The following is a 57,671-nucleotide window of genomic DNA, read 5'->3' as shown; positions in this document are numbered from 1 at the left end:
CGTCGGACAGAGTGTCGCGATGCGCATTGGGGAAACGGTGACGAACGGCCTCGAACTCAATATGGCCATTTACAGGCTGCTTGAACTCTCGCGTACCGGTATCAGGCTCAGGGTCCTGATCCACCAGCTTGAATACGCTTTCCGCCGCCACCAGCATGCGCTGCATGGTGCCCGTAATATTAGTCAGACGTTTGATGGGATCAAAAATCTGACCCAACGCCGCCATAAAGGCAGCAAAGCTACCAATAGTCAGGGACCCGGTATTGGCCTGGTACAGGGCGACAAAAATAACGCCTGCCACCGCAATAGACACAAACAACTGCGTGATGGGCGACAAAGCCGCATCGGCCGAGGCTGCACGCATGGCAAAACGACGCAGACGCGCGTTTACATACATGAAACGGGTATTTTCACGCTCGTAACCGTCAAACAGCTTGATCACGCGCTGGGCATCAATGGCCTCGCTGACCACACGAGTCAGCTCCGCATTCATGTTGACGGTATCGCGGTTGATGCGGCGCAGGCGGCGCGACACCATCTTGGCGACAAACACCGAAGCAGGCATGACCAGAAACACAATGACGGTCAACTGCCAGGACATGTAGAGCAAGACGCCCAGCAAGGCAATAACCGTCAAGGTCTCGCGCACCACGACAGTGACCACCTCAGTGGCTACTCCGGTCATGGTGCCTGCATCAATAGTGAAGCGGTTCAGCAAGCGACCCGTGTCCCCTTGCTTGAACTCCGAATCGGACAATCCCAGCAAGCGGGAGAACATGTCACCACGTAAAGTCAGCAACATTTTGTTGGCGATCCAGGCAAACAAGTAGGAGCTGCCATAACTGGTGACGCCACGCACGAACATCAGCCCGATCACCGCCAAAGGGATGGACCACATATAGTCTGGATTAGCGCCGGTAAAGCCGCCGTCCAGCAGAGGCTTCATGATCACGGCCAGTACCGGCTGCGTTGCCGACGAGATACTGACCAGGATAAGCGCCACGACCACGACCTTCCAATAAGGCAGCAAACGGCTGTAAATGCGCTTCCAGAGGTCGGATTTGACGGGATCGTGCCCAGCAGGCTTGATTTTGGTTTCTATGGCGTTGGACAACGAGGACACCCTATATACTATCTAATTGTGTTTATTCTAACGCTCATTGCCTGAATCGAGCGTCCCCGCTCTGGTTCGCTCTGTCTAGTTGTCCTGTTCATGTCTGATCCCTCTGCCCTTTATCTACGATTGCCTAATTGGTTAGGCGATGTATGCATGAGCCTGCCGTGTTTACAGGCTCTGCTGGACACTGGTTTACCAGTAGTTGTTTGTGCCCGCCCCTGGGCCCGCGAACTGCTATCGGCCTACCCCTTGCATGGTTTCATCCCCATGACCAGCCATTGGCGTCATGATGCCAGAGCCATACGCCGCTATCGCCGTCAGCATGCTCACCGCAACGCGTACGGCCTCTTGCTGCCCGACTCGCTCAGCAGTGCGCTCAGCTTCAAACTGGCTGGTTTACCCGCCTGCGGTTACCGCGATGATGGCCGTAGCCTTTTATTACGTTGGCCATTAAATAAGCCGCAAAACCAGTTGCATGCGGTGCAATCCTGGTTCTATATTGTTCAACAGGCGCTGGGCCTGTGGAATTTGGGCCCCGTCCCTGAACAAGCCCCGGCCACCCTAGATTTGACGCTAAGCCCCCTGCAACGGCAAGAAGGCGATAACAGCCTGCGGCAAGCCGCCCTGCGCCCCGGCGACTATATTCTGATCGCCCCCACCGCAACTGGACTGCACAAAGGCCGCGTCAAAGTCTGGCCCTATTTCGACCAACTGACCCGCCATCTGCAAGCCCAAGGCAAAACCGTCATTATGTGCCCCCCGCCCAACGAGCATGAGGCTGCCCTGCAAAATGCGCCTAGCGCACGTTGCTTGCCGCCCCTGCCTCTAGGGGCCTTTGCGCGACTTTGCCAACAGGCGCAGTGGGTTATTTGCAATGACTCTGGCGTCTCCCATGTCGCGGCGGCCATCAAGGCCCAGCAGTTGACCCTGTGTGGCGTTACCAATCCGGAAGACACCGGCCCCTGGTCCCCACTGGCCATTTGCCTGGGACGGGACGGCCAATGGCCTACGCTGGAGGAGGTGGTGCAGGTTCTAGAGTCAGAGCGGGAGCACCCATGAATGTTTCGAGCATCCTGACCAGCCTGGTCATTCCGCTGAATTTATTTGCCGCCCTCTTGCTTTTGGCGGTACTACTCTTTATCTTGCGGCTGCGCAAAACGGCGGCCGCCCTGGCACTGGCCGGTTTGCTCTGGACCGGTGCCTGGTCCCTGCCTGCGACCAGCTTGTATGCGGGTGGGTATCTGGAAAGAATGTATCCCTATCAGCCTGCGGACCAAGTGGCGCCGGCCGATGCCATTGTGGTTCTAGGTGGGCACACGGCTCAAAACCGTAGCAACTGGTTCCTGCCGCAAACTGCACAAAAAACCTCGGCACGGGTAGAGCGGGCTGCAGATCTGTATAAAGCAGGTCGTGCACCCTATATCGTCTTGTCCGGAGCCGCTCTGGACGGCGGCGTCAGCGAAGCCAAGGTCATGGCAAACACACTGAACAGCTTGAATGTACCCGCTTCAGCCACGCTGATGGAAAACGACAGCCTGACCACGCAGCAAAATGGTGCATACACCGCACAGCTATTACAAGAAAAACAGGCCAAGCAGGTTTTGCTGGTGACCTCTGCACTGCACATGCCACGCGCCATGGCCATTTTCCGCAAGCAAGGGGTCAATGTGATTGCCGCGGGTGCCGCCCCTCAATTGACCGTGCCAGACAGCCCGGAGTTCTCCATGTGGAAACCCAATCTGATGGCCTTGCAGTCCAGCCGTTCCATCATCAAGGAATATGTGGGGATTCTGGTGTACTGGTCCCGAGGCTGGGCATGATTTGTCGTTCTGAATGTGGGGCCTGCTGCATCGCCCCTTCTATTTCCAGCCCTATTCCTGGCATGCCACACGGTAAACCGGCAGGCGTGCCCTGTATCCAGCTTGATGAACAATTGCGTTGCCGGATTTTTGGCCAGCCAGAACGGCCTGCCTGTTGTTCCGGCCTGCAAGCCTCGCAGGAAATGTGTGGAACAAAGCGGGAAGAGGCCTTGATCTGGCTGGGCGAGCTGGAAGCGCTCACGGCTCCAGCCCTCAAAAATTAGCTATAAAAAAAGCGTTCTGAAATACACTCAGAACGCTTTTTTACCAAAGAGCCAAGTATCTCGCTTATAGCGCCCGTGCCTTCAAATAGGCCTGATAGGTATCAATCGAAAAGCGCTGCGCATCAAAACGATTTTCTGCCCGTTGCCTGGCGCGCTTGCCCACCGTGTGCAAACAGTACTTCTGACACAGCATGTCTCGCACATGCGCCTCAATGGCCGCCACGTCTCCACAAGGCACGACCCAGCCTTCATGCAAATGCTCAATGCTTTCCGGTAGACCACCGGCATTGGAGATCAAGACGGGCAGACCCAAGGCCAAGGATTCGTAGCACGCGTAAGAGGCCGATTCTTTATACGAGAGCACAAAGCCCACATCGCAGGCAGCCAGGACCGAGCGCACATCCTTAACCAGGCCGGGGAAGACAAGCTGTTCAGCGCAGCCCAAAGCCTGCACTTGCTCGCGCACGGCCGCCACGGGCGGATCACCTGCCACTACAATCCGAATGCGCTGCTTGAGCTCCGGCTCCAGTCGGGCCACCGCTTCAACCAGCAGCAACCAGCCTTTTTCCAGATCCGTCCCCCCCACCGAGCCCAGTACCAGGCAGTTCTCTGCCAGCTCGGGGCCAAAAAGCGCCTGACGTGCGGCCTGCTTTTCCTGTGTGGAAACCGGGGAGTAATGCTCCAGATCCAGACCGTGATAAATCCGCTCAACGTTGCAACGCCGATAATCAGAATTAGCCAGTTGGCGGGCTACATAATCACTGACGGCAATACAAAGGTCAGTCCCAAAGCGCGCCCGCAAACGGTTACCTAGGCTATGCAAACGGTTGGTATTGTGTTTGGTCCAGATAATGACGGGGGGATTAGGCAGCGTTTTGCAGGCGATCATGACATGGCGGTGATCGGTACTACCATTGCAATGCACAATGTCGAAAGCTTCGCGCTGCAGGAAGCCACGCAAGTTCCAGATTTCTGACAAGGCCGTCCCGATACGGGCGGTATACAGCCCCGGCAACACTCTTACACCGGGTATCTGCAAAGCTTCACGATACAGTCGGCCCGTTGCCGGTGCCGCCAGAGTGAATTCACACTGATGGGCCAAACCGCGCAACAAACCCAAAATGTAGGTGACATGGCCGCCGCCATTACCATGGTGAATATCAGTGATGAGGACCTTCAAAACTCGCTCCGTCAGCGACTATGAGTGACAGGTAAATACTCAGGCCGAGTATCTACAGGCCACAAAGTGTATCCGCTATTGAGCAAGCTGAACAATGACTGAACAGCAGTTTTGAGAATTTAATACCAGTAACAGAGAAAACAGCCTTACAAACGCCTTTAAGCTTGGCGGCGAAGCAACACTTTCCGATACAGCTCCTGATAGCGAGTCGCCACCGCAGGCCAACTGAACTGGATCAATAATTCACGCGAATTCTCGACCAGATTGCGAGCCATCACCGGATCTTTGCTGATTTTCTCTATGGCCTGAGCCAGCTCTTCTGCATTTTCCGGGTGGGTCAACAACAAGGCGTGATAGCCACCCTGAACGTATTGGGCAAAGCCGCACCAGGGGCTAGGGCTGAGTACAACCGGCAGCCCATAGGACATGGCTTCCAGCGGTGCCATACCGAAGCTATCGTTCAGGGTCGGATGCACATAGATATCCGCCGCACGATAAAAGGGCTCCACATTCGACGTTTCGCCCTGCAAGATCACTCGATCTTGCATATTCAAGGCTTGCAACTGCTGACGCATCTGGTCGCGCAGGCCCGGTTTTCCGCCTACGACCAAAAGGCGGTAATGGGAAGGCAGTTTTGCCAAAGCCTCCAGCACCGTACTCAAGCCTTTGCGCAGTGGATTACGAGCCACCAGCAAGCAAACGACCTGTTCCTTGCTGAAACCTAAAGACTCGCGAACTTTGGCGCGCTCCTCTTCCTGGTGATCAGCTTGCGGCAAGGCAACGCCAGGAGCAATGACGGGATATTCATGCACGCTGCCATAGGCTTGCTGCAACTGCTCAGCAATCAGACCAGAAACCGCCACGACCGCATGAGGGCCCAGGCGCAAGCGCCGCTTTTCCAGACCCAGGTATCCCCAAACCCGAGGGCTGAAGTAGGAACCCAGTTTTTTCAGCAGAGGCAAAGGCCGCACGCGCCAGTTAAAGCGCACGGGAGTGACATGCACCACCTCCACATCCCCGCACCAGCCATTCATGTGCGAATGCACAATGTCAAAACCTTGAGCGGTTGCCTTAGCGGCCTGGCGGGCAAACAAAATACCGCGTATCCAGCCGGGCCAGTGCGACCAATGGCGGATCGGCACATAAGCCAGCTTCAGATCACAGCGGCTGTCGTATTCACGCGCAAATACGGTGATTTCGTGTTTTTCGGCCAGCTCGCGCATCAGCTCCACGCCATAGGCTTCGGCACCACCAAAGCGATTGCCGAAACGGTCGACAACAAAAGCAATGCGCAGGCGCTCGGGAACGGGGGTGTCGTGGGGCTGATCTGAACTCATGAGCGGGAAACCGTTCTGCGCTTGTCTTCCAGGCGTGTGACGCACTTTTGCACGAAGCGCAAAATATTGGTGGAACGCGATACGGTGACGCGCGGCAAATCAAACAAATCGTCGTCCGAGCGCGCTAGACCACGATTGGTGGTGGTGGCATTCAGATACCCGGCCAGCCGCACCTGTTCACGAATCGCTTGATTCTGGTCGCCATAGGGATAGCAAAAAGCGCTGACTTCCACTTGCAGCGCGTCTTGCAGCTCTGCTTTGGATTGCGCGATCTGGTAATGAGCAATTTCCGAGGACACATCCGTCAAATGGACGTGATCCAGCGTATGCGAGCCTGCTTCATGACCGGCATTTACCCAGGCGCGCAGCTCGGGCAAAGACATCAGACCAGAATGTGGCACGCCTTTGGGCTGGTCCCAGAAGTTGGAGCCGTCCAAGTGTCGGGCAACGATGTAATTGGTGGCTGTAAAGCCCAATTCGTCCAATACCGGCATGGCGTTCTGAAAGACGTTGCGGTAGCCATCGTCAAAGCTGATTCCCACAACTTTGCCTTGCTTTTCACCACGCAAATACGGCATCAACTGTGCCATGGACAAGCCACGATAGCCCAAGCGTTTCAGCCAGGTCATCTGGCGTCGGAAATCGGTGGGGTGCACAGTCAAACCGCGATACGGCGAGCCTTTAGGAGCGGGCACCCCGACCTGGTGGTACATAAGAATCGGAATCATAGGCGGCATTATAAGGGGCTAATCTGACTTCTGACGGGTGTAATACCAGAGCTTACTATAACGAAACAGGCTGCCCGAAGCGGCCATACACGCCAGAATGAAACCTTGCGGGCCATCCAGAAAACCGCGTCGAACCAAGTAGTGACGCACAAAGGTCCAACTGGCATGACCGGCAATACCAGGCAGGCTGGTGGTTTTGCCCTTGGCCTGCATTTGGCGCGCCGCATCCGAGGAGTAACGGTTGATTTTGTCGATAAAGACTTCGAGGCTGGCGTAGGGGAAATGCAGAAAATGACCATCCAGAATCAGGATGGGGTGCTCAGTCTGCACGCTTTCATGTACTTTCGCGTCGTTAAAGCGGGCTGTACCGCGCTTGAACAGGCGCAAGACCCGGTCTGGCCACCAACCGCTATGGCGCATCCAGCGGCCAGCAAATTCTGACAGGCGGGCGATCCGGTAGGCTGTCCCGCGTGGCTGGGCCATTTCCTGCTGAATCAACTGAGCCAATTCGGGCGTGACACGTTCATCGGCATCGATGGACAGCACCCAATCACCGGTCGCCTGATCCAGGGCACGGTTCTTCTGAGGACCAAAACCGGGCCAATCCGGGGTAATGCTGACCTGTGCCCCCATGGAACGGGCAATTTCCACGGTATCGTCGGTACTGCCCGAATCCACCACAATGATTTCGTCCGCAAAAGCCACGGACTCCAGGCAAGCACGAATATGCGCCTGCTCGTTCTTGGTAATCAAAATAACGGACAGGCGCTTGCCAGAGCCAGACGCTGCGTTGTGCTCTACTTCTGTCGTTGACGACGACGCCATGCTTTCCACCTATTAAAAATCGGACCGATCACGGGGTGTACCGCTACGTTCAGCCTGCGGCCTACCGATACGCCCGTGGTATCGCGCACGGCAAAACGATAAATATGCAAGGGATCGCTGCCGGGCTGATTAGAGCCAAAGGCGCGTGTCGTATACAGGTAGCGGAAACCCGCTTGCTGCGCGATCTGCACGTAATCAGGATCAAAATAGCCTTGGGGCCAGCACAACTGATCCGAGACCGTGCCCATATTGGCCTTCAGGATCTTGCGCGACTGCTCCAACTCCCAGCGCATCTTGTCATTTTTTTGATCGTGTTGATCGCTTAAATCCCAGCGGGTATGCGTATGGGTATGGCTGTGGAACTCAAACACACCATCGGCCTGCATGGCGTGGATTTCACTCCAACGCAAAATCACCTCATCGCTGCGACCTTGTTCGATACGCGCTTCACATTCGCGGTGCACCGGACATTCAGGTACGTCCTGGCCTTGCCCCAGATAAGGGCGTACCGGACCGTCCTTGATCCAGTCTGTCACCAGAAAGATCACGGCATTGAAACCATATTTTTTCAGCAAAGGGTAGGCATAGACCCAATTGTCCAGGTAGCCATCATCAAAAGTGATCAGTACCGATTTGGGGGGTACGCCCTGCCCTTGCAAATGGCCCACAAACTGCTCGGTGCTCAGGCTGGTCCAGCCGTGCTTTTTCAACCATTGCAAATGCTGCTCGAAATGCTCGGGACTGGCATTGATCATGCCCCCTTCCGGGGTGACATGGTGGTACATCATGACAGGCACAGTGCTGGCCACTTTCATCCCTGAAGCTCCTTTAACCAAGCGTAGTACGCGCCTTCCAGCCGGTCGCCCATGGCAAGCGGGGTAAAGCGCTCGTCGCTACGGCAGAACAAGCGGCCTGCAGCCCCCATTTCCTGACGCAGCTCGGGGCTTTGAATCAATTTTTCCAAAGCGGCACGCCACTGCTGAGGATCGTGCAAATCCGCCAGAAAACCACTGCGGCCTTCCTGCATCATCTCCGGCACACCGCCTACGCGACTGCCCAGCACAGGAATGCCAGCGCTACCGGCTTCAACAAACACAGTGCCCGACGCTTCCATATGGGTCGCCAGAGCAAAAATATCCAGATTGGGCAGAATCGATGGTACATCCGAGCGCGCACCCAATAAATGCACCCTGCCCTGCAAGCCAGACTCAGCAATCAAGGCCTGTAGCTGTTCGTAGCCGGGCGAACCGCCCCCCACCAGCACCAGATGCAGTTGGGGATACTGGGCAAACAAAGGCTGCATGGCAGCGATCAGTTCATGATGGCCTTTTTCACGCCGCAACACAGCGATACAGCCTACCAGCAAGGTATCCGACGCCAAACCCAGCTCGGCACGCAGATCCAGAGCAGGGGCTGAATCAAGCACACTGGGGTCCACACAGGGGTAGACCACCCGCACATGCTCGGGCTTCACTCCGCGCTCAATCAGATGATCACGCACATAGTCGCTGGGCGTAATCACCCGTTTGGGCACGATGGTGTACGACATCAACGAGCCGACTTTCTTGGCCAGATGGCGAGTACGCACAATCAGCGGTGTCCCCGCCAAGCGCCCTGCCACCCCGGCCAGCATGGTGTCCCGGCGGCTATGGCTATTGAGCACATCAAACTTGCCCTGACGCAGAACGCCACGCAATTGACGCACGCCGCGCATATAGTTGGCCGGGCCATCCATCAAGAGGGTGTGGACCACAAAGCCCTCATCACGCAAACGCTCGGTAAGCTGGGCATGAGGCTGGCACGCGGCCTCCACCTGGTGCCCACGCTCACGCAAGATACGCATGGCACGCAGGATGTAATTTTCCTGACCGCCAAAGCTGGTGGCTGCTTCCGAGTGCAAAATGCGCAAGGGCTTCATCGGTAGCTGATCTCCACCTCGTGTGTGGCATCCCAGCCTTCCAACTGCTCCAGCAAGGAATCAGCCAGACGAACACGCCATTGTGGGCCTAGCTGCACCACACATTCGTAATCAGGGCGTTGCAACTGCACCTCTACCGGGACACCGCCCTGCTGCTCGGCGCGATGCGGCGCCAGCAAGGCTTGCAAACGCTGCGCGTCCGCATTGTTATTCAAAGCAATGCTCAAGCAACTGGCACGCGCTTCACGGGCCAACTGCAGATCAAAAATCGAATCGGCATTGATACGCAGACCACCGGTGTAGTCGTCGTTGCTGACCTTGCCCTGAATGATGATCAACTGGTCTTCTTTCAGACGTTGACGGTGTTCTTCAAACAGCTCGTTGAAGATAGCGACTTCCAACTGAGCCGAACCATCGTCCAGCATGGCGTACAACATCTTGCCGCGACGAGTCATGCGCACACGAACGGCCGACAGCACGCCAGCAAACCATTGCGGGCTGCGCGAGGCTTCCAGACGGGCCAGGGGCGTAGGCGCAAAACGACGAACTTCGTCACGCCAGGCATCAAACAAGTGGCCGCTAAAGTAAAAGCCCAGCGCGGTTTTTTCCTGACGCAAACGATCTTGCAGGCTCCAGGGGGCAACTTTAGCCACCTCGCCTTCCACAATGTCGTTGGAGTCGTCAGCAAACAGAGAGGACTGATTGGCACTGCGCTCGGCTTGATCAGCCGCTTCTGTCGCCGCACCAATACTGGCCAGCAAGGCGGCCCGGTTCTCGTCGATAGAATCAAAGGCACCCGCACGCACCAAGGCTTCGATAGTGCGTTTGTTCACCTGATGACGATCCACACGACGGCAGAAGTCAAACAGGCTGGAGTAAGGTCCGCCTTCTTTACGAGCCTGCACAATCGCTTCAACCGCAGCTTGCCCAGTACCTTTGACCGCACCCAAACCAAAACGCATGGTGCGAGGGGGCAAGCCTTTTTCGGTGTAGCTGTCTTGAACAGGCTCAAAACGGTAGTTGGACGCATTGATATCTGGCGGCAAGACTTCCACGCCGTTAGCCAGCGCGTCTTTCCAGAAAATCTGGACCTTGTCGGTATCGTCCATATCGGACAACAAGGTCGCTGCCAGGAACTCGGCCGGATGGTGGGCCTTCAACCAGGCGGTTTGATAGGCAATCAGTGCGTAAGCAGCGGAGTGACTCTTGTTAAAACCGTAACCCGCAAACTTTTCCATCAGGTCAAACAGCTTGACCGCCAATTCGGGATCGTGGCCTTTCTTAACTGCCCCTTCCTCGAACAAGACGCGGTGCTTGGCCATTTCCTCGGGCTTTTTCTTACCCATGGCACGACGCAGCAAGTCGGCGCCACCCAGCGAATAGCCACCAATAATCTGCGAGATCAGCATCACCTGTTCCTGATAGACGATGACCCCGTAGGTACTGCTGAGCGTGCTCTCCAGATCCGGGTGGAAATAATCAACTTCAGCGCGACCGTGTTTCCGGTTCACGAAGTCCACCACCATGCCCGACTCCAGCGGCCCCGGACGATACAGGGCCAGCATGGCGATAATGTCTTCAAAAGTGGAAGGTCGCAGGCTGCGCAGCAGCTCTTTCATCCCGCGCGATTCCAACTGGAACACGGCGGTAGTATTGCCTTCGCACAAAATCTTGTAGGAAGCGTCGTCATCCAACGGCAAAGCCATGATGTCGAAATCACGCTTGTCCGCATTGAACTGGCGTACATAGCGCACGGCCCAGTCCAGAATCGTCAAGTTGCGCAGCCCCAGAAAGTCGAACTTGACCAGGCCAGCGGCCTCCACGTCGTCCTTGTCATATTGCGACACGGCGTTGGCATCGGGGCCCGACTGGGCATACAACGGGCAGAAATCAATCAGCTTGCCGGGCGCAATCAGGACGCCCCCGGCGTGCATGCCCACGCTACGAGTCAGGCCTTCCAGAGGACGGGCCAGGTCGATCAGGGCTTTGACTTCCTCGTCGTTCTCGTAACGCTCACGGAAGGCAGGCTCATCAGCCAGCGCACGTTCCAGCGTCCAGGGATCGGCGGGGTTGAAGGGAATCAGTTTGGACAAGCCGTCGCACAGGCTGTAGGGCAGCTCCAGCACACGGCCTACGTCACGCACCACCGCTTTCGCGCCCAGGGTACCGAAGGTGGCAATCTGGCTCACGGCCTGACGGCCATATTTCTGTTTGACGTAGTCAATCACGCGTTCGCGGTTGTCCTGGCAGAAGTCCACGTCAAAGTCAGGCATGGAAACCCGCTCGGGGTTCAGGAAACGCTCGAACAGCAAGTCATAGCGCAAGGGGTCCAGGTCGGTAATACCCATGCTGTAGGCCACCAGGGAACCCGCACCCGAGCCCCGGCCCGGTCCTACCGGCACACCATTGTGTTTACCCCAGTTGATAAAGTCCGCCACGATCAGGAAGTAGCCGGGGAACCCCATGGAAATGATGGTATTGCACTCCCACATCAAACGCTCTTCGTAGGTGGGGCGCTGTTTCTCGCGCTCTTCTGGGTCGGCGTACAACTGCACCAGACGAGTTTCCAGCCCATCTTTAGCCTGCTGGATCAGGAAGTCACCCAGTGACATACCTTCTGGCGTAGGGAAATCCGGCAGATAAGGTTTGCCCAGTTCCATTTCCAGGTTGCAGCGCTTGGCAATTTCCAGCGTGTTTTCCAGTGCAGAAGGCACATCGGCAAAACGCTGCTGCATGTCGTCCGAGCTAAGAAAATACTGTTCCTGCGTAAAGCGTTTTACGCGCTTGGGGTTAGCCAATTGCTCGCCTTCGGCAATACATACCCGCACTTCATGCGCGCGAAAATCGTCACGCGCAATAAATTGAATCGGGTGCGTGGCCACCACCGGCAAGTCCAGATCAGCCGCCACCCGCATTGCCGCCTGCACGTACAACTCGTCGCCGTCCGCGCCACTGCGTTGCAATTCGATGTAAAAGGCGCCGGGGAACAAGTCCTGCCAGTGGCGGGCACAATCGCGCGCCAACTCCAGATTACCATCAGCCAGGGCCTGACCCACATCGCCCATGCGTCCACCGGACAAGGCAATCAGGCCGCTGCATTCTTTCAGCCAGGCGCGTTGTACTTCCGCACGGCCCTTGTATTGGTTACCCAGCCAGGCGCGGGTCAGAATGTCGCACAGGCTTAAATAGCCCGCTTCGTTTTGCACCAGCAAAAGCAGGCGTGACGGCTTTTCGCGGTCTTCCTCGTTCTGCAGCCAAATATCACAACCCATGATGGCTTTCAGCCCGGCTTTACGCGCCGAGGTATAGAACTTGATCTGTCCAAACAAGTTGCACAAATCCGTCAAAGCCAATGCAGGCTGCCCATAGGCCTGCGCTTTTTTGATCATTTCGGGAATACGGGCGATGCCGTCCACCACGGAGAACTCCGAGTGGGATCGCAAATGGACAAAAGAAGGGGTGGTTTCGCTCATGATGGAATTGTACTTAAGCCAATAGACATTGGTGACCCTGAAGCGATGCTCAGGGTGAATAAGGGCAGGCAATATGTTTCGATTGGTTCACATCTCGCTGAACAACAAACGCACAATCACCCGCCCCCTGCCGACCAATACCAAAATAACAAACAATCTAGCGCTGCAAGGCAGCCCAGGCTTTTTCCAGACGCTTGACCGAGACGGGCATGGGGGTGCGCAGTTCCTGGGCAAACAAGGACACGCGCAACTCCTCCAGCATCCAGCGAAAGTCCCGCAAACCGCTATCGGTCGCACCTTTCAGCGCTGCCACGGCACGCTGGTACTTCATCAGCAGGACTGACATATCCTGCATCAAGCGTTGATCGCGGGCCGGATCAGCACGCAATTTGTCCACCCGAGTTTGTACGGCCTTCAAGTAGCGCGGCATATGCGCCAACTGCGCGTATTCGTTACTTTCCAAAAACAAAGTGGGCATCAGGGCATTCAATTGCTGCTGTATGTCTTTCAAGGCCTCGGGATGTGCCTTGATTTGTGCCAGTTTCTTCTGGGCAGCACTCCACTCATTCAGAATCTGTCCGGCCAGACGCGCCACTTCCTGGGCCACCAGACCCAAGCGACTGCGACCTTCTTGCGCTCGTGCCTCAAACTCGGCCTGGTTTTTCGGCCAAGGCTCCATCATGCAGGACTGCTCCAGGGCCACATCAATAATCTGGTCCCGCAATTGTTCCTGCGTCCCCAGATTGATGTACAGCATGCTGATACGGGTCAGATCCGTAATGTTCTTTTCCAGAAAGCGCACTTGCTCGCGCAGGGCCAAACGGAACAAGCGGCGCAAACCCTGACGGTGCTGGCGCTGGGCCTGGGCCGGGTCGTCAAACACGTCCAGATCACAATGGGTTTTCTTGTCGATCAAGGCCGGATAGCCAATAAAACTGCGGCCTTTGCGCTTGATTTCCATGAGCTCCGGCAGCTCACCAAAGCTCCAGCCAGTCAGTTGCTCGTGATCCAGCACTTGCGCTACTTGCTCGTCGCTGGCGGCCATCTGCTGGAAGGACGCCTGGGCCTGACGGCCATGTTCGGCCTTGAGCTGATCCAGATTACGCCCACCGGACAACATGCGGCCATGCTCATCAATGACCCGGAAGTTCATGAACAAGTGGGTCGCCAGGGTTTCAGGCTTGAAATCGCTGCGTTGGGGCCGTTGCTTGAGCTGTTGCCACATATCCTGGGAAATCGCATCCAGCAGGCTCATGCCCGGATCGGAGGCTTTTTCAAACCAGCGTTGATGAAAGGCGGCAGCGTAATCCGGCAAGGGCACGCAATGACGACGAATCCGCTGCGGCAAGGACTTCAACAAGGCCAGCACCTTTTCCTTCAGCATGCCGGGCACCAGCCATTCGCAACGAGCCGCCTCGATCTGATTCAGGGCAAACAAGGGCACGCTTAAGGTGACGCCATCGCGCACCGAGCCCGGCTCGAAGTGATAATCCAGTGCCATCTTCACGCCCTGCCATTCGACGGAACGCGGGAAGACCTCAGTGGTGATACCGGCTGCGTCGTGCTGCATCAGCTCGTCGCGGTTCAGTTCCAGGCCTTTGGCCTCTTCTTTGGACAAGCCCTTGAACCACTTTTCCAGCGTGGCCGTCTGGTACACATCCTGCGGGATACGCTGATCGTAAAACGCGTAGATCAGTTCCTCGTCCACCAGAATGTCGGGGCGACGCGATTGATGCTCCAGACGTTCAACTGCCTGAATCTGCTGACGGTTATGACGCAGGAAAGGCAGGTTGGACTCAATCTCGCCGGGCACCAGCGCTTGGCGCAAAAACAGCTCGCGAGACTGTGCCGGATCAATACGGCCAAAGTGAATGCGTCGGCCACTGTAAATCAGCAAGCCATACAGCGTGGCACGTTCATTGGCCACTACCTGACCGGCCTTTTTCTCCCAGCGCGGATCGCCCCATGTTTTGCGCAGCAAATGGGCACCGACTTTTTCAATCCATTGCGGCTCGATACGGGCCACACAACGAGCAAACAGGCGCGTGGTTTCCATCAGCTCGCCCGCCAGAATCCAGCGGCCTGCTTTCTTGACCAGTTTGGAACCGGGGTGAATTACAAAGCGCAATTCACGCGTACCTTGATAGATACCGGTTTCTTCGCTCTTGTAGCCAATATTGCCGATCAAGCCCGTCAACAGCGCCAGATGCACTTGCTCGTAGGTCGCCGCCGAAGGATTCGCCACCCAATGCTGTTCCTGCACCAGGCTACGCAATTGAGTATGGACATCACGCCACTCCCGAATCCGCAGGGGTGACAGCAGGGCCTGTTTGACGCTATTGGCAAACTTGCGCTGCGAGCTTTGCTCTTGCCCCAGTTCCTCCAGCCAGTTCCACAGCTTCACATAGGACAGGAACTCGGACTTGTCGTCATTGAAACGAGCGTGGGCCTGGTTGGCCGCTTCCCGCTCGTGCACAGGACGATCGCGTGGGTCTTGCACCGACATGGCCGAGGCCACAATCAGCATTTCCGTCAAACAGTGATGCTCATGGCCCGCCAGAATCATCCGAGCCACGCGCGGGTCGACCGGCAGCTTGGCCAGAGAACGACCCACCTTGGTCAGGCGCTGCTGTTCGTCCAGTGCACCCAGCTCTTGCAGGATTTGATAACCATCGGCAATCGCGCGGCCCGTAGGCGGTTCCACAAAGGGGAAGGTTTCCACATCGTCCAGATGCAGAGCCTTCATGCGCAGAATCACCGAGGCCAGCGAGGAACGCAGAATCTCGGGATCGGTAAAGGGAGGACGGCTCTTGAAGTCCTGCTCGTCATAAAGACGAATACAGATACCGGGGCCAATACGACCGCAACGCCCTGCCCGCTGGCTGGCCGAGGCCTGGCTGATCGCTTCAATACGCAGTTGCTCGACCTTGTTGCGCCAGGAATAGCGCTTGATCCGCGCCAGGCCGCTATCGACCACAAAGCGGATACCCGGCACCGTCAGCGAGGTTTCCGCCACGTTGGTCGCCAGCACGACGCGGCGGGCATTCCCTTTGGGGCGGAAAATACGTTCCTGATCGGCTTGCGACAGGCGCGCAAACAAAGGCAGGATCACGGTATTGATGGGTTTTTCTTTCTCCAGCGCTTCAGTGGCTTCGCGAATTTCGCGCTCTCCGGGCAAAAACACCAGAATATCGCCCATGCCATGCCGCGCACATTCCTGCACCGCATCCACAATGCCCTGCATCAAATCGCGTTCTTCTTCCGAGGCGGAGCGACGCTCTTCGGCATCCACCAAAGAGGGATCCTGAATCGGGCGATACACAATATCGACGGGGTACAGGCGGCCCGAGACTTCAATGACCGGAGCGGCTTTACCCTTATGGGCAAAATGCTGTGCAAAACGGTCGGCATCAATCGTGGCCGAGGTAATGATCAGTTTCAGATCACGACGCCGTGGCAACAGTTGCTTCAAAAAGCCCAGCAAGAAGTCGATGTTCAGACTGCGTTCATGGGCCTCGTCAATAATGATGGTGTCGTAGCGGCTTAACAGGGGATCGCGCTGGGACTCGGCCAGCAAAATCCCGTCCGTCATCAATTTGATGGCCGAACGTGGCCCGGTCTTGTCGTTAAAGCGAATTTGGTACCCTACCCAATCACCAATCTCGGATTGCAGCTCCTGGGCGATACGTTTGGCCACCGAGGTAGCGGCCAGACGACGAGGCTGGGTATGACCAATAATCTTGCCCTGCAGGCCACGGCCCAGCTCCAGACAGATTTTGGGTAATTGAGTGGTTTTGCCCGAGCCGGTTTCACCACACACAATGACCACCTGATGGTCTTTGATTGCCTGCGCAATTTCGGCCCGGCGGGCGCTGACAGGCAGGTCATCAGGGTAGGAAATTGTTGGTAAAGAGTGTGGGTTTTCAGTCAATTCGTCGGACTCGTGCATGAAAGGTAGTTTCTGGTACAGACATCATTATAATTTTGGCTTGAAACCATTTGGACGCAAAGATCCCCCGCAATGAACACAGACATCCCCGACTCGTACAACGCCATCGAACCACCGGATGAATCCCAGGCACAATTTGTGCGATGGTTCAGGGAAGTGGCGCCTTATGTACACGACTTTCGTGGCAAGACGTTCGTAGTGGCCTTTGGGGGCGAGCTCATCAACGATGGACTGCTCTATACCCTGATCCCGGATTTGTCGCTGCTGTCGGCCTTGGGCATCAAGCTGGTGCTGGTGCATGGTTCACGCCCGCAGGTCAATGAGCAACTGCGCCTGAAAGGCGAGACCACACAATTTGGTCGCGGTACCGAGCCCACCAGTGCCGTCGCACTGGAGTGCGCCAAAGAAGCCGCCGGTGAAATTCGCCTGGATATTGAAGCGGCCTTCAGCCAGGGTTTGCCCAACACCCCCATGTCACACGCCCAGATTCGCATTATTTCGGGCAACTTTGTAACCGCGCGTCCGGTCGGTGTCATTGATGGCCTGGACTTCAAGCATTCGGGTTCGGTGCGCAAACTTGATGTGGATGCCATGCGCGTCATCATGAATCAAGGAGCGCTTATTCTACTCTCCCCCTTGGGTTTTTCCCCAACTGGCGAGGCTTTTACCCTGGACATGGAAGATCTGGCCACCAGCACCGCGATTGCGCTGCGTGCGGAAAAACTGATTTTCCTGACGCCTGAACATATTGGCCACTCCAATAATCTGGATATTGATTCGGAACTGGCCCGTGCCGATGCCGATGGCCTGCTGGCCTCGGGCAAGCTGGACGAGGACTGCTCCACCTTCTTGCGCTATGCCTCGCAAGCGGTCAAACGCGGGATTGCCCGTGCGCATCTGGTGCCCTACAAGCAAGACGGCAGCATCTTGCTGGAAATCTTCACCCACGATGGGGTGGGCACCATGGTGGTAGAAGACACCCTGGACGATTTGCGCCCGGCCAATCTGGACGATGTCGGGGCTATTGTGCAGTTGATTGAACCCCTGGAGATCGACGGTACGCTGGTGCCACGCGGCCGCTCTGTCATTGAGCGGGAAGTGGAGCAATTCACGGTTCTGGAGCACGACGGCATTATTTATGGCTGTGTCGCCCTGATTCCCTACGAAGCAGAGAGCATGGCCGAGATGGCCTGTCTTATCGTGCATCCTGAATGGCAAGGCTCGGGCGAAGGCGAAATTTTGCTGCGTCACACCGAAGCCAAAGCCCGTGCGGCGGGTTTCAAGCGTCTGTTTGTCCTGACGACCCGCACCTCGCACTGGTTTATCAAACGTGGTTTTGTACAGGGCGGCGTCTCGGATCTGCCCAAGGGCAAGCAATCGCATTACAACCGTTCGCGCAACAGCATGGTCTTTATTAAAAAGCTGTAAGCCGGTTTGACCCTCCTGCCCCCCTCAGTACAATACGCCCATCCAAGAATTTGATTGAAAAGGAACACATATGGCACGCATGATTCACTGTGTGAAGCTGAAACAGGAAGCCGAGGGCCTGGAGTTTCCACCCTACCCCGGTGAACTGGGCACCAAAATCTGGCACTCGATCTCCAAACAAGCCTGGGCCAACTGGATGGATGTGCAAACCCGTCTGGTTAATGAAAACCGCCTGAACCTGGCTGACGCCCGTGCCCGCTCGTATTTGAAAGAACAGATGGAACAGTATCTGTTTGAAGACAAGGATGTAGAGGCTGACGGCTTTACCGCTCCCAGCGCCTAAGCCCCCTTCCAGGTCAAACACCTGAACCCCTGAGCATGGCCTCCATACTCAGGGGTTTCTTTATTCCAGCGCTTTTTTTCAGCCCCCTTTCAGCATCGCCACCTTCACGGCAAGCGCCACTCAATACGTAAACAAATGAAACGCATCACGATACTTTCGTTTCCGACTGGTCAAAAATCAAAAGAAATGAGTATTTTCTACAGTTATTCCCACTCCTAAGGCACAAAATCACGGCTGGCTTGATGGACGCGTGGGGTGCCCAGGCAAGGGGTGGAGCGCCGTACAAACACAGGAATAACGCTGGTCGGGACATACCCTTCCAGAATGCAGCCGCCATACCCTGGTCTATCCCTACGCCGACCCAATACTGGCTGAGCTACCCAATGGCCGGACGGGCTTTATCTCGAAGCCCTGTCTGAGCAACCCGGTACGCCCCCATTACCGTGTCCCTGTACAGCGCAGCCGCTTACTTGCTTTACCCACAGGAAAAGAAGTTCATGTGCCGCCTAGACCTACCCGAGATTGATCAGTACTCGACCCACTTACGCCTGTGGCTGGTCAATCTCAGCTACTTACAGGCTTTGTATGGGTCCGAGTTTCATGCTTTTGTGCTGAATACGGTGCAACAAAGGCTGCTGGACTGCGGGCTAAGCGCAGACGAGATCTTTATTCAGGGGGATTTTGTCCTGATTGCCTTGAAGCACTTGGGTAAACAGAGCCGCTTCCAGCGCACCCATCCCAATGCCTTGGCCCAATTGCTGGGCGCAGCGCTGGAATGCGACCCCATCACTCAGGATGAAAACCGTATCTATCTGCATACCCAGATGGCTTACCACTACGACAGCCGTCAGTACGACACGGACCTGCTTCACCCTCCGGCTCCCAACCCCTGCTCTCACAATCATCCGGCGACACTGGCCTCCTGGCACAAGGTTTGGGCCAAGACCTACCGGGACGATATGTGCCTGGCGGTCCGCATGCTGGACGATTTGCAAAACGGTCTGCTGGCTCTGGCCTTTCAGCCGCTCTATCACCTGAGTGACAAGCACAAGAACAAAGACTTTTATGAAGAAGCGCTGATTCGCCACCCCAGCGGGGCCGACTACGCCTTGCCCGAGGCCATTGCCGCCCTGGAGCGATTGGGACTGATTTCCCGCCTCGATCGCAGCGTCTTGGGAAGTGTGGTTGAGCTGTTAAGCACTAAGCCCACGCTTTGCCTGGGCGCCAATCTGTCGGCCGGTTCCTTGCAGGATGATTTGTGGTGGCAAGACCTGTTCAGCTATCTGGATAGCCGTCCCGATGTGGCCCAACGTCTGATTCTGGAAGTCACGGAAACCGGTACGATTGCGCACAAGCCGACAGCACTCCGGCTGATTGCCCAGCTACAAAATTTAGGGGTACGGATTGCCCTGGATGATACGGGCTCGGGCAATAGCACCCTGGCCTTTCTGGCGCAGACTCATGCCGACATCATCAAGATTGATCGCTCTATTTTGCTGCGAGCACGCAGCCCTGGACAGCCTGCGCACTTGCTACGCAACCTGGTGAATGTCTGTGCCGATTACTGCCCATATGTGGTGATTGAAGGCGTAGAGGACGAGGCTGATCTGGAGTTCGTTCGCCAATCTGGCGCGCACGGCGTACAAGGTTTTTTACTGGCCATGCCCACACTGACACCGCCCTGGCTGGATTCGCCTGCGGCAATTACGGTGCACGATGCAGTCGCCGTCCGCACCCAGTTCTACCCTGGGCAAGCACTGCAAGGCTATGGCTTAGGCTTCTGAGACCTCGTCCTGTCCGTCAATCAAAGAGCAGCTACTTTTTCATCGTTCCAAAAGCAAACAAGCCCTGCATAAAATCATGCAGGGCTTGAAGCCAAAAGGCCTGGATCAGAATCAGATTTTTTCGTCGGATTCTGGTTCTGGCAAAGGCTCACCACGTGCAGTGCGTTCGGTGTTCTTCACACCGGTATGACGCACATCGTCACCACGTACCATGTAGATCACACGTTCAGCCATATTCTTGGCGTGGTCACCAATGCGCTCCAGTGCACGGGCGATAAAGATCAGGTCAATGGAGTGCGAGATCGTGCGTGGGTCTTCAATCATGTAAGTGATGATGTGACGCAGCGAACCCTTCCATTCACGATCCACTTCCTTGTCGCTGCGCACAATCTGTGCCGCGTGCACGGCGTCTTGGCGCGCGAAGGCGTCCAGCACATCATTGATCATGCCAGCAACTGAAGAGCTCATGTGACGCAGCTCCACCACAGGCTCGTAGCCAGCGGTGCCTTCGTGCAGACGGCGAGCCATCTTGGCGATGCGCTCTGCCTCGTCCCCGCAGCGTTCCATATCGGTCAGCATTTTGGAGATGGACAGCAACATACGCAGGTCAATGGCGGTAGGTTGATTACGGGCGATCAGGTTGGTGATGCGCTCGTCAATCTCCACTTCCAGGCGGTTGATTTCTTTTTCACGCTCGCGAACCTGGTCAACCAGCGACATATCCCCAGTTTGCAGGGCTTCGGTCGCACTGCGAACCATAGATTCAACAATACCGCCCATCTGCAAGAACAGCGAACGGGTGGCCTCCAGATCGGAGTGAAACTGCTTATTGGTATGTTCGTTCATAGTGGCCTTCTGTAACAGCAAAATGGCTCGCGCCAGCGCTTAATCCGTGGATAGATTAAGCACCGATTATGACAGAGACATTAAAATTCAGAAACCGTCACCAGACAGGGTACGCACACCCTGTTGACCGGCAATCAAAGCCACGCTGGCCGGGGCAATCGCGAACAGACCACAACACACCACACCGGGCATATTGTTGATCTGGGCTTCCAGAGCGGCGGGGTCGGCAATCGACAAACCGGACACGTCCAGAATCAGGCCACCGTTATCGGTCACAAAGCCCGTACGCTCCACCGGATTGCCACCCAAAGCACGCAACTGGCGTGCCACGGCGTTCTTGGCCATGGGGATGACTTCTACGGGCAAAGGGAATGCACCCAGGCGCTCAACCAGCTTGGAGTCGTCCACGATGCACAGGAATTTGTCCGAGACCGAGGCCACGATTTTTTCACGGGTCAGTGCACCGCCACCGCCCTTGGTCATGTTCAGAGCCGCATCGATTTCGTCGGCACCGTCCACATACCAATCCATGCGTTCGATGGTGTTCAGGTCTTGCACTTCAATGCCCAGACTTTGCAGGCGAGCCGTCGAGCGCTCGGAGCTGGAGGCGGCAGCCTTGAAGGCCTGTTTATGTGCGGCCAAGGCATCAATAAACAGATCCACCGTGGAACCCGTACCCACACCCAGAATGGAATCAGGGGTCAGGAAAGGAAGGACGTAGTCAACCGCGGCCTGGGCCACCTGTTGTTTAAGTTCGGACTGTGTGTACATGGCAGATATAAAAGAATCGGGGGGCTTGGCCCCCCTTGGTTTATTTAAGAAAACGAGCGGCAAACTTGCCTTCGTTGAAACCCACGCTAGCCTCGCCCTCAGACGTAATCAGCAAGGGGCGGCGCACCAGCGCTGGAAACTCGGCAATCAAGGCCAACCATTGGGCATCGTCCTGGGGCTCATTACGTTCCGCAGGCAGATTACGCCAGGTCATGGATGCACGGTTGACCAGCTTGGGCCAGCCACCCAGCTCCTGCGCCCATTGTTGCAAGCGGGCTGCGTCCAAGGGATGTTCGCGGTAATCCACAAAGTTCAAGGGCAGACCGTTTTGCTCAAACCAGGCCATCGCCTTTTGGCAGGTGCTGCAATTTTTCAAACCATACATCGTGAACACGGCAATACTCCTTATCAATCAGGCGCGACGCTCGCGGCGTGCCTGCAAACGACTGGCAACCACCACAAAAATACCGATCACCAGAATAAGCAGGGTTGCCAAAGCGTTGATCTCGGGCTTGAGGCCCAAGCGTACGCGCGAAAACACTTCCACCGGCAAAGTGGTAAAGCCCGGACCGGACAGGAAGGAGGCAATCACCACATCGTCCAGCGACAGGGTAAAGGCCAACAACCAGGCCGCCATCAAGGACGGTACGATCGAAGGCAGGACAACCTGGAAAAACGCTCTCAGGGGAGTCGCGCCCAGATCCAGCGCCGCTTCTTCCTGGGAGCGATCCAGCTCACGCATGCGCGATTGCAGAATCACGGTGGCATAGGCGGTACACAAGACTACATGCCCGACCCAGATCGTGAAAATACCGTTCTGTTCCGGCCAGCCAAACAGGGAGTTCAATTCCACAAACATCAGCAGCAGGGAAATGCCCAACACCACTTCCGGAATGACCAGCGGTGCGCTGACCAAACCAATGTACAGAGCAAAGCCCTTGAAGCGCCCCATGCGGGCCAGCACATACGCGGCCCAGGTACCCAGAATGGTGGCCATAGTGGCGGTCAGCACAGCAATCAGGAAAGAAAGCTTGGCGGCGCTCAGCAAAGCCTTGTCCTGAAAAAGGGACTCGTACCAGCGGAAGGAAAAACCCGACCAGGACGTCATGATGGCCGATTCATTAAATGAAAAGACGATCAGGAACAGAATCGGTATGTATAGAAAACCGAAGCCCACTGTCAGGACGATGGCACGCAGCCAAGGATTAGGCTTGGTCATGAGCGGCCTCCCCGTTGCGCTTCCATTTGTCGCATCTGGCTGTACTGGAAGAAAATCAAAGGAATGATCAACAGCAAGACCATCACGCAAGTCACGGCAGCGGCCATGGGCCAGTCTGCGTTATTGAAGAACTCGGTCCACATGACGCGCCCCATCATCAGGGTATCGGCCCCGCCCAGCATTTCCGGAATCACGTACTCGCCCACTGCCGGGATAAACACCAGCATGGCACCGGCAATCACGCCGGACATGGACATGGGCAAAGTGATATGCCAGAAGGCCGACCAGGGACGGGCGCCCAGATCGTAAGCGGCTTCCAGCATGCGCATATCCAGCTTCACCAGATTGGCGTACAGCGGCAGAATGAAAAACGGCAGATAGGCGTAGATCAAACCGATATAGACAGCCAGGTCGGTGCGGTAGATTTCCAGCGGCGCATCAATAATCCCGATCCATAGCAAGACCTGATTGAGCAGGCCATCACCACGCAAAATGCCTACCCAGGCATAGACGCGCAGCAGCATGGAGGTCCAGAACGGCAGAATCACCGCCAGTAAAAGCAGGCTGCGCACGGCCGGAGAGGACCGCGCAATGTAGTAAGCCACCGGGTAGCCGATCAGGATACAAAAGATCGTGGTGACAGCAGCCATCTTCAGCGAACTGACGTAGGTGGCCAAATACAGATTGTCGCTGAACAGCAGAATATAGCCGCGCAGGTTCAAGACAAAGGAAATGCTTTCCTCGGCAAACTGGGCCAAGGGCGTATACGGCGGCACCCCGAAATCAAGATCGGCAAAACTGATCTTGAACACGAGCAAAAACGGCACCAGCAGAAACAGGATCATCCACAGGAATGTGGGTGCGACCACCAGCGTGCGACTGGTGGGCAGCAGTTTGCGCCAGGACAGGTTCTTCATGTGCTCAGTACCGTTGCGCTGTCGTCGGACCAGGACACGTAGACTTCTTCGTCCACGCCGGGAGCATCTGGCTGGGCCAAAGTGCCACTAGGCATTTGCGCTTCGATCAGCATGCCCGCATCCAGACGAATCTGGTAGCGGGTGTAGCTGCCCATCCAGGACACGTGGGTCACAATGCCGTGGCCCCAGTTGGTGTCTTCGGAAGGCAACTCACGACTCACCTTGATCTGCTCGGGACGGACAGACACATACACGTCCATGCCCAGCGGTTCGCTGATTCCGTGGCTGACATACAAGGGTCGGCTTAATTCTTCGCACTCGATATGAACGTGGTCAGGCTCGTCCACCGTCACCACGCCGGTGAACAGATTGGTGGAACCGATAAAGCCCGCCACAAAGCGCGAGTTCGGGAAGGAATACACGTCGTAAGGCGTACCGGACTGGATGATCTGCCCGTCTGACATCACGGCCAGTCGGCTGGCCATGGTCATGGCCTCTTCCTGGTCGTGGGTCACCATGATGCAGGTCACACCCACGCGCTCCAGAATCTTGACTAGTTCAATCTGGGTTTTCTGACGAATCTGCTTGTCCAGGGCGGACATGGGCTCGTCCAGCAAGAGCAGCTTGGGACGTTTGACCAGGCTACGCGCCAGGGCAACACGCTGTTGCTGACCACCCGACAATTGATTGGGCTTGCGGCGTGAGAAACCCGCCATCTGCACCAGATCCAGCGCCTCGAACACGCGCTCGTGGATTTCATTGCGGGGCACGCCTTCCTGCTTCAGGCCAAAGGCCACATTGGCCTCGACCGACATGTGCGGGAACAGCGCATAGGACTGAAACATCATATTGACCGGCCGCCGATAAGGCGGCAGGTCGGTAATGTCCTCGTTATCCAGGTAAATCCGACCGGAAGTCGGCTCTTCAAAACCTGCCAGCATGCGCAGCAAGGTGGACTTGCCACTGCCCGAGCTGCCCAGCAGTGCAAATATTTCGTGACGGGCTACGTCCAGACTGACGGACTGAACAGCCACCGTGTCGCCGAAGATTTTGACAACTTCGTCCACACGTACGAATGCATCCTCGCCGTCCATCCAGGGCGAGGTTCCGGTACGGATATCTTGCATGATGCCTTAACGTCCAGACTTGAGTTCAGCCCACAGGCGCGTTTGCAGACGCTGCACCTTCAATGGCTGTGGTTTGATGACGAACAAAGTCTTGGAGACTTCGGGCGAAGGGTAAATCATGGGGTTATCGGCCACTTCCTTGACCACGAACTCGCGCGCATCTTTATTGGCGTTCGGGTAGAACATGGTGTTGGTAATCGCGGCATGGACTTCCGGCGTTTCAATGTAGTTGATAAAGGCGTGAGCCTCTTTCACATTATTCGCGCTCTTGGGGATGGCCATGGTGTCAAACCAGACCGGCGCCCCGCCTTGCGGAATGTAGTAGTCGATGGCGTATGGCTTTTTCGCCTGACGCGCACGGTCGGCCGAGATCATGACATCGCCGGAGAATCCGTAGACCATGCACAAATCACCCGCAGCCAGCTCGTCGATATAACCGGAAGAGCTGAATTGACGCACGTAAGGACGGATCTGCTTGAGCAGGTCCAGGGCCTCGCGGTAATCAGCTTCATTGCTGCTGTTGGGATCTTTGCCAATGTAGTGCAGCACGGCCGGGAATACCTGGGCGGCTTCGTCCAGGATGGAGATACCACAGCCTTTCAGCTTCTCGGCATTTTCAGGTTTGAACAGCATGTCCCAGTTACCCAGGTCCACCTGCTCACCCATGATTTCTTTGACTTTGGTGACGTTGTAGCCCAAGCCATTGGTGCCGTAGCCCCAGGGAATCAGGTATTCATTACCGGGGTCCACATCGGAGAGCAAGGCCATGATGTCCGGGTCCAGATGGGACCAGTTGGGAATCTGACTCTTATCCAGCTTCTGGAACAAACCACCTTCGATCTGTCGCGCTGCGTAATGCGTGGAGGGAACCACCACGTCATAACCCGATTTACCCGTCAACAACTTGGCTTGCAAGGTGTCGTTATTGTCGTAAACGTCATAACGCACGGTAATGCCCGTGGCTTTCTGAAAGCCGGACAAGGTGTCGGGGGCCGTATATTCAGCCCAGTTATAGACGTTAACAACCTGATTTTGTGCCTGTGCAACAGGCATGATGGCAGCAGCGGCCAGCAGGCCGGCGAGTACCTGTGGTGTGTTCATCCCAAAAGACATCACGAGTCCCCTTCCTATCGAAAGCGAAAAACCCAAAAGGCGAGATGATAAAGCTTTTTTAAAGCCCGTAGTCGTAATTAGCGCTGCGTTTCGTGACGGTAAGCAGAAAACATCTGCTGCCACCACTGATCGCCCTGCGGCCCACACACTTTGAGCAAAGATCGTCTGAGACGTTGCACATTCCCCAGCGCCTGGGCGGGGCTGACTGGCCCCTGTCGTGCACGGTCAAAATCGATCAGCCAGACTTTGTCATTCGCATCCAGCAAAATATTGTAGGCGTTAAGGTCAGCGTGCCAAACCTCGAATTGGTGCATGCGGACAATCTCGCGCGCGACCGCTTCGGGGGAGGCACGATCCAGGCACAGAGTCAAAGGCTGCACATTGGGCACCCGCTGGCTTATCAGGGCCGCATGGTACCAAAAACCCTGCCGCCACCACGCGCCCGCCAGCACTTTAGGCACCGCCAAACCCTTGTTGTGCAAATAAGACATCACCTGAAATTCTCGCCAACTGCGAGTACGGGAGGCACCTTGCCACAGATAGGTGGACTCATTAAAGCGAGCCACCAGCCCCCCACGGCGGTAATGACGCAATACCGCTTGCCCGAATGGCCCGTTCACAAACCAGGCAGCCTGACGACCGCCCTGCCCGACTTTACTGGCCTGATCGCCGTAGGAAGCTGCATCAAACCACGCTTGCAGAGCCTGGGGTGCCAAGTCCAGTTGATTGGCCAGCTCCGGCGCTAACAAAGTGCCGCCACCGGGCAAGGCGTAAACAGTTTCGGGCGTCGCGTTCACAGCAGCTCCTTAGGCACGGGCCAGCAACAAAGCCATGATCAGTACCAGCATGCAGGCAAAAATAAACTTCAGGCGGTTCTCGGGCAAGCGATACGCCAGACGTACCCCGAAAGGCACCAGCATCAGGCTGCCTATTGCCATCGGTATCCCGACCTGCCAGGTAGCCTGACCATGGAAGGCGTAGGTCGCCAAAGCGACCAGAGTGCCAGGAATGATCATGGACAAGGCCAGGCCTTGTGCTCCCGTTTGGCTGTAACCCATGCGACTGGTCAAGAAGGGCACCACCAGGACAGCACCACCCACCCCAAATACGCCCCCGGCCAAACCGGCCATCATGCCAACAGCAATGTACCAAGCCTGTCCGAAGGATTCGGGGTCTGGGCGTGGGCGTGTACTACTACGCAGTCGGCGGGAAAAGCCCAGACTTTGGTCGAAATAGTACAGGGCAATCGCCATTACAAACACGGAATAGATACGGCGCAGCAAGACTGCGTCCATACCCAATGCCAGACGCGCCCCCAACCAGGTAAAGATGATGGAGGAGATCGCCCCCAGCGCGGCCCGCCGAAAATCAATATGGTTGCGGCGATGGTACTGGCGCACGGTCAACAAGACAGCGGGCACCACCATAATCAAGGCCGTGCCTTGAGCCGTTTGCTGGTCCATACCCAGAATCAGCCCCAGCAACGGAATCGCCAACAAGCCACCGCCAATTCCCAGGACGCCCCCGGCATAGCCAATAAGCGCGCCTCCCAGCAAACAGGCCAGGATCAATTCAATACTTGTCATGGCGATTACAGGTTGCGCAGACGCTCGACCGCGTCTTCGACCCGGTCTACCGCCCAGATTTCCAGGCCTTCAACGGGCTGACGCGGAGCATTGCTTTTAGGAATCAGAGCAATACTGAAACCCAGCTTGGCCGCTTCGCGCAAACGCTCCTGCCCACGCGGGGCCGGACGTATTTCACCGGCCAGGCCAATTTCACCGAATACCACCAAGCCTCGCGGCAAGGGACGATTATTCAGGGAAGACAAAATAGCCAGCAAAACAGCCAAGTCGGCGGCTGGCTCGGTAATTTTTACGCCACCGACGGCGTTCACAAATACGTCCTGGTCATAGGTGACCACGCCAGCATGGCGGTGCATCACCGCCAGCAACATGGCCAGCCGTGAGCTTTCCAGCCCCACAGACAGGCGCCGGGGATTCGGGACATGTGCGGTATCCACCAGGGCCTGAATTTCCACCAGCAAGGGCCGTGTGCCCTCCTGTGTCGCCATCACGCAGGAACCGGCCACCGATTGGGAATGCTGCGACAGAAACAGAGCCGAAGGATTGCTAACCCCCTTCAAACCCTTTTCCGTCATGGCGAACACGCCCAGTTCGTTCACAGCGCCAAAACGGTTCTTGAACGCGCGCACCATACGGAAGGACGAATGCGTATCGCCCTCAAAATACAGCACCGTATCCACGATATGCTCCAGCACTCGTGGCCCGGCCAGCGTCCCATCTTTAGTGACGTGACCGATAAAGATCATGGATGTGCCGCTTTGCTTGGCCAAACGGGTAAGCTGGGCCGCACACTCGCGCACCTGCGATACCGAGCCCGGTGCAGCACTGAGCTGATCCGAATACAGAGTTTGAATCGAGTCGATCACCACCACACTGGGTTGATGCGACTGCAAGGCCTGAGTGATGGACTCCAGGCGAATTTCGGCCAGCAAGTCCACGCCTTCAGTAGGCACGCCCAGACGACGGGCACGCAAGGCAACCTGCTCGGCGGATTCCTCACCCGTCACGTACAACACTTTGGTTTGCTGGGCCAAGGCCGCCATCGCCTGCAGCAGCAGCGTGGACTTGCCAACACCGGGATCGCCCCCAATCAGGATGACGCCCCCTTCCACCAGGCCACCGCCCAACACACGGTCGAACTCGCCTATGCCAGTCGGCACACGCGGCAATTCCCGCGCCTGTACATCAGACAAGCTTTGGACCGGACTAGACCCGGCCAGAGACGCAAAGCGGTGGGCACTTGCCGAAGCCGGGGCCTCCACCGTTTCCTGCAAACTGTTCCACGCCCCGCAGGCCGGGCACTTGCCCGCCCATTTGGGTGTATCTGCCCCGCACTCTGTGCAAACAAATACAACTTTGGCCTTACGGGCCGCACGAGTACTGGTGGCCATAATGTTTCCTTAGCGTCCGGCCAAACTGCCGCCGCCATCTACGCCCAGATTCTGGCCGGTGATATACGCAGCTTCATCGCTGAGCAAAAAAGTGACAGCAGCGGCGACTTCCGCGGCCTGCCCAAAACGTCCCAAAGGAATGGAAGACAAGCTGCGCTGCTCGGCCTCGCTACCAACGGGGTGATTGGCACGGAACATTTCGGTTTCGATCGGACCAGGAGAGACCGCATTGACGGTAATGCCATAAGGTGCCAGTTCCAGCGCCCAGGTGCGGGTACAACCCAGCAAGGCACTTTTGGCGGCGGCATAGCTGGTGCGGTCGGAACCGCCGTGCACCACACGACTGCAAATATTGACGATACGGCCTTCCTTGCGCGCTTTCATCGAAGGGATGAAGGCCTGGGCCACTTGCACCGCCACCCTCACATTCAGGTCAAACACCTGGTAAAGATTACCCAGGTCCACCTGGCCGATAGGCTCGGGGGCGACGACACCGACGTTATTCACGACAGCATCCACGGGATACTTTTCACGGATGACACGCAGCATTTCTTCGGTCTCGCCTGCATTGCTCAAATCGCAGGAATACAGATAACCGGGGAAATCAATATTCTCCGTGTGACGGGCCAGACCCACAACGTGGGCCCCGGCATCGGCCAGCCTTTGGCTGATTGCCCAGCCGATTCCTTTGGTAGCGCCGGTAATTAATACACATTTATTTTTCATGGCTATGCCTTGGTGGTGTTAATCCTGGATGATGCGCGGCACACGGGGTGCCACCGCACAAATCAATTCGTAGCCCAGGGTTCCCGCTGCTGCAGCAACCTCATCCACACTGGGCCCGCCTTGACCGAACAACACCGCCTGACTGCCTACTCCGGCGGCGGGCACCGGGGTCAGGTCTACTGCCAACATGTCCATGGAGACACGACCGAGCAAACGGGTACGTACACCGTTGACGGTAATGGGGGTGCCGGTTCCCGCATGACGCGGGTAACCATCGGCATAGCCGCAAGCCACCACGCCGATGCGCATGGCCTGCTCGGCAATATAGGTGTGGCCGTAACCAATGCCCTCGCCCTGCTTGACGCCGCGCACGCTGATCAGCTCAGCGGCCAGGGTCATGCCCGGCTGCAGGCCAAAATCATCGGCACTGCTCTCTGCAAAGGGGGAGCTGCCGTACAGACAGATACCGGGACGTACCCAGTGATCCGGGCCCGAGGGCATGTACGCACCCAGATCGGGGCTCAAGGTCGCGGCAGAGTTGCACACACTGACCGGGCCGGGCAAACCATCGGTAATCCGGTTAAAGCAGCGAATCTGCTCCAGCGTGGCGTCGATATTGTCATCCGCGCGCGCAAAGTGCGTCATGCGACCGACCGTACCCAGCTTGCCCGCTTTTTGCAGACGCTGGGCGCGCTCGAAGGCAGCGGGGTAATCATCCACGCTGAAACCCAGGCGGTTCATGCCGCTATTGAGCTTGACCATGGCGTTCAAGGCTACCCCGCCTTTCCACTGCTCCAGCATCTTGAGCTGCTCGTGGCAATGGATAACAGTGGTCAGACCAAACTCGGCCAGCACCTCTAAATCCTCTGGCTGGAAAAAACCTTCCAGCAGCATGATAGGGCCGGTCCAGCCCGCAGCGCGACAGCGAATGGCCTCTTTCAAATCCAGCATCGCCATGCCTTCGGCGGCACTGAAAGCACGCACGGCATTTTCGATGTCATGACCGTAAGCATTGGCCTTCATGACGGCCCAGATATGGGGCCGTTTCACGCCAGATGGAGCCGTGGCGTTATTCAGGCTCTGAATAACCATATCGAGATTGTGACGCAGTGACGCAATATGAATGGTGGCCGAGATAGGACGTGGCATGGTTCTCCCCGAAGCAATACGAAAGTCTAAACCAGCCCTAGTGGAAACGAAAGCCGTATACTGGCGGACTATGTCTATCGAGCACTATGAAAACTTCCCTGTCGCCTCGGTACTGCTACCTCGTCGGCTACGCCGACCGGTCATCGATATTTATCGTTTTGCCCGCAGCGCCGACGACATTGCTGATGAAGGCGATTTAAGCGCTGCCGAGCGCCTGGAACTGCTCGCGCAGTTCGAAGCCGGAATAGAACAACTGCAATATCATCAGCCCGTTCTGGCTGATACCCCACACAGCACCATTTTTGTTCCCCTGGCCAGCAGCATCAGCAACTTCCAGTTGCCACTTAAACCGTTTCTGGATTTGCTGTCCGCGTTTCGCCAGGATGTCACCACTCATCGCTACAGCGATATGGCCCAGGTGCTGGATTACTGTACGCGCTCGGCCAACCCCGTTGGCCGCCTGATGCTGCATTTATATGATGCCCACAGCCCGGAGCTGGTCGAGATGGCCGACGCCACCTGTACAGGGCTGCAACTGGTTAATTTCTGGCAGGACGTGGCGCTGGACTGGCACAAGAATCGTGTCTACATCCCGCAAGACCTGTTGGCCCAATACGATCTGGATGATGATTACATCCAGGCCCGCAGCCAATTGCTGCGTCAGCCCGAGGCTGATGCACGCTGGCAGGAAATGATGCAGTTGCTGGTGACGGATGCCCGTCAGCGCCTGCAGGCCGGGCTGTTGCTAGCATCGCACTTGCCAGGACGCATCAGCCTGGAGCTGAAAATGATGGTCCTGGGTGGCCTGCGTATTCTGGAGCGCCTGGAAGCGGTACAGTTTGATGTCTTCAGCCATCGCCCCACCCTGTCCCGCCTGGACTGGCTACGCCTGATTGCCCGCGGCCTGAGCCGTACCCCTTACCGACCCTGAACGTCCATGAGCCCAGACGAGTATTGTCAGAACAAGGCAGCCCAAAGCGGCTCCAGTTTTTACTACGCCTTTTTGTTTCTGCCGCCTGAACGCCGCCGCGCAATCACGGCGCTTTATGCGTTTTGCCGCGAAGTTGATGACGTGGTGGACGAGGTTCACGAGGAATCGGTCGCCCGCATGAAGCTGGTGTGGTGGCGCACGCAAGTCGCTGACCTGTACGAAGGCCGCGCCCATCACCCGGTGATGCAGGCTCTGGCGCCTCATATTGAAGCGTTTGGTCTACCCCAGGACGAGCTCCTGGCCGTAATCGACGGCATGGAAATGGATCTGGATCAGGTGCGCTACCAAAGCTGGAGCGAACTGGAACGCTACTGTTGGCACGCCGCCAGCGTGGTGGGTTTGCTGTCGGCGCGTATTTTTGGCCAAACCCAGGAACAGACCAGCGACTATGCGCAAAAACTGGGCCTGGCATTTCAACTGACCAATATCATCCGTGATGTAGGCGATGACGCTCGTCGTGGTCGTATCTACTTGCCGCAGGAAGATCTGGACAAATTTGGCGTATCGCCCCACGAGATTCTGGATCAGCAGCACTCGGAACGCTTCGAGGCCCTGATGGCTTTTCAAACCGAGCGCGCCCAGGATCTGTACCGACAAGCCATGCGCGCCCTGCCTGCTGTTGACCGCCGCGCACAACGCCCCGGCCTGTTGATGGCTGCCATCTACCATGCCCTGCTGGTGGAAATTGCCAATGATCGCTGGCATGTGCTGGAACAGCGTATTTCACTGACGCCCATTCGCAAGTTCTGGCTGGCCTGGAAAACCTGGGTCTCAGGCGGACGTAGCTTGCAACGCAAACTGGGCCGATGAAGGTCGCCGTTATCGGAGCGGGCTGGGCAGGTTGTGCCGCCGCCTGGCGACTGAAGACCCTGGGCCATCAGGCCAGTGTCTTTGAAGCCTCGCGTCACATAGGCGGACGTGCCCGCCGCATACACAGTCCCAATCTGGGGCGCGATACTGATAACGGCCAGCACATCATGCTGGGGGCCTACTCCGTCATTTTGGGTTTGATGGGGGAAATCGGGCTGGACGAAGCGTCCCGGCTGGAACGCAAAGATCTGGACGTGATCTCGGCCGACGGGCATTTTCGTCTGCGCAATCGGCCCCTGCCCGCCCCTTTTCATTTATTGACCGGCCTGCTGGGTGCCCAAGGCCTGGACTGGTCGCAAAAAATCAAGCTGGCCCGGTTTTGCCGTTGGCTGATGAAGCAACAATGGCACACCCCGAAAGGTCTGACGGTGTTGCAGCTTTTAGAGCAGCACAAGCAAGACAACCATGTCATCCGCCTGTTCTGGCAACCGCTATGCGTAGCCGCCATGAATACGCCTATTGAGCAGGCCTGCGCTCAACTGTTCGCCCATGTGCTGCGCGATAGCCTGGGCGGTCCCCGACAAGCCAGCCAAACCTTGATCCCGCTGACTGACTTAAGCCAGCTCTGGTGCGAATCCGCCTTGCGCGATATTCAGCTACAACTGGGCCACCGGGTGCAGAGGCTGGAACTGACAGAAGCGGGTGTGCAAATTGACGGCCTGCAGTTTGATGCAGCCATTGTGGCTTGTCCGCCCGTACAAGCTGCGCGCCTGCTGCATAGCCTGCCCAGCAACCCAGCCAGCGAACAACTGCTGGCGGATCTGGAGGCGTTCAGCTATGTCCCTATCGCCACCCTGTATCTGGAACTGGAGCACGCCTGGAACCTGCCCCATTCCATGATGATGCTGGACGATAGCAGTGGCAGCGGCGGGCAATGGCTGTTTGATCACAGTGCCCTGAAACCGGGTAGCGGCGAAACGCTGGTGGGAATCGTCATCAGCGACGCTGTGCGCCTGCAAGCACTGGACCGCGAGCAAGCGATTGCCGCGATTATCGAACAGGTACGCAGCCAAACCCGGCATCTGAAACCCATGCCAGCGGTACGAGCCAGCGAGCTGATTATCGAAAAGCGAGCCACCTTTGCAGCCGTTCCCGGCCTGCGCCGTCCTTCGGTAACGACACCGTGGCCAGCCATTCGTGTGGCGGGCGACTGGACCGATACCGGCTACCCCGGTGTGCTGGAAGGCGCTGTGCGCAGCGGTCTGAAAGCGGCACATTTATAAGAGCCACGACTGAGCAAACTGGTACACGCTCAGCACGCGCCCAGGCAATCAAACAGAGTCATGCCAAGGAATACGGCCATACACCAGGACCGCGCTTAGCATCCCTTCAAAACAAGGGCTATTACGGCAAGGCATTATTGCGCCAAGGGCGTCAGCAAAGTCTGCGCTGGCTTATGAGCCGCCAAAAACTCCGGCTGGAACAAGCACATACGCACCACATCCCGATACTGGCCGTTAATGAAGAACTCATGCTTGAGTTCGCCTTCCACCTGGAAACCAAACTTCTGATAGATATGGATAGCCTTGTGGTTTTCCTTGTCCACAATCAGCACGATCTTGTACAGGTTCAACACCCCAAAACCGTATTCGATAGCCAGCTTGGTCGCCCGCGAGGCAATCCCCTTGCCCTGAAACTCTGGCGCAATAATGATCTGGAATTCAGCCCGGCGGTGTACATAATCAATTTCCACCAGCTCCACTACGCCCGATGGCTGCCCTTCCCACTCCACCACAAAGCGGCGTTCGCGCTGATCGTGAATGTGCTCGTCGTACAGAGCCGCCAGCTCGCCATAGGTTTCATAAGGTTCTTCAAACCAGTAGCGCATCACGCTGGCGTTATTGTCCAGCAAGTGCACAAAGCGCAAGTCTTCGCGCTCCAGAGGGCGTAATTTAACGTGAGTCGTTTTACTCATGATCTTTCTATCCTTTCTCTATGTTCGATAGACGAGCCGCCTATCTGCCTATACCAAAGGCCATAGACATCATGCCCGCATATCGTGTTTTTTTGATGAAGACCTGATAGAAAAAGTTCAGTTGGCGGCGAAACCGCCGCTCTGCCAGTCTTGCGGAAAACCGGCCAAAAACGCAAAAACCCCGATTTCTGCTTTCCTGCGTAGCAAACTGAATATCAGTCAGACCAGCAGGAATATCAAAATCGGGGTTTGAAACTACTACCTGGCCGCTATGGTTGCACCGGACAAACATCCGGCGCAACGAGCGACATCAGGTGGGAGCGTGTTCTTCGATGTAGCGGCGCACCTGAGCAACATCCGCATCCATCACGACCACTTTTTGCGGCAAATCTGCCAGACCACGCAAGTGCTCAGGCACTGGCGCAGGCTGACCAATCGCTTCTTCAATCGTCTCGGAGAACTTGGCAGGCAGCGCGGTTTCCAGCACCAGCATGGGGATGCCTTCTTCGCGGAAGTTCTGAGCCACCTTGACGGCGTCCGCCGTGTGCGGGTCGATCAGAGTCTGGTACTGCTGATTCACCTGGGCAATCGTGTTCAGACGATCCTGGTGCGAACTGGCACCGGCCACAAAGCCGAACTCTTCCTGGAGGCGTGGCAGATGCTCGCTCAGGTCGAACTGGCCTTCTTTGCTCAACTGTTCCCACAGTGCCTTGACCTTGCTGCCATCACGGCCCAGCAGATCAAACACAAAGCGCTCGAAGTTGGAGGCGCGGGAAATATCCATGGACGGGCTGGACGTAGCGTAAGTTTGCTCGGAACCACGCGGGCGATAAATGCCCGTGCGGAAGAACTCTTCCAGCACGTTGTTTTCGTTGGTGGCCAGAACCAGCTTGGCGATAGGCAGACCCATCTGGCGAGCAATGTGACCCGACAAAATATTGCCGAAGTTGCCCGAAGGAACCGCAAACGAGACCTTTTGACCAGCCTGATTCGTGCTGCGCAGCCAGCCCCAGAAGTAGTACACCACTTGAGCGGAAATACGTGCCCAGTTAATGGAGTTCACGGCACCCAGGTGCCACTGGGACTTGAACTGCAAATCGCCTGCCAAAGCCTTGACGATATCCTGGCAATCATCGAACACACCCTTTACCGACAGGTTATGGATGTTTTCGTCTTGCAAGGAGTACATCTGGGCGCGTTGGAAAGCGCTCATGCGGCCGTAAGGCGAGAGCATGAACACGCTGACGCCACGCTTGCCGCGCAAAGCGTACTCAGCCGCCGAACCCGTGTCGCCGGAAGTGGCGCCCACAATGTTCAAGGTGCTGTTGCGCTGTGTCAGCACGTATTCAAAAACCTGGCCCAGAAACTGCATGGCCATGTCTTTAAATGCCAGGGTTGGACCTTGGGACAAGCCCAGCAAGGAGAAACCGGGTTCCAGCTCCTTGACCGGTACAACCTGCTCGCTGTCGAACACGCCGGGTGCATAAGCACGTGCCGTCAAGGCGGACAGTTCATCAGCCGGAATATCGGTGACAAACAAACCCAGCACTTTGGCGGCCAGTTCGGGGTAGCTCAGTGCGCGCCAGGATTCCAGCGTTTCTGCACTGACTTGAGGGTAGCTTTCTGGCATGGCCAAACCGCCATCCGGAGCCAAGCCTTCCAGCAAGATGTCCGAGAATGGCTGCGCCTTCATGCCGCCACGGGTGGATACGTAATTCATTACAGATTCTCCACGCGCAAACGGGTCACGGCAGACTGTACAAAAGGCAAATTCTGAATCTGGCTGATCGCGCCATTGATGGCACCTTCACGCGCTTCGTGCGTCAGGAAGATGATATCGGCCTGTTCGCCAGCCGGCTCCTGGAACATGGACCCGATCGAAATCGAAGCCTGAGCCAGAATGCGAGCCACATCAGCCAGAACTCCAGGACGGTCGTCCACACGCAAGCGCAGGTAGTACGAGGACACCACTTCATCCATAGGCAGGATGGGGGTATCGGACATGGCGTTGTGCTGGAAAGCCAGGTAAGGCACGCGGTGTTCGGGTTCTGCGGTTTGCAGACGAGTCACGTCCACCAGGTCGGCCACCACCGCCGAAGCGGTTGGCAAGGCACCAGCACCGGCGCCGTAGTACACGGTCTGGCCTACGGCATCGCCATGCACCAGCACCGCGTTCATGGCACCTTGCACATTGGCCAGCATGCTTTGCAGCGGGACCAGTGTGGGGTGTACGCGCAATTCAATACCTTCTTCACGAGCGCGGGTAATACCCAGCAGCTTGATGTTGTAGCCCAGGCGTTGTGCGTGTTGCAGGTCTTCCAGTGCCAGGCTGGTAATGCCTTCCACGTGGGCCTTGCTGAACTGCACAGGGATACCGAAGGCCAGGGAGGCCAGCAGGCTCAGCTTGTGCGCAGCGTCCACACCTTCAATGTCGAAAGTAGGATCGGCTTCGGCGTAACCCAGACGCTGGGCATCGGCCAGGGCCTCAGCAAAGCTGACGCCACGATTGCGCATTTCGGACAGGATGTAGTTGGTGGTGCCGTTGATAATACCGGCCAGCCACTGAATACGATTAGCCGTCAGGCCTTCGCGAATTGCCTTGATGATAGGAATACCACCGGCCACAGCAGCTTCAAATGCCACCATGACACTACGCTCGTGAGCAGCGGCAAAAATCTTGTTGCCATGCTTGGCCAGCAGCGCCTTGTTGGCGGTGACCACGTGCTTGCCCTGGGCAATCGCTTCCATCACCCACTCGCGTGCCAGGGTGTCGCCACCCACCAGCTCGACCACAATATCAATATCAGGGTTACGCACCACGTCCATGCCGTCTGTGGTCAGGGTGACTTCGTCCCCAACCAGCGCGCGTGCCTTTTCCAGGTCACGCACAGCAATAGCGACCACCTCAATACGGCGACCGGCGCGGCGAGCGATTTCATCTGCATTGCGTTTCAATACGTTCCAGGTGCCGCTGCCAACCACACCCAAACCCAGCAAACCTACTTTGATAGGACTCATTGAACAAATCCGTCCTTACGGAACATTTCTTTGATGCCGCGTACCGCCTGACGGGTACGTTGCTCGTTTTCGATCAGCGCAAAGCGCACATAGTTGTCGCCATACTCACCAAAGCCGATGCCGGGGGATACGGCTACTTTGGCATCGCTCAGTAAGCGCTTGGCAAACTCCAGCGAACCGATGTCCTTGTAGAACTCGGGAATCTTGGCCCAGATATACATTGATGCCTTGGGGACATCGACCATCCAGCCTGCTTCATGCAGGCCCTTGGCCAGTACGTCACGACGGCGGCGGTACTGCTCCACCACCTCGGTGACACAATCCTGTGGACCTTCCAGGGCCGCAATGGCCGCCACCTGAATCGGTGTGAAGGTGCCGTAGTCGTGGTAGCTCTTGATCCGTGCCAGGGCATTGACCAGCGAGGCGTTCCCCACCATGAAGCCAATACGCCAACCGGCCATATTGTAGCTTTTGCTCATGGTAAAGAACTCGACCGCCACATCGCGCGCGCCTTCCACCTGCATGATGGAGGGGGCCACGTAGCCGTCAAAGGTAATGTCGGCATAGGCCAGATCGTGTACCACCAGAATATTGTGCTCGCGTGCCAGCGCCACAATACGCTCAAAAAAGGACAGCTCCACACACTGGGCCGTCGGATTGCTGGGAAAACCCAGAATCATCATTTTGGGCTTGGGAATGGACTCCCGCACGGCTTTTTCGATTTCCTCGAAAAAGTCCACGCCAGGGACCATGGGCACCGAACGAATATTGGCACCGGCAATGACGGCACCATAAATATGAATGGGGTAGCTGGGGTTGGGCACCAGAACGGTGTCGCCCTTGTCCAGGGTTGCCAGCATCAAGTGGGCCAGACCTTCTTTGGAACCGATGGTAACGATCGCTTCACTATCAGGATCCAAGTGCACATTGTAGCGGCGCTCGTACCAATTGGTCACGGCTCGGCGCAGACGCGGGATGCCTTTGGAGACAGAATAACCATGAGTATCCGGGCGGGTGGCCGCCTCGACCAGCTTTTCCACGATGTGCGCCGGTGTCGCGCCGTCCGGGTTCCCCATGGACATGTCAATAATGTCCTCGCCACGACGGCGGGCGGCCATTTTCAGCTCGCCAGTAATGTTGAACACATAAGGCGGCAAACGCTCGATGCGCGGAAAGCGAATCATGACATTCCTTGATAAGAAAAAAGCGGCTGACCCAAACCAGAAGGTAAAAGTTAATCAAAGAGTTTAATCCATGATTGACTTACTGAGAATCACTGCAAACAGATCAGGTGCCGCATTGTCGCTGGCGCTTTGCGCTATCATCGAAGCTGAAAACGGGAGAGACTCATCGTGCAACTGCAACGCGAACACAATCCAGCCATGAATGCCATCACCGCCTATGGTGAAGACTACGTGGCGATCAATTTTCAAAACCACGATCATTCCATCTTCTTTAGTCCCGAAGGTCCCGTGCAGGACCTGGCCATTCAGAGTGCCTCCGAGCTGACAGCCGTGCTGCTGCGCCGGATCGCCGGACTGGAATCGGTCAAGCAAGACCCCATGGCTTTTCTGGACGACGCCCCCGTGGCGCGCCCTGACAACGCCCCCGAACTGATTTTGATCGGTACTGGCCAGCGCCAGCACTTTTTGCACCCGGCTGTCACGCAGGAAATGCTGCAGTGGGGCATAGGTGTGGAAATCATGGATACCCAGGCCGCTGCCAGAACCTACAATATCCTCATGGCTGAAGGCCGCAAAGTCGTTGCGGCCTTACTGATACAGGAAAAAGCATGACTGCCGTACAAATTGGTGCCCCCATCCCCGACTTTTCCGTGCCCTCCACGCAGGGCGAGTTCAGCGCGGCTGACCTGAAAGGGAAAATGACAGTGTTGTACTTTTACCCCAAAGACAACACGCCGGGCTGCACCACCGAATCCCAGAATTTCCGCGATGCCCTGCCCGAATTCGAGGCTGCAGGCGCGCGAATCATTGGCGTTTCGCGCGACTCGCTTGGTTCGCACGAACGTTTTATCGACAAGCAAGCCCTGACTTTCCCTTTGCTTGCCGACACCGAAGAGCGCTTGTGCGAACTGTTTGGGGTCATGAAAATGAAAAACATGTACGGTAAACAGGTACGTGGCATTGAGCGCAGCACCTTTTTGATCGACGCCCAAGGTGTGTTGATTCAAGAATGGCGTGGCCTTAAAGTGCCCGGCCACGTCCAAGCTGTATTGCAGGCTGTCCAGCAAGCCGCCTGAAACCTTACCGTGCCGACCTGCAAGTCGGTACACAACCAGGAGTACGTGTTATATGCCGCTACCAACGTTGCCCACCAAGCTGGGAACCCTGCTTAGCGAAAAAGATGACAGTGTCATCCTTGCCGATCCACCCGTACCACTAGACGAACCCGACACTCCGCCCGCCAGCCCCAAAGCCTCCAGCAGCAAAGCGGCTGTTGTGCCACGCTCCAAAAAGATAGCGCCTGCCAAAACGGCGCCAGCGGCTCCCGCAGCAGCTCCGGCTCCTGCCCCCGCCAGCGTAGCCAAGCCAGCCCCCGTCAGTGCCGCCGCCACTCCGGCCGCCCCCAAACCCGCCGCAAGAGCAGCGAGCAAGCGCACTCGTCTGGCCCCCACTCAGCGCAAGCTGTTTGTGCTGGACACCAACGTCTTGCTGCACGATTCCAATTCGCTGTTCAAATTTGAAGAGCACGATATTTTCCTGCCCATGATGGTGCTGGAAGAGCTGGACCACCAGAAAAAGGGCCTGTCTGAAGTGGCGCGCAATGCGCGTCAAGTCAGCCGCTCCCTGGAAGGCCTGGTGGGCGATCATGGTCTGGACAAGCCCATCAATCTGGATGGCATTGGCAATACCGAAGCTCTGGGTGCCGTCACCTTCCAGACCAGCGCCCTGGACACGAGCCTGCCTATCCAGTTGCCGCTGGGCAAAGCCGATAACGCCATTCTGGCTGTAGTCAATGCTCTGACCCAGAGCCTGCCCAAGCGCGAAGTGGTTCTGGTGTCCAAAGACATCAATATGCGCCTGAAGGCCAAGGCACTGGGCCTGCTGGCGGAAGACTACCGTCACGACCACGTGCTGGATGACTCCGACCTGCTGTATGACGGGGTCATGCCCTTGCCGGACAACTTCTGGACCAAGCACGGCAAGAATATGGAGTCCTGGCAACAGGGCGGCACCACCTTCTACCGCATCAGCGGGCCGCTGTGCAGCCAGTTCATGGTCAACCAGTTTGTCTTCACCGAAGGGGATGATCCCCTGATCGCCCAGGTCCGCGAAACAGCGGGTAACACAGCCGTCCTGGCGACCTTGCGCGATTACAGCCACGGCAAAAACAATGTCTGGGGTATCACTGCTCGCAACCGCGAACAGAACTTTGCCCTGAACTTGCTGATGAATCCCGATTTCGACTTCGTCTCCCTGCTGGGCCACGCCGGTACGGGTAAAACGCTGCTGGCACTGGCCAGTGCGCTGACCCAGACCCTGGAGACCAAGCGCTACAACGAAATCATCATTACCCGTGCCACGGTGCCCGTGGGTGATGACATCGGTTTTCTGCCTGGTACTGAAGAAGAGAAAATGCAGCCCTGGATGGGTGCGCTGGAAGACAACCTGGAAGTGCTGCATTTGGGCACAGGCAAGTCCTCTGGCAACCTGAACAATCCGCAAGGGACCGAAGCGGCTCCCCGCAACTCCACCATGGAACTGGTGCGCTCCAAGATCAAGGTGAAATCCCTGAGCTTCATGCGTGGTCGCACCTTCATGAACAAGTTCCTGATCATCGACGAGGCCCAGAACCTGACGCCCAAGCAAATGAAAACACTGGTGACGCGCGCCGGTCCAGGAACTAAAATTGTCTGCCTGGGCAATATTGCCCAGATTGACACGCCCTATCTGACCGAGGGCAGTTCCGGCTTGACCTACGTGGTAGACCGATTCAAAGGCTGGCCGCATGCAGGCCATATCACCCTGCAACGCGGTGAGCGCTCCCGTCTGGCAGATTACGCCAGCGACGCACTCTAAACCGAATCCCTACTCACTCAAACCGGGTCCTGGACCCGGTTTTTTTTTACCGCCAGGCCGCCCTAAGGTAAAAATGCCCCCTTGAGGGGCAGCAAGCCGAAAGCGCAGCGTGGGGGCTTTTTATTGACCACTATGAAACGTACCGCACAGCCCATCGGGCTCACTATGGGCGATGCCGCGGGCATAGGCCCGGAAATTATTGCCCGCCTGATTGTTGAAGGTTTGCCACACCCGGCCGTCGTCTATGGCGATGCAGGCGCAATGCGCCGTGCTCTGACGCTGATTGGCGCCGATCAAGACTGGCACGTCGAGGAAGTCGAGCAGGCCGTTTGCACGCCCAAGGGTGTGATTGCCGTACTGAATCGCTGGCAAGCCCTGCCCGAAGACCTGCCCTATGGTGAAGTTCACGCCCTGGCCGGACGTGGTGCCTACGAATACCTGTGCCACGCTATCGATGATGCCCAGGCCGGTTCAATCCGTGCCATTGTCACCGCCCCGCTGAACAAGCTGGCTATGCAAAAAGGCGGTATCGATGCTCCCGGCCACACCGAGATTCTGGCCGAGCGCAGCCACACCGAGCACTACGCCATGATGCTGGCCAACGAGCATTTACGCTCCATTCTGGTCACCATTCACGAGCCGCTGGCCCGTGTCCCCTCCCTGATTACCAAAGAGCGCGTCTTGCAAACCATTCGGCTGGCCCAACTGGCCTGCACACAAGCCGGTATTGCCAAACCCCGTGTGGCAGTGGCCGGTCTGAACCCCCATGCGGGTGAAGGCGGAAAGTTCGGCTTGGAAGACATAGAACAGATCACCCCAGCTATTGAACAAGCCTGCGCTGAGGGCATACAAGCCAGCGGCCCCTGGCCCGGCGACACGATTTTCATGCGTGCCCGCCAGGGCGAGTTCGATATTGTGGTGGCCCAATATCACGATCAAGGGCTCATCCCCATCAAACTGTTGGGCCTGGACGAAGGCGTGAATGTGACGGTCGGCCTGCCCTTTATCCGCACCAGTGTGGATCACGGCACGGCCTACGACATTGCCGGACAAGGCAAGGCAGATGCGTCTTCCCTGGGCTATGCCTACCGGATGGCTCTTTCCATGAGCGCTCATCAAGCATGATCAAGCGTTTGCCGATTGACCCGTTTTTACTGAAGCTGTTTGCCACCGTTGCTCTGGCCAGTCTGTTGCCCGCCCAGGGTTGGGGCGTGGCCGTGTTTCAACACACCACGCAGATTGCCATTGCCTTGCTATTTTTCCTGCATGGCGCTCGCCTGTCCCGCGAAGCGATTTGGGGCGGCTTGTCCCACTGGCGCTTGCACCTGTTGATTCTGTCGGTCACCTTCCTGCTTTTCCCGATTCTGGGCAGCGGAGTCGCGGCTGTGTTGCGCCCCTGGCTGACTGACAATCTGTATCTGGGCATCCTGTTTCTGGCTTGCCTACCTAGTACGGTGCAGTCCGCTGTGGCTCTGACGGCTATGGCACGGGGTAATGTGCCGGTTTCGATTTGCAGCGCCTCGGCCTCCACCCTGCTAGGGGTGTTCATCACCCCTCTGCTGGTCGGCATCATGCTGGCAGGAGCGACCAGCGCCCAGGCCACGGTGTCACTAGAAGCCGTCGGGAAAATCATGCTGCAATTGTTTTTCCCCTTTGTCTTCGGGCATTTACTGCGTCCCCTGATCGGGGCCTGGGTCATGAAACGTCAGCAGTTGCTTAAAGTTGTGGATCAGGGGTCGATTCTGCTGGTGGTCTATACGGCCTTTTCAGGCGCCGTGGTGGGCGGTCTGTGGTCCTCCACCCCACTAAGTGCCTTGGGGCTGATTGTGCTGTCCAACGCCGTTCTGCTGACCTTGGCCCAATTGCTGGCCTGGAATCTGGGACGCTGGCTGGGCTTTTCCTTTGAAGACCGTGTCAGCCTGCTGATGTGCGGCTCCAATAAAAGTCTGAGCAGCGGCATCCCGATTGCCAACGTGATTTTTCCCAGCGCCATGGTGGGGCCCATCATCTTGCCGATCATGCTGTTTCACCAATGGCAGCTATTAGTGTGCGCGTGGCTGGCTAAACGACTGGCTGCCCGCAGCGGGGACTGAAAGGGGAGGCATACCCATGTATGCCTCCCCTTTTGTTCTTCACCCTGCTGCCCGTCATGCGCGTATGAACACACATGAACACAGACCTTTAGCCTATTACGTGGGCATGTAATCCAGAAAGCGCGTACTGGCGCCAGCAAAGGTCAGACGTACCGAGCCAATAGGACCGTTACGCTGCTTACCGATAATGATTTCTGCCGTGCCTTTATCCGGTGAGTCGGGGTTATAGACCTCATCACGGTAAATAAACAAGATCAAGTCAGCATCCTGCTCAATAGCGCCCGATTCCCGCAAGTCACTCATCACAGGACGTTTGTTGGGCCGCTGCTCCAGGCTTCGGTTCAACTGCGACAAGGCAATCAAGGGGCAATTCAGCTCTTTGGCCAAACCCTTCAAGGAACGACTGATTTCAGAAATTTCCGTTGCCCGGTTCTCGCCACCGCTTGAGGACATCAACTGCAAATAGTCGATGATGATCAGGCCTAGCTGGCCACACTGCCGGGCCAGTCGTCGAGCCCGTGCCCGTACTTCCATGGAAGACAGGCCTGGAGTTTCATCAATATAAATCTGGGCTTCCTGCACCTGCTGCACGGCGTGCGTCAGACGCGGCCAATCGTCAGCAGTCAGCTTACCGGTACGCATGCGATGCTGGTCCAGCAAACCGACCGAGCCCACCATACGCATGGCCAACTGCACCGCGCCCATTTCCATGGAGAACACGGCAACGGGCAAGCCCTGGGCAATCGCCACGTGTTCGCCAATGTTCATGGAGAACGAGGTTTTACCCATGGAAGGACGCCCCGCCACAATCACCAGGTCACCGGCTTGCAGGCCCGAGGTCATCTTGTCCAGATCGGCAAAGCCGGTAGGCACACCGGTAACTTCAGAGTCACCTTCACGGTGGTAAAGCTCGTCAATACGTTCGACCACCTGACTGAGCAGAGGCTGAATTTCCAGAAAACCCTGTGAACCACGCGCCCCTTCCTGGGCAATCTGAAACACACGGGTTTCTGCTTCGTCCAGAATCTGGCGGGCTTCCTTGCCCTGCGGGTTGAACGCCGCCGAGGAAATATCATCCGCCACGGTAACCAGCTTGCGCAGCGTGGAGCGCTCGCGCACGATCTCGGCGTAGCGACGGATATTGGCAGCCGAAGGCGTGTTATGGGCCAAGGCGTTCAGATACGCCAGACCACCGACCTCTTCCTGCTTACCTGCTACCGACAAGGACTCAAAGACGGTAACCACGTCAGCGGGACGGGCCAGACCAATCAAGCGGGTAATGTGTTGCCAGATCAGCTTGTGATCAAAACGATAAAAATCCTCGTCGGTGACAATATCGGCCACCCGGTCAAACGCGGCATTATCGAGCAACAAGCCACCGAGCACCGACTGCTCCGCCTCAATGGAATGAGGAGGTATCCGAAGATAGTCCAGCGTTGAATCGGATTTGGCTGACTTGCTTTCCATGCATATACCTTCAAATCAAGGAAAAAAATCGATGCCGCAGCCAACAGAATACGTTGTGCGGTCTTAAACAGTCTGTCTGTGTATCTGGGGTCAGAACAGTCAGGCTCAACAGGAAATTAAGCTGACGGGACCTGAAGCGGCAGCACAAGCACACGGGCAGTGTGCTGGCCCTCTTCGTACAAATGAAGAGAAAACAAAAAAGCCGGCTTGCACCGGCTTTTTTGAGCTTGGCAGATACATCCCAAGAAAGAATGTACCATGCGTCAACGCACTAGTCTTAGGCGACGTCGCCTTGAACCACAACGCTGATTTCAGCGATCACGTCAGGGTGCAGAACAACCTGAACGGGGTACTCGCCGATAGCTTTCAGGTGACCGTCTGGCAGACGAACCTGAGTCTTGACCAGGTCGGCAAAACCAGCATTTTGCAATGCATTGGCGATGTCCATGGTGGTCACGGAACCGAACAAACGGCCGTCCACACCGGCTTTTTGAACCAGAGTGAAAGTTTGACCGTTCAGTTTTTCGTTCTGAGCCTGAGCAGCGGCCAGCTTTTCAGCTTGCAGCTTTTCCAGTTCGGCACGACGTGCTTCGAACTCTTGCAGAGCAGCAGCCGTAGCACGGCGAGCAACTTTGCGTGGCAGCAGGAAATTACGAGCGTAACCATCACGTACGCGCACCACATCACCCAGATTACCCAGGTTGGCGACTTTTTCGAGCAAAATAACTTGCATGACTAAGGTTCCTCTGGATTATTTGTGGTTGTCGGTGTACGGCAACAGAGCCAGGAAACGAGCGCGCTTGACAGCGGTATCCAGCTGACGCTGGTAGTGAGCTTTAGTGCCCGTCAAACGTGCAGGGATGATCTTGCCATTTTCCTGGATGAAATCACGCAGGGTGTCCAGATCTTTGTAATCAATTTCTTCAACGCCAGCGACGGTGAAGCGGCAGAATTTGCGGCGCTTGAACAGTGGGTTCTGTTGTGCAAATTTGCGTTTTTTGTCTTTGCCTCTACGGAAAGCCATTTTGTGCCTCGTTAGTAACCGGGCTATACCCGGAAGAATTCAGTGTGAAGCGAGGTGTTGAACACTTCGCGACGATCGATCCAGACCAGTCAGACCGTAACAGAGCCTTGTCCCGGAAAGTGACGCTGATACTGCTGTACATGCAACACCAGACGCGTCGAGCCTTTACGGGCTGGAGCAATAAAACCTTGTAGCTGCAAACGGGCTCCCAAAGGAGTGTCTGCCAGACCCAGAGCATTATTGCCCAGAGCCACTACCTGCATCGCCAGAGCGATTTGCCGGGAGTGACCGGCTTCCATGACGGAAGATTCGTGTTCCAGTACCAATTCCAGAGCAGGGACACCCGCCGGCGTATAACGCAAGGGCTTGATGTCGATAAGTTGCCCGTCAAGGGTGAACTGGTTCACGCAGTCGGAACTATTACTCTTCAGCTTGAGCTTCAGCCTCGGCTTCAGCGGCCGCAGGGGCGCTGGCTTCGGTGCTTGCTTTACGTGCTTCTTCGCGTTCGACGGACTTCATCATGACCGAAGCGCCTTCAGGGGCTTTCTTCGTGCCAGCGACGAGGTAACGCAAGATAGCGTCGTTGTAGCGGAAGGAATGCTCCAGCTCGTCCAGGATGGACTGACCGCATTCGATGTTCAGGCACACGTAGTGAGCCTTGACCAGTTTCTGGATTGGGTAAGCCAGTTGACGGCGGCCCCAGTCTTCCAGACGGTGAATAGTACCGCCCTCGGAAGTGACAATCGCCGAATAGCGCTCGATCATGGCGGGCACTTGCTCGCTTTGATCGGGATGCACAATGAACACTACTTCGTAGTGACGCATGGAACAACTCCTTGTGGATATCGCCTACTACCCGCCGTAAAAACAGCCAGGCACCAAGCGCGACAGCCCGCCCATTCAATCCGGGTCGAGCAAGAAACCATAGATACTAGCACCAAGAAAGGCTGGCTGACAAGCCAAAAGCCTTAGCCCTGCACGCTTGCGTAGGCAGAGTGATTATGAATCGACTCAAAATTCTCGGCTTCGATGCTATAACGCAACACTCCGGGCAAGCTGCGAACGCTGACGGCCACGTCCCGCACCAGATCTTCAACAAATTTGGGATTGTCGTAAGCGTATTCGGTGACGTATTTTTCGTCCGTGCGCTTGAGCAAACCCCATAGCTGGCAGGACGCCTGCTCTTCGACCGATTTGATCAGCGTAGGCAGGTCCAGCGCAGCCGGATCGGCAAACACGGCCTGAACCGTGACATGCGAGCGCTGATTATGCGCACCGTATTCCGAAATGGCTTTGGAGCAAGGGCACAGACTGGTCACCGGGACCAGCACAGACAGCTCAAACTCCGGCTGGGCGTCCACCGCCACGCGCGCGGTCCAACTGACGGTGTAATCCATCAGGCTGGCCACACCCGACACGGGAGCCACTTTTTCCAGAAAAATGGGGAAGGACGCGGTCATATCGCCCCGTCCGGCATTGAGCAAAGGCAACATGGCCTGGGCCATCTGAACGAAACCGGCAGGCGTCATGGGCTGACGGCGGTATTCCTCAAGCAAGGCCACAAAGCGCGACATATGGGTGCCTTTTTCTTCAGGTGGCAAAGCCACCGTCAACTCCCATTGCGCCACGGTAGGCACGGCCTGCCCTTGCAGGTCCAGCATCATCGGATGCCGCACCCCGCGCACACCCACGCGCTGAATCGCAACATGACGTGTGTCCATGCTGCTTTGCACATCTGGCATGGCCAAAGGCGATTCCGACACTGTATTCATATCCATCAGGTTCAGCCACGACAGAGCCGCAACCGTAAATAAAAACAATAATGAATTATTATCTTACGCTTATCGCAAGCGAGGTTCGATAACCTTAACAACAACACGCATATTGGGGTATTTAATGCCTCAAATACGCCGCAATTGCATCATGCCTCAAGCAAACTTGAGAAACGCTCACGAATGGAGCGCTCAATACCGGCGGCATCCAGCCCCAGATCCTGGGCAATTTTCTTCTGATCGCCGTGATCGATGAACTCGTCAGGGTAGCCCAATTGCAAAACGGGCATGACCAAGGCGTCGCGGCTGACGAACTCCAGCACCGCACTGCCTGCTCCGCCCATCACACAGCCCTCTTCCACCGTCACAAACGCCTGATGACTTTGGGCCAGCTCCTGCAACAGGGCTTCGTCCATGGGTTTGACAAAGCGCATGTCCACCACCGTTGCGTCCAGCACTTCAGCAGCCTTCAAGGCTTCATGCAGGACAGGGCCGAATGCCAGAATGGCCAAGTTCTTGCCTTGTCGACGCAGATTGGCTTTGCCCAGCGGAACAGTATTCAATTCCTGATCGACTGGGGCGCCAATGCCAGCACCACGCGGATAACGTACCGAGCTGGGCCCGGGATGCTGATAACAACAGGTCAGCAACAAGCGGGTTTCGTTTTCGTCCGAAGGCGTCGCCACCACCATATTGGGAATGCAGCGCAGGAAGGCAATATCGTAATTGCCTGCATGGGTTGCCCCATCTGCACCCACGATACCGGCGCGGTCCAGCGCAAAGGTGACATCCAGGTTTTGTAGGGCCACATCGTGAATGAGCTGATCGTAGCCACGCTGCAGAAAGGTGGAGTAAATCGCCACGACCGGCTTTTGTCCCTCACAGGCCAGGCCACCAGCAAAGGTGACAGCGTGCTGTTCGGCAATACCCACATCGAAATAACGACGGGGAAACTGCTGCTCGAACTCCACCATGCCACTACCTTCACGCATGGCAGGCGTAATACCGTACAGACGCGAGTCCTGCTTGGCCATATCGCATAACCACTGACCAAAAATCTGCGTAAAGCTAGGACGGGGTTTGGTCGTCGGCGTCACCAGGCCCACGGAGGGATCGAACTTGCCGGGGCCGTGATACAGCACAGGGTCTGCCTCAGCCAGCTTGTAGCCCTGCCCTTTGCGAGTCACCACATGCAGGAACTGCAAACCACCCAGTTCGCGCAGATTGCTCAAGGTAGAGACCAGCGCGTCCAGGTCGTGGCCGTCGATAGGGCCGACGTAGTTAAAGCCCAGCTCTTCAAACAAGGTCGCGGGAGACAGAATCCCCTTGGCGTGCCCTTCAAATTTACGTGCCAGATCCAGAACGGGAGGAACATGCTGCAACACAGCGCGGCCCACATTCTTGGCAGCGGCGTAGAAGCGACCCGACATCAGACGGGCCAGATAATGATTCAAGGCGCCCACGGGTGGGGAGATCGACATATCGTTGTCGTTCAGCACCACCAGCACATTCACATCAGGTGTGACACCTGCATTGTTCAACGCTTCAAAGGCCATACCGGCTGTCATGGCGCCATCACCGATGACGGCAATGTGCTGACGCTCGATACCCGCATTGCGCGAGGCCACAGCCATGCCCAATACGGCGGAAATGGAAGTCGAGGAATGCGCGGTGCCGAAATCGTCGTATTCGGACTCGGAGCGCTTGGGGAAACCGGAGATACCGTCTTGCTGACGCAAACCACCCATCTGGTCGCGGCGTCCGGTCAGGATTTTGTGCGGATAGGATTGATGACCTACATCCCACACGATACGGTCGTGGGGAGTCTCAAACACATAGTGCAGTGCGGTGGTCAATTCAACCGTGCCCAGATTGGACGACAAATGCCCGCCGGTTTTGGATACGGATTGCAGAACAAACTCGCGCAATTGTCGTGCCAGCTCGGGAAGATCACGTTGATCAAGCTGGCGCAAGTCGGCGGGAGACTGGATCTGCTCTAGGGAAACAGTTGTCATACTAAAAGACGTCTATCCGGGCAAATAAGTGAAACGACCGTCTCAAAGACAATCGCCAATCGGCTATTGTAAAACGCTTCGCGGCCTGTGCCAAAGTGACACGAGCAGCCAGCACCAGCATTGCTACAAAACGACCAGGACCAGCCTGGAAAATAATAAGGCCTATAAGGCTTGAAGCTATAGAGCAAGGGACAGGCCGCCAATCAATATGGCAGCCTCCCTAGCCATCAAGACGTCTGCAGACAAGCAGCGCCTGGCAAGCCCGTCCTGCACACCTTAATGATTTCGACCCACAATATAGTCAGCCAACTGCGTCAAACGCGCGGCGGCAGGCCCCAGGGGACGCAAGGCCAACTGCGCCTGCTCGTTCAGCGCACCCAGCAACTCGCGCGAACCGTCCATTCCCAGGATAGACACATAGGTGGGCTTGTTGTCGGCAGCATCTTTACCCGCCGTCTTGCCCAAGGTGGCCGTATCCGCAGTGACATCCAGAATATCGTCCACAACCTGGAAAGCCAGGCCCACAGCCTGTGCGTACTCTTCCAAACCATTGCGCACGGTTGAGGAGGCCCCTGCCACGATACCGCCCAGCAAGACACTGGCCTGCAACATGGCACCGGTTTTCATGCTGTGCATTTCCTGCAATTGATCACGATCCAGGGCAATGCCCACGCTTTCGCAATCAATTGCCTGACCACCAGCCATACCGGCACTACCCGCAGCCTGAGCCAACTGAGTAATCGCCTGCACAACCAGGGCAGGTGCAATCGGCATTTGTGCCAGCAGCTCGAAAGCCAGGGGCTGCAAGGCGTCACCTGCCAACATGGCGCAGGCTTCATCAAACTGAACATGGGTGGTGGGACGGCCGCGACGCAGCTTGTCATCATCCATGCAGGGCAAATCGTCATGCACCAGCGAGTAGGCGTGAATCAGCTCCACAGCCGCCGCAGCCAGCTCCAGCGCTTTCAATTGCGCAGCGGCCATAGGCTTGCCTTGCAGCGCGGCCTCGCCCGCGGCATACACCAAAGCGGCACGAACGCGCTTGCCACCGCCCAACACGGAATAGCGCATGGCTTCGTGCAAACGACCGGGTTCCTGGCTGACGGGGGGCAATAACTGATCCAGTACGGACTCAGTCTGCTCAACCCGCGCCTGAAGCCAATCAGAAAAACTGGTAGAACTCATCTTAACTATCTCCAACGGCTTCATCCCCGGACAAGGGACGCAGCAAATTGCCTTGCAACACACTGACCTGCTCTTGCGCAAGGTCCAGTTTGCGCTGACACAATTGGGCTAATTCCACGCCCTGCTCATACGCCTGCAAAGCCTGCTCCAGCGGCAATGCTCCGCTTTCCATGCGAGCGACCAGCGCTTCCAGTTGTGCCAGAGCGGACTCGAAATCCTGCTGGGCTGGCGCCTGGGCGCTTGGATTATCTTCGCGAGATTTAACCATAACTATTCCTGATCAATGAGGGCAGTCAGAACGCGCTGCGGCCCAATTGGAAGTGGCATTGTACGGGAGCCTGCGGCTTGCTGCCCTCCCCAATGGGAGCTTTTATCGGGGGCCCCGAGCCTTGGGACAGCCCAACAGTAAAAAAGCCGCTCTGGAGCGGCTTTCTCAGCACCAGAAACTCATACTGTGCGACTAGCTGCGCGCAACAGGTCGGCTGGCGTCGCTAACCCATTCGCTCCAGGAGCCGGGATAAATACTGGAGCCCGACAAACCCGCCAGTTCCATCGCAAAAAGATTGTGACAGGCTGTAATACCCGAGCCGCACTGATGCACCACCATCTCTGCCGAAATCGTACCGAGCACGTCCTGAAACTCCTGACGTAACTGATCGGCGGGTTTGAAGCGCCCTTGCTCGCCCAGATTATTCAGGTGCGAACGGTTCAGTGCATCGGGAATATGACCGGCGACCGGGTCCATCGGTTCCACATCACCGCGATAGCGTTCAGCGGCGCGGGCATCCAGCACAGTAAAGATAGGTTTAGACAGGTTCTTCAGGACCTGTTCGGTTTGCACGGTAGGCATGGCGGCCTGTTCAGGCACACTCAACTGGGCAGACGCGGGGACGGGTTTGGCCGGTCCGCTTTCTTCGGCTCCGCCCAGTTGCTGCCAGGCTTGCCAGCCACCATCCAGAATGGCGACCTGGGGGTGACCCAACCAACGCAACATCCACCACATATGGCTGGCAAACAGAGAGCTTTGGGCGTCATAAACCACCACCTGCATGCCATCACGCAGGCCTTTTTGCTGCAAAAGCTGTGCCAATTCGTGGCGGCCAGGCAAGGGATGACGACCATTCAGGCCCGTCTTGGGCGCAGCCAGATCCACTTCATGATCCAGAAAAACGGCACCCGGAATATGGCCTTGCTCGTAAGCCTGGCGGCCTGCCTGATGGTTAGCCAAATCATGGCGCACATCCAGAATAAGCCAATCTTCATTACCCAGATTGGCCTGGACTTGTTCTGCGCTAATCAACAATTCAAACACGTTCTGCCTCCTTGACGGGCGCCTGCTCTGCCGCCGTGGCCTGACCTCGCAAGATACGATCCTCGCTGTAGGTGCGCCAGGCCGACAACAAACCGGACCCAATAATCAATGCCATGCCAGCCCAGGCTAGCCAATCAGGTACATCGCCCCAGAAAGCAATCCCAATCAGGGCGGCGAAAATAATCGTGGTGTACTGCAGCGCGGCGGTCAACAGGGCCGAGCCCAATCCAAAGGCGCGCGTCATGGTCAATTGCCCGAACAAACCGGACAGACCCACGCCCAACAGAGCCAGCCAGGCGCGCCAGCTCAGCTCTCGCCAACCTTCCCACAGCAAGCCGACCAGGCTGGAGCACACGACAAAACAGGAAAACAGTAACACGGTGCGCCATTCAGGTTCACCTGAACGTCCCAGAGCGCGCACTTGCATCATGGCAACGGCACTGAGGGCTCCCGCACACAGGCCCAACATGGCTGCCCACCACTGGTCAGGCGTAATACTGGGCCGCAACACGCCGACGACCCCCAGGAACCCCAGGAGGACCGCGATCAGGCGCACAGGGTCACGCTGGGTGCCGCCCCAGGCAAGCATCCAGAAAGCAATAAATAAGGGAGCGGTGTAATTGAGGCTGACAGCCGTTGATAAGGGCAGATTTGCCAGAGCCACAAAGCCCAGCCACATGGAGCTGACACCGGAGACATTACGTCGAATATGCAGCTTCCAGCTTTGGGGAGCCAGCCGCAGGCCACGGCTTTTCGCCCAGAACGCCAAGAGCAGTACCGAGGGCACACCCCGGAACAGAACGATTTGCGCCATTGATGCCCCAGCATCGGCGGACACTTTGACACAGGCCCCCATAATGGCAAACATGGCGCAGGCTACCAGCATCCATAATGACTGCATGTGATCAGACCAAATCAGTAATAAGGGAAAGCCATTACTATACTCCCCGCCTTGTAAAAGTGGCCTTGTAACCCCATATCCAGACCACTTACACAACAGCTTGAAACAGAGAGCCAGAAACTATCCGGCTCAAAAGCTGACTAAAAGCTGAATCTTTTGTTTTCACGCCTGGAATCAAGGCTAAAATCCGCGCAGATCATGCTCACACGATCACGATTTTTTCTGTCATACCGGAATCCGCATTCATGAAACGAATTGTCCTTTTCTTAATAACCAACTTGGCCGTCATGCTGGTGCTGAGCGCCTCCATGAATATTTTGGGTGTAGGACGTTACCTGAACGCACAAGGTCTGGATCTGACCCAATTGCTGATTTTCTCGGCACTGGTCGGCTTTACCGGTGCCATCATCTCCTTGCTGATGAGCAAGTGGATGGCCAAGCAAAGCGTGAACGCTCGCGTCATTGACCCGAACGCCCCCGCCAATGCAGAAGAAGCCTGGCTGGTGGACACCGTTCACCAATTGGCTGACCGCGCCGGTATTGGCCGTCCTGAAGTGGCCATTTACGATGGCGAGCCCAATGCCTTTGCTACCGGCGCCTTCAAGAACGACGCCCTGGTTGCCGTATCCACAGGCTTGCTGCGTGGCATGACCGAAGAAGAAGTCATGGCCGTTCTGGGCCACGAGGTCGCTCACATTGCTAACGGCGACATGGTCACCCTGACCTTGATCCAGGGTGTGGTGAACACCTTTGTGATCTTCCTGGCCCGTCTGGCCGGTTACTTTGTAGACCGTGTGCTGCTGCGTAACGAGCGCGACGTGGGCATGGGTTACTACGCCTCGGTCTTTGTGTTTGAGCTGATCTTTGGTGTACTGGCGTCCATCATCGTGGCCTGGTTCTCGCGTCAGCGTGAATACCGTGCCGATGCCGGTTCCGCCCAGTTGCTGGGTTCACGCCAGCCCATGATCCACGCCCTGGCCCGCCTGGGTGGCATGGCTCCCGGCGAATTGCCCAAAAACTTTGAAGCCTCCGGCATTTCGGGTGGCCGTTCGATCAGTGCCATCTTTGCTTCTCACCCACCGATTGCAGCCCGTATCCAGGCCCTGCAAAGCGCTCAGTCGGTTTAAGACCGGAGTCGCTGCCCAAGGCAGCGCCGCTTAAACAAAACACCCCAACAGCCATTGCGCTCTTGGGGTGTTTTTTTATTACTGCCTGCCCTTCATCACGACGACCAAGGGCTGACACAGGCAGAGTTAGCGCACGGGCTGGCGCACGATCATCTTGCGTCGACTCGAAGCCATCTTGCTCCAGTCATCCAGATAGATCTCGTGATATACGCCCAAAGGCTCCAAGCCTTCTTTAGGCAGGTACTCGGTATAGAACTGATGCAATAAAGCAGACAGCTCAGCCTGAGAGCCAACATGCATGACCTGCACGCACTTGCCTTCCGTCACCGCCTCCCAACGGGGAGCGGGCCCATCGCCCAAGGCAGCACGCATTTGTGCAACTGCCTGCTCAAAACAGGCCGCATCTGCCCAGACGGGCAAGGTGATTTGCACACGCCATTGCCAACGATCCCGGGTTCCCATCGCCAGATCGTGCGGATTATCGGACCAATACAGAATCTCGACCGGGGCTTCCATAAAGGCGCGGCCCATACGCTGCCGTGCTTCACGGCGTATAGGCTCAATCGCGGTCGACAGGGCCTGAATCGCCGCTCCTACGCTCGCAGGGTCAGGAGCCCCTTTGCCATCCAGAATGGCAAAGGGCAAGGTCGGCACATCCACCACCCGAAAATGATGCTGCAAAGGGGCATATAGCGTCTTTAACGTCGCCATGTCCTGGCTTAAATCAATCATGTTCTGATAAGGCATAAAGAGGCTCTAACTGACTCCACACTCAGGTCGTAAAGTGATATTCCAGAATATCGTCACCAAATTCATCACGCCGGCCACTTTCGGTCCAACCCAGGTGACGATAAAAACCATAGGAACGCACCTGGGGATCGCTATTGCAGGCCAGAAACAAGCGCGCAAAACCACGTTCGCGCATATCCTGCACCACCCGCTCCAGCAAACGACGCCCCAAACCCAGGCTTTCATAGCCTGGCAACAACGCCAGCACCATGATTTCGCCACTTTCAATATCCGCAAAGCAGTAACCCGCCATCTGCCCGTCCACCAAAGCGACATAACCGGGGCAACTGCCGTCTTCAATGCCCGCCCCCCAGCTTTCTGCCGTAATACCCAATGCCTCCAAATCCTGCTCCGAAAAGGCATTCTCACGGGTCAGGCCACGGATACGCAGGCATTCGCGAGCATCATCTGGCACAGCCGCACGCAAAACTGTCTTGCTCATTCATTACTCCAAAACACACATTCTTTAGTGATGGCCAGGCATGCCAGCCCTGTCACCCAACAAAATTCTTAAGGTTTGGTCTTTTCGGCCTGACTCAACCACCGCGCAATATCAGCCACCACCTGCGGCATCGCCGAGTGGCCATCGGGCTGATTCATGGCATGGTCCAACTCCGGGTAGCTGTTCCATACAAGATGAGGGTTATTCACTTGCGCGAACATCTCCGCCGCCGCTTGCGGGGAAACCGAGGTATCGCGCCCGGACTGAATCAGCAAGGCAGGAATACGGATACCCCGCAACACCGCCGCCTGATCCAGGCTCAGCATTTGCTGCCACCAATCGCCGCCATGATCACTCATCGTGATCTCCATACCTGCACGCGCCTGCTTCAGAAAGCTGCGCAATCCATCCAGCATGACCTCCTTGTCTGCAGCAGGCATCTCTTCGCTGGCGGCGCTGTAAAGCACATCGTCCTCGAACCAGCGTCCGCCCCCGTTAAAGCTGACAACCACATCCAGATGGGAGGTCTGCGCCGCCAGCAAATGAACAATCACCGCCCCCTCGCTGCCGCCCAGGGCAAACACTTTGCCATAAGCCTGTCGAGCCTGAATCTGCGTCAACACGGCATCCAGATCAGCCACACGCTGCCTGGGCTGATCATGGCGGATATAGTCGGCGGGGCAATCTTCGCGTTCGGCCTTGTCACTGACAGGCAAGTCGGCATTCAGGGCGTACTTTTCCACCGCCAGCACATCAGCCTGAGGGCGGGCTTGGGCCAGTGTGTCCCACAGCAAGGATTTGTGCGCCACGCTATTGCAGTCCGAGCCCTGCACAATCAGCAGCAGCTCACGCTCCCCGGCTTGGGGCTGCGCAGCGGGCTGGATGTAATAGCGAATGGCCGTGCCATTGGCGCGGGCCAAATCATGGGCCTGAGGCTGGGCCTGGGCCAAAGAACCCACGCCTAAAAAAATACCAAAGCCCGCCAAGCGGGCCAGTGAATGTAAAAAATCCATGCCCCCACTGTGGCACAGAATGATGAAGATTTGATGGAGAGAATAGCGGACCTGCCGCTAAAAAAGGGACCAGTCAGCAAAGGGCTGACCTGACAGGGGGAAACACTCAGGCCATCATGCGTTGACGAAACAGCCCAGTTTTATCTTTGGCCAGCAAATCATCCCAGCCTGCCCCCAAATCACTTTGATGACATTCCAGCCCGCGGCACGGACGTTGGATTCCAGCTCCTGAATAACTTTGCTATTCCCACATACCGTGCCATCCAGACGCTGCAAGTTGCAATTGACCACAAAGATCAAGTTATCCAGCTTTTACCCGCCACCGACGGCAATGGCAGACAGGGACTCCGTCTCTTGCGGACCCAGGTCCGCCGCAGGCAAAGCGTGATTCATAATAATCTCCAGGTGGATAGCCCGGAACTACCACGCTGTGTCCTCACGGCCTGCACAAGACGCAGGGCAGGACAAACACCTCACCCAAACGATTGCAATTGCAACTACTCTATGAGCGCACCGCATCATTCTTAAAGAAATGGAACGCCGACTGGCCACAGAAAAATTGCCGCCCTATGCCTGGTACGACGTTTGATGGGGGCTGGAAAGCGGACCGGAAGGCACACGCCGCATGCATGAATTGGCCGACCGGCTGGTCATAGAGCGCTATAACCTGACACGGCTGGTCGACCG

Annotated in this window: 54 protein-coding genes and 2 pseudogenes (2 of these 56 running past the window's edge); 16 read left to right on the top strand and 40 right to left on the bottom strand. The window is 56.7% G+C overall.

The window, feature by feature from the left end:
* On the bottom strand, window positions 1-1,123 hold the 5' portion of the coding sequence (msbA, locus tag OSH09_RS12875; RefSeq protein WP_376912235.1) for a lipid A export permease/ATP-binding protein MsbA. It extends 671 nt beyond the left edge of the window; only the first 1,123 of its 1,794 coding nucleotides appear in the window; it begins with the start codon at window positions 1,121-1,123; the stop codon falls past the left edge of the window.
* A 147-nt stretch (window positions 1,124-1,270) separates the two neighbouring features.
* Between msbA and OSH09_RS12870 the strand changes: the two genes are divergently transcribed.
* Genes OSH09_RS12870 through OSH09_RS12860 form a run of 3 tightly spaced genes read left to right on the top strand, consistent with a single transcriptional unit; the run spans window position 1,271 to window position 3,200 of the window.
* A complete protein-coding gene (locus OSH09_RS12870; RefSeq protein WP_266121179.1) occupies window positions 1,271-2,176 on the top strand; it encodes a glycosyltransferase family 9 protein in 906 nt (301 codons plus the stop codon).
* The gene (locus tag OSH09_RS12865) at window positions 2,173-2,937 is read left to right on the top strand and encodes a YdcF family protein (protein WP_266121178.1); all 765 of its coding nucleotides are present in this window, start codon (window positions 2,173-2,175) and stop codon (window positions 2,935-2,937) included. The genes OSH09_RS12870 and OSH09_RS12865 overlap by 4 nt, the downstream gene beginning before the upstream one ends.
* A complete protein-coding gene (locus tag OSH09_RS12860; RefSeq protein WP_222667408.1) occupies window positions 2,934-3,200 on the top strand; it encodes a YkgJ family cysteine cluster protein in 267 nt (88 codons plus the stop codon). Before OSH09_RS12865 ends, OSH09_RS12860 begins: the two co-directional genes overlap by 4 nt.
* A gap of 64 nt (window positions 3,201-3,264) precedes the next feature.
* Here the strand turns inward: OSH09_RS12860 and OSH09_RS12855 are convergent, their stop codons facing one another.
* The 8 genes from OSH09_RS12855 to hrpA form a co-directional block, all read right to left on the bottom strand.
* On the bottom strand, window positions 3,265-4,380 hold the full coding sequence (locus tag OSH09_RS12855) for a glycosyltransferase family 4 protein (protein WP_266121177.1): 1,116 nt from the start codon (window positions 4,378-4,380) through the stop codon (window positions 3,265-3,267).
* A gap of 158 nt (window positions 4,381-4,538) precedes the next feature.
* Window positions 4,539-5,717: a glycosyltransferase family 4 protein gene (locus OSH09_RS12850; protein ID WP_266121176.1), complete on the bottom strand. Its 1,179-nt coding sequence runs from the start codon at window positions 5,715-5,717 to the stop codon at window positions 4,539-4,541.
* The gene (locus OSH09_RS12845) at window positions 5,714-6,430 is read right to left on the bottom strand and encodes a polysaccharide deacetylase family protein (protein WP_376912348.1); all 717 of its coding nucleotides are present in this window, start codon (window positions 6,428-6,430) and stop codon (window positions 5,714-5,716) included. The genes OSH09_RS12850 and OSH09_RS12845 overlap by 4 nt, the downstream gene beginning before the upstream one ends.
* Before the next feature lie 33 nt (window positions 6,431-6,463).
* Window positions 6,464-7,270, bottom strand: coding sequence for a glycosyltransferase family 2 protein (locus OSH09_RS12840; RefSeq protein WP_266121175.1), 807 nt, complete (start codon window positions 7,268-7,270; stop codon window positions 6,464-6,466).
* On the bottom strand, window positions 7,243-8,085 hold the full coding sequence (locus tag OSH09_RS12835; protein WP_266121174.1) for a polysaccharide deacetylase family protein: 843 nt from the start codon (window positions 8,083-8,085) through the stop codon (window positions 7,243-7,245). The genes OSH09_RS12840 and OSH09_RS12835 overlap by 28 nt, the downstream gene beginning before the upstream one ends.
* Complete coding sequence (locus OSH09_RS12830) at window positions 8,082-9,188, bottom strand: glycosyltransferase family 4 protein (protein ID WP_266121173.1); 1,107 nt, start codon at window positions 9,186-9,188, stop codon at window positions 8,082-8,084. The genes OSH09_RS12835 and OSH09_RS12830 overlap by 4 nt, the downstream gene beginning before the upstream one ends.
* On the bottom strand, window positions 9,185-12,661 hold the full coding sequence (dnaE, locus tag OSH09_RS12825) for a DNA polymerase III subunit alpha (protein WP_266121172.1): 3,477 nt from the start codon (window positions 12,659-12,661) through the stop codon (window positions 9,185-9,187). The genes OSH09_RS12830 and dnaE overlap by 4 nt, the downstream gene beginning before the upstream one ends.
* Window positions 12,662-12,818: 157 nt before the next feature.
* Window positions 12,819-16,610, bottom strand: coding sequence for an ATP-dependent RNA helicase HrpA (gene hrpA / locus OSH09_RS12820; RefSeq protein WP_266121171.1), 3,792 nt, complete (start codon window positions 16,608-16,610; stop codon window positions 12,819-12,821).
* Between the two features lie 72 nt (window positions 16,611-16,682).
* Between hrpA and argA the strand changes: the two genes are divergently transcribed.
* From argA to OSH09_RS12805, 3 genes are all read left to right on the top strand, one after another.
* Entirely contained in the window at window positions 16,683-18,038 is a 1,356-nt protein-coding gene (gene argA, locus OSH09_RS12815; RefSeq protein WP_207873694.1) for an amino-acid N-acetyltransferase, read from the top strand.
* A 70-nt stretch (window positions 18,039-18,108) separates the two neighbouring features.
* Complete coding sequence (locus tag OSH09_RS12810; RefSeq protein WP_207873693.1) at window positions 18,109-18,381, top strand: oxidative damage protection protein; 273 nt, start codon at window positions 18,109-18,111, stop codon at window positions 18,379-18,381.
* Window positions 18,382-18,878: 497 nt separating this feature from the next.
* Window positions 18,879-20,165 carry an EAL domain-containing protein gene (locus tag OSH09_RS12805; protein WP_266121170.1) on the top strand — a complete coding sequence of 429 codons (1,287 nt, stop codon included), beginning with the start codon at window positions 18,879-18,881 and terminating at the stop codon, window positions 20,163-20,165.
* 111 nt (window positions 20,166-20,276) lie between these two features.
* Here the strand turns inward: OSH09_RS12805 and phoU are convergent, their stop codons facing one another.
* From phoU to alr, 12 genes are all read right to left on the bottom strand, one after another.
* Entirely contained in the window at window positions 20,277-21,011 is a 735-nt protein-coding gene (gene phoU, locus OSH09_RS12800) for a phosphate signaling complex protein PhoU (RefSeq protein WP_266121169.1), read from the bottom strand.
* A gap of 87 nt (window positions 21,012-21,098) precedes the next feature.
* Entirely contained in the window at window positions 21,099-21,782 is a 684-nt protein-coding gene (rpiA, locus tag OSH09_RS12795) for a ribose-5-phosphate isomerase RpiA (protein ID WP_207873690.1), read from the bottom strand.
* A gap of 40 nt (window positions 21,783-21,822) precedes the next feature.
* Entirely contained in the window at window positions 21,823-22,167 is a 345-nt protein-coding gene (locus OSH09_RS12790) for a Spx/MgsR family RNA polymerase-binding regulatory protein (RefSeq protein ID WP_376912350.1), read from the bottom strand.
* Between the two features lie 27 nt (window positions 22,168-22,194).
* The gene (locus tag OSH09_RS12785) at window positions 22,195-23,001 is read right to left on the bottom strand and encodes an ABC transporter permease subunit (RefSeq protein ID WP_266121168.1); all 807 of its coding nucleotides are present in this window, start codon (window positions 22,999-23,001) and stop codon (window positions 22,195-22,197) included.
* A complete protein-coding gene (locus tag OSH09_RS12780; protein ID WP_266121167.1) occupies window positions 22,998-23,918 on the bottom strand; it encodes an ABC transporter permease subunit in 921 nt (306 codons plus the stop codon). Before OSH09_RS12780 ends, OSH09_RS12785 begins: the two co-directional genes overlap by 4 nt.
* Window positions 23,915-25,045, bottom strand: coding sequence for an ABC transporter ATP-binding protein (locus tag OSH09_RS12775; protein WP_207873687.1), 1,131 nt, complete (start codon window positions 25,043-25,045; stop codon window positions 23,915-23,917). The genes OSH09_RS12780 and OSH09_RS12775 overlap by 4 nt, the downstream gene beginning before the upstream one ends.
* Window positions 25,046-25,051: 6 nt before the next feature.
* Window positions 25,052-26,158 carry a polyamine ABC transporter substrate-binding protein gene (locus tag OSH09_RS12770; protein WP_060185758.1) on the bottom strand — a complete coding sequence of 369 codons (1,107 nt, stop codon included), beginning with the start codon at window positions 26,156-26,158 and terminating at the stop codon, window positions 25,052-25,054.
* A gap of 77 nt (window positions 26,159-26,235) precedes the next feature.
* On the bottom strand, window positions 26,236-26,955 hold the full coding sequence (locus OSH09_RS12765) for a 3-deoxy-D-manno-octulosonic acid kinase (protein ID WP_222667417.1): 720 nt from the start codon (window positions 26,953-26,955) through the stop codon (window positions 26,236-26,238).
* 9 nt (window positions 26,956-26,964) lie between these two features.
* A complete protein-coding gene (locus OSH09_RS12760; RefSeq protein ID WP_266121166.1) occupies window positions 26,965-27,744 on the bottom strand; it encodes a sulfite exporter TauE/SafE family protein in 780 nt (259 codons plus the stop codon).
* A 5-nt stretch (window positions 27,745-27,749) separates the two neighbouring features.
* Window positions 27,750-29,135, bottom strand: coding sequence for a DNA repair protein RadA (radA, locus tag OSH09_RS12755; RefSeq protein WP_222667419.1), 1,386 nt, complete (start codon window positions 29,133-29,135; stop codon window positions 27,750-27,752).
* A gap of 9 nt (window positions 29,136-29,144) precedes the next feature.
* Window positions 29,145-29,861, bottom strand: coding sequence for an SDR family oxidoreductase (locus OSH09_RS12750; protein WP_207873683.1), 717 nt, complete (start codon window positions 29,859-29,861; stop codon window positions 29,145-29,147).
* Window positions 29,862-29,879: 18 nt separating this feature from the next.
* Entirely contained in the window at window positions 29,880-31,010 is a 1,131-nt protein-coding gene (gene alr / locus OSH09_RS12745; protein WP_222667421.1) for an alanine racemase, read from the bottom strand.
* Window positions 31,011-31,080: 70 nt separating this feature from the next.
* Between alr and hpnC the strand changes: the two genes are divergently transcribed.
* Genes hpnC through hpnE form a run of 3 tightly spaced genes read left to right on the top strand, consistent with a single transcriptional unit; the run spans window position 31,081 to window position 34,094 of the window.
* Window positions 31,081-31,941, top strand: a complete 861-nt coding sequence (gene hpnC / locus OSH09_RS12740; protein WP_207873681.1) for a squalene synthase HpnC — start codon at window positions 31,081-31,083, stop codon at window positions 31,939-31,941.
* 6 nt (window positions 31,942-31,947) lie between these two features.
* Window positions 31,948-32,811, top strand: coding sequence for a presqualene diphosphate synthase HpnD (gene hpnD, locus OSH09_RS12735; protein WP_207873680.1), 864 nt, complete (start codon window positions 31,948-31,950; stop codon window positions 32,809-32,811).
* On the top strand, window positions 32,808-34,094 hold the full coding sequence (gene hpnE, locus OSH09_RS12730; RefSeq protein WP_207873679.1) for a hydroxysqualene dehydroxylase HpnE: 1,287 nt from the start codon (window positions 32,808-32,810) through the stop codon (window positions 34,092-34,094). The genes hpnD and hpnE overlap by 4 nt, the downstream gene beginning before the upstream one ends.
* Before the next feature lie 134 nt (window positions 34,095-34,228).
* On the opposite strand, the gene speG is transcribed toward hpnE, so the two are convergent.
* From speG to alaC, 4 genes are all read right to left on the bottom strand, one after another.
* Window positions 34,229-34,786: a spermidine N1-acetyltransferase gene (gene speG, locus OSH09_RS12725; RefSeq protein WP_221079784.1), complete on the bottom strand. Its 558-nt coding sequence runs from the start codon at window positions 34,784-34,786 to the stop codon at window positions 34,229-34,231.
* Between the two features lie 310 nt (window positions 34,787-35,096).
* Window positions 35,097-36,506, bottom strand: coding sequence for a threonine synthase (gene thrC, locus OSH09_RS12720; protein ID WP_266121165.1), 1,410 nt, complete (start codon window positions 36,504-36,506; stop codon window positions 35,097-35,099).
* Entirely contained in the window at window positions 36,506-37,804 is a 1,299-nt protein-coding gene (locus OSH09_RS12715; protein WP_026484344.1) for a homoserine dehydrogenase, read from the bottom strand. Before OSH09_RS12715 ends, thrC begins: the two co-directional genes overlap by 1 nt.
* A complete protein-coding gene (gene alaC, locus OSH09_RS12710) occupies window positions 37,801-38,988 on the bottom strand; it encodes an alanine transaminase (protein ID WP_222667426.1) in 1,188 nt (395 codons plus the stop codon). Before alaC ends, OSH09_RS12715 begins: the two co-directional genes overlap by 4 nt.
* Window positions 38,989-39,156: 168 nt before the next feature.
* Here alaC and OSH09_RS12705 point away from each other — a divergent pair, with 168 nt between their 5' ends.
* The 5 genes from OSH09_RS12705 to OSH09_RS12685 all read left to right on the top strand — a co-directional run bounded on the left by OSH09_RS12705 (window position 39,157) and on the right by OSH09_RS12685 (window position 43,937).
* Entirely contained in the window at window positions 39,157-39,600 is a 444-nt protein-coding gene (locus tag OSH09_RS12705) for an Mth938-like domain-containing protein (protein WP_207873675.1), read from the top strand.
* Complete coding sequence (locus OSH09_RS12700) at window positions 39,597-40,064, top strand: peroxiredoxin (RefSeq protein WP_207873674.1); 468 nt, start codon at window positions 39,597-39,599, stop codon at window positions 40,062-40,064. Before OSH09_RS12705 ends, OSH09_RS12700 begins: the two co-directional genes overlap by 4 nt.
* Before the next feature lie 52 nt (window positions 40,065-40,116).
* Window positions 40,117-41,844, top strand: coding sequence for a PhoH family protein (locus OSH09_RS12695; RefSeq protein WP_266121164.1), 1,728 nt, complete (start codon window positions 40,117-40,119; stop codon window positions 41,842-41,844).
* A 132-nt stretch (window positions 41,845-41,976) separates the two neighbouring features.
* The gene (gene pdxA, locus OSH09_RS12690; RefSeq protein ID WP_207873672.1) at window positions 41,977-42,969 is read left to right on the top strand and encodes a 4-hydroxythreonine-4-phosphate dehydrogenase PdxA; all 993 of its coding nucleotides are present in this window, start codon (window positions 41,977-41,979) and stop codon (window positions 42,967-42,969) included.
* Window positions 42,966-43,937, top strand: a complete 972-nt coding sequence (locus tag OSH09_RS12685) for a bile acid:sodium symporter family protein (RefSeq protein WP_207873671.1) — start codon at window positions 42,966-42,968, stop codon at window positions 43,935-43,937. The genes pdxA and OSH09_RS12685 overlap by 4 nt, the downstream gene beginning before the upstream one ends.
* A 96-nt stretch (window positions 43,938-44,033) precedes the next feature.
* Here the strand turns inward: OSH09_RS12685 and OSH09_RS12680 are convergent, their stop codons facing one another.
* The 11 genes from OSH09_RS12680 to OSH09_RS12630 all read right to left on the bottom strand — a co-directional run bounded on the left by OSH09_RS12680 (window position 44,034) and on the right by OSH09_RS12630 (window position 53,613).
* Entirely contained in the window at window positions 44,034-45,404 is a 1,371-nt protein-coding gene (locus OSH09_RS12680; protein WP_207873670.1) for a replicative DNA helicase, read from the bottom strand.
* Window positions 45,405-45,681: 277 nt separating this feature from the next.
* Window positions 45,682-46,137 carry a 50S ribosomal protein L9 gene (rplI, locus tag OSH09_RS12675; protein ID WP_207873669.1) on the bottom strand — a complete coding sequence of 152 codons (456 nt, stop codon included), beginning with the start codon at window positions 46,135-46,137 and terminating at the stop codon, window positions 45,682-45,684.
* 18 nt (window positions 46,138-46,155) lie between these two features.
* On the bottom strand, window positions 46,156-46,428 hold the full coding sequence (gene rpsR, locus OSH09_RS12670) for a 30S ribosomal protein S18 (RefSeq protein ID WP_003802444.1): 273 nt from the start codon (window positions 46,426-46,428) through the stop codon (window positions 46,156-46,158).
* An 89-nt stretch (window positions 46,429-46,517) separates the two neighbouring features.
* Complete coding sequence (priB, locus tag OSH09_RS12665) at window positions 46,518-46,835, bottom strand: primosomal replication protein N (RefSeq protein WP_207873668.1); 318 nt, start codon at window positions 46,833-46,835, stop codon at window positions 46,518-46,520.
* Between the two features lie 13 nt (window positions 46,836-46,848).
* Complete coding sequence (rpsF, locus tag OSH09_RS12660; RefSeq protein ID WP_207873667.1) at window positions 46,849-47,253, bottom strand: 30S ribosomal protein S6; 405 nt, start codon at window positions 47,251-47,253, stop codon at window positions 46,849-46,851.
* A 143-nt stretch (window positions 47,254-47,396) separates the two neighbouring features.
* Window positions 47,397-48,200, bottom strand: coding sequence for a GTP cyclohydrolase FolE2 (folE2, locus tag OSH09_RS12655; protein WP_207875680.1), 804 nt, complete (start codon window positions 48,198-48,200; stop codon window positions 47,397-47,399).
* Window positions 48,201-48,349: 149 nt separating this feature from the next.
* Window positions 48,350-50,215, bottom strand: coding sequence for a 1-deoxy-D-xylulose-5-phosphate synthase (gene dxs, locus OSH09_RS12650; protein ID WP_266121163.1), 1,866 nt, complete (start codon window positions 50,213-50,215; stop codon window positions 48,350-48,352).
* Window positions 50,216-50,491: 276 nt separating this feature from the next.
* Complete coding sequence (locus tag OSH09_RS12645) at window positions 50,492-51,400, bottom strand: polyprenyl synthetase family protein (RefSeq protein ID WP_207873665.1); 909 nt, start codon at window positions 51,398-51,400, stop codon at window positions 50,492-50,494.
* 1 nt (window position 51,401) lies between these two features.
* Window positions 51,402-51,668: an exodeoxyribonuclease VII small subunit gene (locus tag OSH09_RS12640; protein ID WP_207873664.1), complete on the bottom strand. Its 267-nt coding sequence runs from the start codon at window positions 51,666-51,668 to the stop codon at window positions 51,402-51,404.
* Between the two features lie 192 nt (window positions 51,669-51,860).
* Window positions 51,861-52,712 (bottom strand): sulfurtransferase, encoded by an 852-nt coding sequence (locus tag OSH09_RS12635; protein ID WP_207873663.1) that lies wholly within the window; start codon window positions 52,710-52,712, stop codon window positions 51,861-51,863.
* Entirely contained in the window at window positions 52,705-53,613 is a 909-nt protein-coding gene (locus OSH09_RS12630) for a DMT family transporter (RefSeq protein WP_266121162.1), read from the bottom strand. The genes OSH09_RS12635 and OSH09_RS12630 overlap by 8 nt, the downstream gene beginning before the upstream one ends.
* A 245-nt stretch (window positions 53,614-53,858) precedes the next feature.
* Here OSH09_RS12630 and htpX point away from each other — a divergent pair, with 245 nt between their 5' ends.
* A complete protein-coding gene (gene htpX / locus OSH09_RS12625) occupies window positions 53,859-54,740 on the top strand; it encodes a protease HtpX (RefSeq protein ID WP_207873662.1) in 882 nt (293 codons plus the stop codon).
* A gap of 126 nt (window positions 54,741-54,866) precedes the next feature.
* Here htpX and OSH09_RS12620 read toward each other — a convergent pair whose 3' ends face one another.
* From OSH09_RS12620 to OSH09_RS12605, 4 genes and pseudogenes are all read right to left on the bottom strand, one after another.
* Complete coding sequence (locus OSH09_RS12620; protein ID WP_266121161.1) at window positions 54,867-55,487, bottom strand: GyrI-like domain-containing protein; 621 nt, start codon at window positions 55,485-55,487, stop codon at window positions 54,867-54,869.
* A 25-nt stretch (window positions 55,488-55,512) separates the two neighbouring features.
* Window positions 55,513-55,971 carry a GNAT family N-acetyltransferase gene (locus OSH09_RS12615; RefSeq protein ID WP_266121160.1) on the bottom strand — a complete coding sequence of 153 codons (459 nt, stop codon included), beginning with the start codon at window positions 55,969-55,971 and terminating at the stop codon, window positions 55,513-55,515.
* A gap of 68 nt (window positions 55,972-56,039) precedes the next feature.
* A complete protein-coding gene (locus OSH09_RS12610; RefSeq protein WP_266121159.1) occupies window positions 56,040-56,984 on the bottom strand; it encodes an alpha/beta fold hydrolase domain-containing protein in 945 nt (314 codons plus the stop codon).
* A 112-nt stretch (window positions 56,985-57,096) separates the two neighbouring features.
* Window positions 57,097-57,338 (bottom strand): annotated as a pseudogene (locus OSH09_RS12605) (hypothetical protein); the annotation flags it as partial.
* Window positions 57,339-57,501: 163 nt separating this feature from the next.
* Between OSH09_RS12605 and OSH09_RS12600 the strand changes: the two are divergent.
* A pseudogene (locus tag OSH09_RS12600) lies at window positions 57,502-57,671 on the top strand (MarR family winged helix-turn-helix transcriptional regulator) (it continues 229 nt past the right edge of the window).

The organism is Alcaligenes parafaecalis (assembly GCF_026344135.1).
Taxonomy (GTDB): domain Bacteria; phylum Pseudomonadota; class Gammaproteobacteria; order Burkholderiales; family Burkholderiaceae_B; genus Alcaligenes; species Alcaligenes parafaecalis.
This window is presented reverse-complemented; position numbering and strand designations above follow the sequence as displayed.

Coding starts and splice junctions, on each gene's coding strand:
- OSH09_RS12870 (WP_266121179.1), top strand. CDS start 1,271: ATGAGCCTGCCGTGTTTACAGGCTCTGCTGGACACTGGTTTACCAGTA.
- OSH09_RS12865 (WP_266121178.1), top strand. CDS start 2,173: ATGAATGTTTCGAGCATCCTGACCAGCCTGGTCATTCCGCTGAATTTA.
- OSH09_RS12860 (WP_222667408.1), top strand. CDS start 2,934: ATGATTTGTCGTTCTGAATGTGGGGCCTGCTGCATCGCCCCTTCTATT.
- OSH09_RS12850 (WP_266121176.1), bottom strand. CDS start 5,717: ATGAGTTCAGATCAGCCCCACGACACCCCCGTTCCCGAGCGCCTGCGC.
- OSH09_RS12845 (WP_376912348.1), bottom strand. CDS start 6,430: ATGTACCACCAGGTCGGGGTGCCCGCTCCTAAAGGCTCGCCGTATCGC.
- OSH09_RS12840 (WP_266121175.1), bottom strand. CDS start 7,270: ATGGCGTCGTCGTCAACGACAGAAGTAGAGCACAACGCAGCGTCTGGC.
- OSH09_RS12835 (WP_266121174.1), bottom strand. CDS start 8,085: ATGAAAGTGGCCAGCACTGTGCCTGTCATGATGTACCACCATGTCACC.
- OSH09_RS12830 (WP_266121173.1), bottom strand. CDS start 9,188: ATGAAGCCCTTGCGCATTTTGCACTCGGAAGCAGCCACCAGCTTTGGC.
- dnaE (WP_266121172.1), bottom strand. CDS start 12,661: ATGAGCGAAACCACCCCTTCTTTTGTCCATTTGCGATCCCACTCGGAG.
- hrpA (WP_266121171.1), bottom strand. CDS start 16,610: ATGCACGAGTCCGACGAATTGACTGAAAACCCACACTCTTTACCAACA.
- argA (WP_207873694.1), top strand. CDS start 16,683: ATGAACACAGACATCCCCGACTCGTACAACGCCATCGAACCACCGGAT.
- OSH09_RS12810 (WP_207873693.1), top strand. CDS start 18,109: ATGGCACGCATGATTCACTGTGTGAAGCTGAAACAGGAAGCCGAGGGC.
- OSH09_RS12805 (WP_266121170.1), top strand. CDS start 18,879: ATGTGCCGCCTAGACCTACCCGAGATTGATCAGTACTCGACCCACTTA.
- phoU (WP_266121169.1), bottom strand. CDS start 21,011: ATGAACGAACATACCAATAAGCAGTTTCACTCCGATCTGGAGGCCACC.
- rpiA (WP_207873690.1), bottom strand. CDS start 21,782: ATGTACACACAGTCCGAACTTAAACAACAGGTGGCCCAGGCCGCGGTT.
- OSH09_RS12790 (WP_376912350.1), bottom strand. CDS start 22,167: ATGTATGGTTTGAAAAATTGCAGCACCTGCCAAAAGGCGATGGCCTGG.
- OSH09_RS12785 (WP_266121168.1), bottom strand. CDS start 23,001: ATGACCAAGCCTAATCCTTGGCTGCGTGCCATCGTCCTGACAGTGGGC.
- OSH09_RS12780 (WP_266121167.1), bottom strand. CDS start 23,918: ATGAAGAACCTGTCCTGGCGCAAACTGCTGCCCACCAGTCGCACGCTG.
- OSH09_RS12775 (WP_207873687.1), bottom strand. CDS start 25,045: ATGCAAGATATCCGTACCGGAACCTCGCCCTGGATGGACGGCGAGGAT.
- OSH09_RS12770 (WP_060185758.1), bottom strand. CDS start 26,158: ATGTCTTTTGGGATGAACACACCACAGGTACTCGCCGGCCTGCTGGCC.
- OSH09_RS12760 (WP_266121166.1), bottom strand. CDS start 27,744: ATGACAAGTATTGAATTGATCCTGGCCTGTTTGCTGGGAGGCGCGCTT.
- radA (WP_222667419.1), bottom strand. CDS start 29,135: ATGGCCACCAGTACTCGTGCGGCCCGTAAGGCCAAAGTTGTATTTGTT.
- OSH09_RS12750 (WP_207873683.1), bottom strand. CDS start 29,861: ATGAAAAATAAATGTGTATTAATTACCGGCGCTACCAAAGGAATCGGC.
- alr (WP_222667421.1), bottom strand. CDS start 31,010: ATGCCACGTCCTATCTCGGCCACCATTCATATTGCGTCACTGCGTCAC.
- hpnC (WP_207873681.1), top strand. CDS start 31,081: ATGTCTATCGAGCACTATGAAAACTTCCCTGTCGCCTCGGTACTGCTA.
- hpnD (WP_207873680.1), top strand. CDS start 31,948: ATGAGCCCAGACGAGTATTGTCAGAACAAGGCAGCCCAAAGCGGCTCC.
- hpnE (WP_207873679.1), top strand. CDS start 32,808: ATGAAGGTCGCCGTTATCGGAGCGGGCTGGGCAGGTTGTGCCGCCGCC.
- speG (WP_221079784.1), bottom strand. CDS start 34,786: ATGAGTAAAACGACTCACGTTAAATTACGCCCTCTGGAGCGCGAAGAC.
- thrC (WP_266121165.1), bottom strand. CDS start 36,506: ATGAATTACGTATCCACCCGTGGCGGCATGAAGGCGCAGCCATTCTCG.
- OSH09_RS12715 (WP_026484344.1), bottom strand. CDS start 37,804: ATGAGTCCTATCAAAGTAGGTTTGCTGGGTTTGGGTGTGGTTGGCAGC.
- alaC (WP_222667426.1), bottom strand. CDS start 38,988: ATGATTCGCTTTCCGCGCATCGAGCGTTTGCCGCCTTATGTGTTCAAC.
- OSH09_RS12700 (WP_207873674.1), top strand. CDS start 39,597: ATGACTGCCGTACAAATTGGTGCCCCCATCCCCGACTTTTCCGTGCCC.
- OSH09_RS12695 (WP_266121164.1), top strand. CDS start 40,117: ATGCCGCTACCAACGTTGCCCACCAAGCTGGGAACCCTGCTTAGCGAA.
- pdxA (WP_207873672.1), top strand. CDS start 41,977: ATGAAACGTACCGCACAGCCCATCGGGCTCACTATGGGCGATGCCGCG.
- OSH09_RS12685 (WP_207873671.1), top strand. CDS start 42,966: ATGATCAAGCGTTTGCCGATTGACCCGTTTTTACTGAAGCTGTTTGCC.
- OSH09_RS12680 (WP_207873670.1), bottom strand. CDS start 45,404: ATGGAAAGCAAGTCAGCCAAATCCGATTCAACGCTGGACTATCTTCGG.
- rplI (WP_207873669.1), bottom strand. CDS start 46,137: ATGCAAGTTATTTTGCTCGAAAAAGTCGCCAACCTGGGTAATCTGGGT.
- rpsR (WP_003802444.1), bottom strand. CDS start 46,428: ATGGCTTTCCGTAGAGGCAAAGACAAAAAACGCAAATTTGCACAACAG.
- rpsF (WP_207873667.1), bottom strand. CDS start 47,253: ATGCGTCACTACGAAGTAGTGTTCATTGTGCATCCCGATCAAAGCGAG.
- folE2 (WP_207875680.1), bottom strand. CDS start 48,200: ATGAATACAGTGTCGGAATCGCCTTTGGCCATGCCAGATGTGCAAAGC.
- dxs (WP_266121163.1), bottom strand. CDS start 50,215: ATGACAACTGTTTCCCTAGAGCAGATCCAGTCTCCCGCCGACTTGCGC.
- OSH09_RS12645 (WP_207873665.1), bottom strand. CDS start 51,400: ATGAGTTCTACCAGTTTTTCTGATTGGCTTCAGGCGCGGGTTGAGCAG.
- OSH09_RS12640 (WP_207873664.1), bottom strand. CDS start 51,668: ATGGTTAAATCTCGCGAAGATAATCCAAGCGCCCAGGCGCCAGCCCAG.
- OSH09_RS12630 (WP_266121162.1), bottom strand. CDS start 53,613: ATGCAGTCATTATGGATGCTGGTAGCCTGCGCCATGTTTGCCATTATG.
- htpX (WP_207873662.1), top strand. CDS start 53,859: ATGAAACGAATTGTCCTTTTCTTAATAACCAACTTGGCCGTCATGCTG.
- OSH09_RS12620 (WP_266121161.1), bottom strand. CDS start 55,487: ATGCCTTATCAGAACATGATTGATTTAAGCCAGGACATGGCGACGTTA.
- OSH09_RS12615 (WP_266121160.1), bottom strand. CDS start 55,971: ATGAGCAAGACAGTTTTGCGTGCGGCTGTGCCAGATGATGCTCGCGAA.
- OSH09_RS12610 (WP_266121159.1), bottom strand. CDS start 56,984: ATGGATTTTTTACATTCACTGGCCCGCTTGGCGGGCTTTGGTATTTTT.